We start from the raw sequence: 55559 nt of genomic DNA, 5'->3' as shown, positions 1-55559 counted from the left end.
TTCACCAGGCGCGCGCCAGACTCCACCCGCTCCACCGACGCGCCGATGAGCGCCTTGATCTCGCGCGCGGCCTCGGCACTGCGCCCGGCGAGGTTGCGCACCTCGCTGGCCACCACGGCAAAGCCCCGGCCCTGCTCGCCCGCGCGGGCAGCTTCCACCGCGGCGTTCAGCGCGAGGATGTTGGTCTGGAACGCAATCGAATCGATCACGCCGATGATGTCGGCGATCTTGCGCGAGCTCTGGTTGATGTCGCCCATGGTGGTGACCACCTCGCCCACCACCTGGCCGCCGCGTGCGGCCACTTCGGCAGCGGTGCTGGCCAGCTGGTTGGCCTGGCGTGCGGCGTCGGCCGACTGGCGCACGGTGGAGGTCAGGTGCTCCATGCTCTGTGCGGTCTGCGCCAGGCTGCTGGCTGTGGCCTCGGTGCGGGCCGACAGGTCCTGGTTGCCGCTGGCGATCTCGGCGCTGGCGGTGGTGATGCTGTCCACGGCATTGCGCACTTGCTGCAGCATCTGCGTGTAGCGCTGGCGCATGCCCTCCACCTCCTGCACCAGCGCACCGATCTCGTCGCGCCGGGTGGTGTGGAAGGCCTCGGTCAGGTCGCCCTGCGCGACCAGCGTGATGGCCTGGGTCAGGTCCTGCAGCGGGCGGCTCACGCCCCGGCGCAGCATGACGAACAGGCCGATGGCCAGCAGCACAACGGCCACGGCCATCAGACCCCACACGGCGAGCGTGACGCGCCGCTGGCTGGCCATGGCCTCACCGTCTGCCACCTCGGCCACCACCCACCAGCCGCCGCTGGTCTTGCGCACCAGCGCCCAGGGGTTCTCAGCGCCGGTGCCCAGCACGTCGGCCGCTTCGCGCACAAAGCCGTCCTGCGATGCAGCCAGCGCTTCAAAGAAGGGGCGCGCCTGCGGATAGGCCTCCAGCACGCGCTTGCCGCGTGCCGTGGGGTGGTACACGAACAAGGCCTGGTCGAGCGAGGTGCCGGGGTTGATCACGTAGGTACCGCCATGCTCGAAAAACTTCGTCTGCGCCACCTGCTTTTGCAGCATGGCATGGAAGACGCTGATGTCGTTGCCGATGAACAGCAGTGCAATGACCTTGCCCGAGGCGTCCTTGGCGGGCAGGTAGTGGCCCATGAAGGGCTTGCCGTTCACCACCGTGACGCCGGTGTAGGGCTCGCCCTTGGCCACCGTGGCGTAGGCCGGGTCGGTGCGGCCGAGCGGCGTGCCCATCTGGCGCTCGCCCTTGTCGTTCTTGACCGAGGTGGTGATGCGCACGAAGTCATCGCCCTTCTTGGCGAACACGGTGGCAATGCCGCCCGTCTCGCTGGCGAATTTATCGACCGAGCCATAGTCTTCGTTGACCAGCGCGCCGTAGCTGCGCAGCTCGCCCGAGGCTTCGTCGAGCTGCATGGCGGCCTCGAAGTAGCGCTGGAAGCCCTTCATGGTCAGCTGCACCAGCTCGCGGTTGGTGTTGTCGGCCGCGTCCAGCGATTGCGCCACGCTCTGCGCCGTGTCGCCCACGCTGGCCACTACCTGGGCGCGGGTGCTGCGTTCGGTCAGCACGGCAATCGCCAGCCCCACCAGCACCAGCACCAGGGCCACCAGCGCAATGGCGGTCAACGTGACCTGGCGCGCGACCGATCGGTTGTTGGCAAGGGATGCTGCCATGGGGGATGTCTCCTGCTAGTGAACGCGAATGCACAAAGCCGGCTGGGCCGGTCTGCTCTGAATCTACGGCCAGAGTCTTGTTACATTTATTCACGCATTCCCTTACGCAATTGTGCGGACTGGAGGCCCGGGGCGATTGCGCTTAGGGGCGGGGTTCAGCGCCCTGCAGAAGCTGTCAGCGCCCGGTCCCGCCACGCCAGACCGGCCGAGGTATCAGCCGCCGGGCGGTATTCGCAACCCACCCAGCCCTTGTAGCCCAGGGCGTCGATGGTGTCGAACAGGAACGGGTAGTGCAGCTCGCCCCGGTCGGGCTCGTTGCGCGCGGGCACGCCTGCCACCTGGATGTGGGCCACGCGGCCCGTGGGCAGGTAGCGTTGCAGCTTGCCGTGGAGGTCGCCTTCCACCAGCTGGCAGTGGTACAGGTCCATCAGCACCTTCAGGTGCGGCACCTGGGCCGCATCGAGCAGTTCGTGCGCGTGGTCCTGCCGGTTCAGGAAGTAACGCGGCACGTCGCGCAGGTTGGTGGGTTCGATGAGGATGTCGCACCCTGCGCGCCCCGCCTGGTCTGCCGCCCAGCGCAGGTTGCCCACACACAGGGCCTTGAGCGACTCACGCTCCACGTCCGGTGGCACGGTGCCGCACAGCACGTGGATGGAGGGGCAGCGCAGCCTTTCGGCATACCGCAAGGCCTCCAGCACCCCGGCGCGAAACTCTGTCTCCCGCCCCGGCTGTGCGGCCAGACCGCGCGCGCCCCGCTCCCAGGCGCAGGCCATGTCGGCGCGGTCGGCACCGGCCGCCGGGGCGTTGAGCAGCGCCAGCTGCAGACCGTTGTTCTGCAGCCGGGCAGCGATCTCGCCAGGGTCGAACGCGTAAGGGAAGTGCAGCTCCACCGCCCGAAATCCGTCGCGTGCCGCAGCGGCAAAGCGGTCGAGCAGCGGCAGCTCGGAGTACATCAGGCTCAGGTTGGCGCAAAACTGGGGCATGGGCGGTGCGGCGGGTGCCGCAGCAAACAAAACCCTGCCAGCTTATCGCGCCACGGCCCACAGGCAGGCCTGTGAGATCCCCCAGAGGCAGAAAACAGGCCTTATGGGCCGATAGTGCTAGTGGAATCTGCTTCTTTAGCTACATTATTCATAGCAATCAGATCCCATGCGCTGGCAAGACGGGGTGGCCACGCACACCCTCGGCGGGCGCGTCGCGGGCCCCGTGGTCCGACTATTGGGCCTTCGCGCTGAACGCCTGCACGGCGGCACGGCCCACTGCCGAGTCGTCGGTGAAGAAACCGTCGATGCCCGCACGCAGGTAGGCCGTGATCTCGGCCACGCTGTCGCCGCGCACGATGCCGTCGGTGGCGGGTGCCTTTTTCAGACCGGCAGGCAGGAAGGCATTTTCAGGCCGCAGCGTCCAGATGTGCACGGCCAGCCCGGCAGCGTGGGCCTGCGCGACCAGCGGCGTGGGCTCGCCGGGCACACCGTCCTTCACAGGCACTACCAGGGTCTTGTAGGGGCCGACGGCGTTGGCGTAAGTGGCCACCTGCTTCAGGCCCTCGGGCGTGATCAGATCGGCATAGCCGCGCGTGTTGGCCGCGCCCTGGGCCACAAAGTCGTACGGCCGTCCCGAGGGTGCCACCAGCTGCACCAGGCGCACCGTGCTGAGCTTGCGGATGGCCTGCAGGTTGGCCACCTCGAAGGACTGCACGAACACGGGCGCGTCCTTGTGGTTCCAGCCATTCTTTTCCAGCACCGCCAGGAGCGGCGCTTCCAGCGGCTGGCCGATGGACTGGAAGTAAGTGGGATGCTTGGTCTCGGGGTAGATGCCGATGGTGCGGCCGGTCTTGGCCGTGGCGGCCTTGGCCAGGTCGATCACCTCCTGCAAGGTGGGCACCTCGAACTGGCCGTTGTAGGCTACGTTGGCCGGGCGCTGCGCAGGAATGCGCTCGCGGGCGCGCAGGGTTTTCAGCTCGGCCAGCGTGAAGTCCTCGGTGAACCAGCCGGTGATGGCCTGGCCGTCGATGGTCTTGGTGGTTTTGCGTCCCACGAACTCGGGGCGGTCCACCACGTCGGTGGTGGCTTCCTTCACGGAGCCGTCGGCGTTCAGGATGGCAATCGCGTTCTCGTGCCGGGCCACCAGCACGCCGTCCTTGGTGATCACCAGATCGGGCTCGATGATGTCGGCGCCGTCGTCAATGGCTTTCTGGTACGCGGCCAGCGTGTGCTCGGGCCGCACGGCGGAGGCGCCCCGGTGGGCAATCACGGTGGGGGTGGGCGGCCAGGCCTGCTGGGCCACGGCGCCCAGCGCCCAGGTGGTGAGCAGCGCAGCAGCGGTCACGGCGCGCAGTGCAATGCGTTTCATGCGGGTCTCCTACAAACGGAGACCGCACCTTAGCCGATGCGGTTGACAGCGGTGTGTCGCGAGGAGGCCTAGGCGTGTTCGAAGAGAAAAACGGCTGTGCCCGCGCGCGCATTCGGCAGCCAGCGCACCTCTTCCCCATCCTGCAGCCCGAAGGCGTCGAGGATGCGCAGGCTGTTCTTGGTCGCCAGCACCTCAAAGTCCTTGTAGGTGCCCACGCGGATGTTGGGCGTGTCGTACCACTGGTAGGGCAGGCGCCGCGTCACGGGCATGCGCCCGCGCAGGATCGACAGGCGATTGGGCCAGTGCGCAAAGTTGGGGAACGCCACCACGCCGGTGCGGCCCACGCGCGCTGTCTCGCGCAGCATGGTTTCGGCATTGCGCAGGTGCTGCAGCGTGTCGATCTGCAGCACCACGTCAAAGCTGTTGTCGTCAAACATGGCAAGCCCCTCGTCGAGGTTGAGCTGGATCACATCCACCCCGCGCTGCACGCAGGCCAACACGTTGGCGTCATCGATCTCCACACCATAGCCGCTGCAGCCGCGCTCGCGCTGCAGGTAGTCGAGCATGGCGCCGTTGCCGCAGCCCAGGTCGAGCACGCGCGAGCCGGGGGGCACCAGGCGCGCCAGGGCTTGCATTGCCGCTTTTTCGGTCATGGTTGCAACTCCTTGGCAATGCTATCGAAGTAAGAGCGCATCACGCCCATGTAGCGAGCGTCATCAAGCAAAAATGCATCGTGCCCATGGGGCGCATCGATCTCGGCGTAGCTCACGCTGCGGCGGTTGTCGAGCAGGGCCTTGACGATCTCGCGGCTGCGCCTGGGCGAAAAACGCCAGTCGGTGGTGAAGCTCACGAGCAGGAATCTGGCCTGCGCCCGCGCCAGCGCGCGCGTGAGGTTGTCGGCATGCGCGCGGGCGGGGTCGAAGTAGTCGAGCGCCCGGGTGATCAGCAGGTAGGTGTTGGCGTCGAAGTAGTCGCTGAACTTGTCGCCCTGGTAGCGCAGGTAGCTTTCGATCTGAAATTCGATGTCCTGCGTGCTGTATTTCAGGTCGATGCCTTCGCGCAGCTGGCGCCCGAACTTCTCGTTCATCACATCGTCGCTGAGGTACGTGATGTGGCCGATCATGCGGGCGATGCGCAGGCCGCGTTTGGGGATCACGCCATGGCGGTAGAAATGGCCGCCGTGAAAGTCCGGGTCGGTCACGATGGCGCGGCGCGCCACCTCATTGAAGGCGATGTTCTCGGCCGTGAGGTTGGGCGCGCTGGCCACCACCACGGCGTGGCGCATGCGCTCGGGGTATTGCAGCGTCCAGCTCAGCGCCTGCATGCCGCCCAGGCTGCCGCCCAGCACGGCGGCCAGTTGCTGGATGCCCAGGCGGTCCAGCAGTCGGGCCTGGGCGTTGACCCAGTCTTCCACCGTGACCACGGGGAAGTCCGCGCCATAGACCTCGCCCGTATCGGGGTGGTTGTGCATAGGGCCGGTGGAGCCGAAGCACGAGCCCAGGTTGTTCACACCGATGACGAAGAAGCGGTCGGTGTCCACGGGCTTGCCCGGGCCGATCATGTTGTCCCACCAGCCCTCGCTCTTGTCCTGCCCGGCATACACGCCCGCCACGTGGTGCGAGGCGTTGAGGGCGTGGCACACGAGCACGGCGTTGGAGCGGTCGGCATTGAGCGTGCCGTAGGTCTCGAAGGCCAGGTGGTAGTCGCGGATCGACGCGCCGCTTTGCAGCGGCAGCGCATCCGGGAAGTGCATGGACTGGGGTGTGGCGATGAACGACATAGTTGGAACTGGTAAGCCCTCACGTTCCACCGCTTGCGCACGCTGCAGGTCCCTGGGGAGCCGCTTTTGCCAAAGGCATGCCTTCGGCAAAAAAATACCCGGCGTCGCTAAAAACGAGGCCGGGCAGGTGTGTCGGACGGGTCTTTAGCAGAATTTATAAAGCGCCCGCAAGCTGTGGCAAATCGGCGCGTTCGGCAAATATACCAAAGCAGCGTCGCCTCGCCCAGCCCGTTGCATCGATCAGATCAACCCGCCGACGAAAAAATCGCCAGCAGCCCCAGCACCAGGAAGATGACGGCTGACACCAGGTGCACCGCGCGAATGGGCACCTTGCGCGTGATGCGCTCGCCCAGCCAGACCACCGGCGCATTGGCCAGCATCATGCCCAGCGTGGTGCCCGCCACCACCCACAGGTAGGCGTTGTATTTGGCGGCCAGCATGACGGTGGCGATCTGGGTCTTGTCGCCCATCTCGGCCAGGAAGAACGCGACCACCGTGGTGCCAAACACGCCCCAGCGCGGGGAGCCGTCGGCTTCGCCTTCGTCCAGCTTGTCGGGGATCAGCATCCAGATCGCCATGGCGATGAACGAGGCACCCAGGATCCAGCGCAATACCTGTGGGCCGAGGAAGGTGGTCACCCACGCACCGACCGCGCCGGCCAGGCCGTGGTTCACCAGGGTCGCGACCAGGATGCCCAGCACGATGGGCCAGGGTTTGCGAAAACGCGCTGCCAGCACCAGCGCGAGCAGCTGCGTCTTGTCGCCCATCTCGGCGAGCGCGACGATGGCGGTGGAAATGAAGAAGGCTTCCATGGGGGAGGGGGTCCTATCCGGCCGGATGGGTGGAAAACGCATTGACTGCACCCCGACTCCGGCCATGTGGATCGGTTTGCAGTCAATGGTCTCGCCCAGCTCAAAAGCCGCATACGCCATAGGTTTCAAAGAACCCAAGTGTGTTGACGCATGCCCCCGACGCATTGCGCGGCCGGGCGGGCTACTCCCCAAAGACTGGCGGATTCTACCTTATGGTTTGCCCGGAAATTCACCGAAAAACCACGCCAACCCAGCGTTTTGAGCCCATCTACCCAGAAATAAAACCCCACGGGCCCCATAAAGTGATTAATAATGGATTCGCTCTTCTGCTCGCAGAGGGGCAGTTAGCTTAGCGGTGAATGGTCAGTTTCGCGTCTTTGAAGTCGTCACAGGTTTGTTGATTGCGTCGGGCTCCATCGCGTTTTTGTGTTTTTTCAGGAGTCCTTCATGGGCAACAAACTTTACGTGGGCAACCTGCCCTACTCTTTCCGCGACGAAGATCTGCAACAGACCTTCAGCCAGTACGGCTCGGTTGGCAGCGCCAAGGTCATGATGGAACGTGACACCGGCCGCTCCAAGGGTTTCGGTTTTGTCGAAATGGGCAGCGATGCTGAAGCCCAAGCCGCCATCCAAGGCGTGCATGGTCAAAACTTCGGTGGCCGTGACCTCGTGGTCAACGAAGCCCGTCCTATGGAGCCCCGCGCTCCCCGTAGCGGTGGCTTCGGTGGTGGCAATGGCGGCGGCGGTTACGGCGGTGGCCGTAGCGGCGGCGGCTACGGTGGTGGCGGCGGTGGCGGTTACGGCGGTGGCCGTAGCAGCTACTAAAAAGTCCTTATCGGCAGTCCTCAGGGTCTGCCGACGGCAAAGAAAGGAGCCTTCGGGCTCCTTTTTGCGTTCTGGCGCGGCATGTGCACCACAGCGTACAAAGCCCCTTGCTTTTTCCGCAAAAGTGTGGCGCATAATGGTCTGGCGGGTTTGGCCCGCATTTCAAGTTTGCGGTGATCCGTCAGTTTCGCGCTGAGAGCGTCATTGAGATTAGCTGGCTGCGTTTTGGGGACTCCATCGCTTTATCCATGTGTTTTTGAGGAGTCCCTCGATGGGCAACAAACTGTACGTCGGCAACCTGCCTTACTCGGTGCGCGACGGTGATCTGGAACAGGCCTTTGGCCAGTTCGGTGCCGTGACCAGCGCCAAGGTCATGATGGAGCGCGACACGGGTCGCTCTAAGGGCTTTGGCTTTGTGGAGATGGGCAGCGACGCAGAAGCCCAGGCCGCCATCAACGGCATGAACGGCCAGCCACTGGGTGGCCGCAGCATCGTGGTCAACGAAGCCCGTCCCATGGAACCGCGCCCACCCCGCAGCGGTGGTTTTGGCGGCGGTGGTGGCGGCTACGGCGGCGGTGGCCGCAGCGGTGGTGGTGGCGGATATGGCGGCGGCCGTGAAGGCGGCGGTGGCTACGGTGGTGGCCGCGAGGGCGGCGGCGGTGGTGGTTACGGCGGTGGCCGGGAGGGCGGTGGCGGGGGCTACGGCGGCGGTGGCCGCAGCGAAGGTGGTTTCCGCAGCCCGTACGGTTCGGGCTCGCGCAACGGTGGTGGCGGCGGCCGCAATGGCGGCGGTGGTGGCTACGGTGGCGGCGGCAACGGCGGCTACTGAACCCCACGGTTCTTTCTGTCAGAAGGCCCCTTCGGGGGCTTTTTTCATGGGCAGCCGGATTTCGAGGGAGTAGTTGGTCGCCCCCTCCGCCTTAGGCGCCAAGCGTGGCGCCGCCCTTACTGCATTTCAGTCTGACGGCGCTTGCGCGGGCGGCCCGCCAGCACCTTGTCGAACAGGGGGTTGGGCAGCATGCGCAGCAGCTTGGCGACCACGCCCATTTGCCAGGGGATGACCCGGTAGCTCACGCCTGCCTGAATGGTGCGGAACGCCCGGTCGGCAAAATCGGCGGGCTGCATCAAAAACGGCATGCTGTAGCGGTTCTGTTGCGTGAGGGGGGTATCGATATAGCCCGGCGACACCGTCACCACGCGCACGCCGTGGGGACGCAACTCACCCCGTAGGCTTTCGCAGTAGCTGATGACGGCCGCCTTGCTGGCGCAATAGGCGCCATGGCCGGGCAGGCCCCGGATGCCGGCCACACTGCCAATGCCCACCAGGGTGCCGCTGCCGCGCTGCACCATGGCGTCCACAAACGGCTGGAACGTGGCCGCCATGCCGATGTTGTTGGTGGCAAAGGTGCGAGCCATGACCTCGATATCGCTCAGCACGGCTGTGTCCATGCCCACGCTGATGCCTGCGTTGGCAATCACCACATCCGGCACCCCCTGGCGCGCAATGCAGTCACGCCCCGCAGCCACGATGCTGTCAGTCACCGACACATCAGCACTATAAATTTCATAGCTATCAGGGCTTATACCTTGAGCACTTGCCCATGTTTTGACCTCGGAAGTGCGCCGCGCCACCAGTGCCAGGCGGTACCCTGCGCGGTGGTAGCGGTGGGCCAAGGCCTGGCCAATGCCGCTGGAGGCGCCGGTGATGAAGACAAGGGGAGTGGTCATGTACGTTCCGGCAGTGGGCGACAAGGCAGGGATGGGACTACCGAGTGGTGCCCGGCAGGATCATGCCGCGCACCCGCCCGCGCAGTTGCAGCACTTGGTCGAGGTTGTCGTAATCCATGCCGTCGGCGGTGAACCGGTCGTTGCCGCGTGTGAGCGTGACGGGCTGGTCAGAGCGCACCCGCTCGGTGTTGGTGAACGCATGCAGAAACTCCCCCCGGAACTCCATGCGGGGCTGCGCCGCTGCCCCGGGCTTGGCGGGCAAGGGTTCGCGCGTGACGATGGCATTGCCGAACAACTGCACCTCCGACCCGTCGGCGTTGCTCAGGGCCCGGTTGGCGGTAGCTACAGTGACGCGGCCATCGAGGCTGACCGAGCGCATGCGGACCTGGTCGATCTCCAGCGTGTCGGTGTCGGGGTAGTGGCGCGCCTCATCGCCCTGCACCTCGCTCTGCAGGCGGCCCGTGGCGTCGAACGTCTTCACCGAGAAGGACTTCATGAAATAGTCTGGCTGATGCTGCACGGGCCGGTCGATGGCGGGCAACTGCGGCATGGGCGCGTTGCGCACCAGCCACCAGGTGCCCAGGGCCAGCAGGCCCATCAGCACCACGGGCAGGTAGATCGAGAGCTGGTCCCAGCCCTGGCGGATCACGCGGATCATGCGGTGTAGTCCGCCAGCAGCGCCGCATAGCGGCCCGTGGCCACGAGCAGCAGGTCGCACAGCTCACGCGCCGCACCGTCGCCCCCGCGCGCCTGGGTGACGAAATGGGCCGCATGGCGCACCTCGGTCTGGGCGTTGGCGGGCGCACACGCGAAGGCGCTGCGGCGCATCACAGGCAGGTCGGGCCAGTCGTCGCCCATGGCAGCGGCCTGCGCCCAGGTCAGGCCCAAGGTGGCAAGGATTTGTTCGGCGGCGGGGCGCTTGTCTTCGGTGCCGAACACCGCGTGCTCTACGCCCAGGGCCTTCAGGCGCACGCGCAGCGGGGCAGAGTCACGGCCGGTGATCACAGCGGGGGTGATGCCCGCCTTTTGCAGCAGCTTGAGACCATGCCCGTCCAGGGTGTTGAAGCGCTTGATCGTCTCGCCCGCTTCGCTGAAGTACAGGCCGCCGTCGGTCAGCACGCCGTCCACGTCGAAGAAGGCCACGCGCACACCCTGAGCGCGCAGCAGCAGCTCCGGGTCGATCTGCAGGGCGGGAGAGGGAAAGGTCTGCGGGGACAGCGCCATCGTCAGATCACCTTCGCACGCATCAGGTCGCCGATGTGGACCACGCCCACCAGGGCACCCGCAGCGTCCACCGCCAGCACGCTGGTGATGGCGTGGGCCTCCATCATTTCGGCGGCATCCACGGCCAGCGCGTCGGGGGCAATGCGGCGCGGGTTGGCATGCATGACCTGGGCGGCGGTGGTGGACCGCAGTTCTGCCCCGGCCTCGATGCGGCGGCGCAGGTCGCCGTCGGTGAAGATGCCCAGCACCTGCCCGGCGGCATCGACGATGGCCGAGGCGCCCAGGCCTTTGGCGCTCATCTCGCGCATGAGGTCGCTGAACGAGGCATCGGGGGCCACACGCGGCACTTCGGTGCCCGAACGCATCACGTCGCTCACATGGGTGAGCAGCTTGCGTCCCAGCGCACCGCCAGGGTGCGAGCGGGCAAAGTCTTCAGGGCGAAAGCCCCGGGCGTCCAGCAGGGCCACGGCCAGCGCGTCGCCCATGGCCAGCTGGGCCGTGGTGCTGGCGGTGGGGGCCAGGTTCAACGGGCAGGCTTCGCGCGCCACGCTGCAGTCGAGCACCAGGTCGGCATAACGCGCCAGGGTGGACTGCAGGCCGCCCGTCATGGCGATCATGGGCGCGCCCAGGCGCCGCAGCACCGGCAGGATGGCTGTGAGTTCGCCGCTTTCGCCGCTGTTGGAGATGGCCAGCACCAGGTCGTCGCCGGTGACCATGCCCAGGTCGCCATGGCTGGCTTCGGCGGGGTGCACAAAAAACGCGGGGGTGCCGGTGGAGGCCAGGGTGGCGGCGATCTTGCGGCCCACGTGGCCGCTTTTGCCCATGCCCATCACCACCACGCGGCCCCGGGCCTGCAGCACCATCTGCACCGCCTGGGCAAACACGCCATCCACGCGGGCCGCGAGGCCGTTCAGGGCTTCCGCCTCGATGTGGAAGGTCTCGCGGGCCAGGCGCAGGGCCTGATCAGCATCGAAAGGGGGCAGCGCGGCGGGGGCGGGAGTCATGCACGGATTCTATCGACCGGGCATGCGGGCCGGGCCGCCGCGTCGGCCAAGTCCACTGGCATGGTCCGTGCATCCGGGCAGCAAAGCCTTTGCCCGGCCCACGAGGCTGCAAGACTTGCGCGCACTGGGATGCAGCAATCGCCTGCAGTCCGAGCCAGTGGCTTGATTGAATCCTGTGTTACACAAGTCAAGCCTCGGATAGCATCGAACCCATGTCCTCTCTCGCCCTCACACTGCTTTACCTGCTGGCCGCGGTGCTGGGCGTGGTGGCATGCCGCAGCCTCAAGCTGCCGCCCATGCTGGGCTACCTGGCCGCCGGGGTGCTCATTGGGCCGCATGCGCTGGCGCTGGCGCAGAACTCCGAAGGCGTGCGCCACCTGGGCGAGTTTGGGGTGGTGTTCCTGATGTTTGCCATCGGGCTGGAATTCAGCCTGCCCAAGCTGCGCGCCATGCGCAAGCAGGTGTTTGGCCTGGGGCTGATGCAGGTGGTGCTGACGATGGCCGTCGTGTCCGGACTGGCGCTGGTGCTGTCGCGCTGGGTGGGCGGGGTATGGGACATGGGCTGGCAGACGGCGCTGGCGCTGTCGGGCGTGATGGCCATGAGCAGCACGGCCATCGTGGTCAAGCTCATGGCCGAACGGGCCGAGCTGGAGAGCGAACACGGCCGGCGCGTGATGGGCATCCTGCTGTTCCAGGACCTGGCCGTGGTGCCGCTGCTGGTGCTGATTCCGGCGCTGGGGTCGTCGCCGGACCAGCTGCTCACCTCACTGGGTTGGGCGCTGATCAAGGCCACGGTGCTGGTGGGCCTGCTTCTCACCGGCGGGCAGCGGCTGATGCGCTGGTGGCTCACGCTGGTCGCGCGGCGCAAGAGCGACGAACTGTTCATGCTGAACCTGCTGCTGATCACGCTGGGCCTGGCTTGGCTGACCGAGCTGGCGGGCCTGAGCCTGGCACTGGGCGCCTTCATTGCGGGCGTGCTGGTGTCCGAGACCGAATACCGCCACCAGGTGGGCACGGACATCCGGCCCTTTCACGATGTGCTGCTGGGCCTGTTCTTCATCACCATCGGGATGATGCTGGACTGGCACATCCTGGTGGACCGCTGGGCACTGGTGCTGATGCTGCTCACGGTGCCCCTGGTGCTCAAGCTGGGGATCATCCTGGTGCTGGCGCGCGGCATGGGTGCGACCACCGGTGTGGCGCTGCGCACCGGGCTGTACCTGGCGCAGGCGGGCGAGTTCGGCTTTGTGCTGCTGTCGCTCACGCAAAGCAACGGGCTGGTGCAACCGGCGCTGATGAACCCCATCCTCGCGGCCATGGTGCTCTCGATGCTCGCCACGCCCTTCCTCATCATGTACAGCAACCGCATCGTGATGAAGCTGGTGGCCAGCGACTGGCTGCAGCAGTCGCTGCAGATGACGACCATCGCGCGCAAGTCCATCAACACCAGCAAGCATGTGATCATCTGCGGCTACGGCCGCTGCGGACAGAACCTGGCGCGCATGCTGGAGCACGAGGGCGTCCCGTACATGGCGCTGGACCTGGACCCGGACCGTGTGCGCCAGGCCGCGGCAGCGGGCGACTCGGTGGTGTATGGCGACGCCACGCGCCTGCAGGCGCTGATGGCGGCCGGCCTGGTGCGCGCCAGCGCTGTGGCCGTGACCTATATCGACGTACCCGCCGCGCTGAAGGTGCTGGCCAATGCCCGGTCGCACGCGCCGCAGGTGCCGGTGGTGGTGCGCACGCAGGACGATCTGTACCTGGACAAGCTGCAGGAGGCGGGCGCGACCGAGGTGGTGCCCGAGGCCATCGAGGGCTCGCTCATGCTCGCCAGCCACGCCCTGGCCCTGGTGGGCGTGCCCATGCGCCGCGTGCTGCGCCTGGTGCAGGACCAGCGCGACGCGCGCTACAACTTGCTGCGCGGCTACTTCCACGGCGCCGATGACGACACGGTGAACGAGCGCGACCAGGAGCGCCTGTCTACCATCAACCTGCCCCCGGGCTCCACCGCGCTGGGCCGTAGCCTGGGCCAGCTGGCGCTGCCGGCCATGGGCGTGCGCGTGGTCAACCTGCGGCGCGGCAATGGCCATGTGAGCGCGACGGTGGACGAGGCCCTGCTGGCCGAAGGCGACACGCTGGTGCTGTCGGGCCACCCGGCTGCGCTGGCGCTGGCGGAAGACAAGCTGCTGAAAGGCTGACCGGCCTGGGGCACGCCGCTGGTAACTCAACGGGTGGTCGGGCCCAAAATTTGAATGAAATGTGCCTGTAGCGCCAGTGCAATATGCGCTATCAGCTACATATTTAATAGCAAACTACAGCAACTCCGCAGGCCCAGGCCGCCCGAACAAGTAGCCCTGGAACTGGCGGCAGCCGTTGCGCAGCAAGAACGCGCGCTGCCCTTCGGTCTCCACCCCCTCGGCCACCACGTCCAGGCCCAGGCTGCGGGCCAGCGTGATGATGGTGCAGGCGATGGTGGCGTCGTTGGGGTCGGTGAGCACGTCGCGCACAAAGCTCTGGTCGATCTTGAGCTGGTCCAGCGGCAGACGCTTGAGGTAGCTGAGCGATGAGTAGCCGGTGCCAAAGTCGTCGAGCGAAAAGCCCACCCCCAGCGTGCGCAGCGCCTGCATCTTGAGGATGCTGTCCTCCACGTCGTGCAGCAGCAGGCTTTCGGTCAGTTCGAGCTTGAGCAGGCGCGGGTTGGCGGCCGAATCGCGCAGCGCGGCCAGCACCTGCTCCACAAAATCGGGCTGGCGGAACTCCTGCGCACTCACGTTGACGGCCAGCGTCCACGCAGCCGTCGCTGGGGCGATGGCCCACTGGGCCAGCTGTCGGCAGGCCAGGGCCAACACCTGGCGGCCCAGGGGCAGGATGAGCCCGGTCTGCTCGGCCAGCGGGATGAAATCGGCGGGCGAGACCATGCCGCGCTGCGGGTGTTGCCAGCGCACCAGCGCCTCGGCCCCCAGCAGGTGGCCGGTGGCGTCCACCACCGGCTGGTAGTGCAGCAAAAATTCGTTGCGCGCCAACCCCAAGCGGATGTCCCCCTCCAGCGCTGAGCGCGCCGATGCGGCGGCCTGCATGGCGGGGTCGAAAAAGCACAGGGTATTGCGCCCCTGCGCCTTGGCCTGGTACATGGCCAGATCGGCGCGCTTGAGCAGCTCCTGCACGGGCTGCTGCGCGTCCTGGAACAACGCAATGCCGATGCTGGGGGTGCTGTGCATGTCGCAGCCGTCCACCACATAGGGCTGGTTCAGCGCCACCAGCACCTTCTGGGCCACGGCCTCGGCCTCGGCGGCGGCTTCAACCTCCTGGCCGTGCAGGCCCTGCACCACGACCACAAACTCATCGCCACCCAGCCGCGCCACGGTGTCGGTGGCCCGCACGCAGGCCCCGATACGTGCGGCCACCTGCACCAGCAAGCGGTCGCCCCACTCGTGGCCCATGGTGTCGTTGATGCCCTTGAAATTGTCCAGGTCGAGGAACAGCAGCGCGCCGTGGCGGCCCTCGCGCTGGGTGGTGGCCACCGCACGCTCCAGCCGGTCCATGAGCAGGCGGCGGTTGGGCAGGCCGGTGAGTTCGTCGTAGAACGCCAGGCGCTGGATCTCGGCCTCGGCCAGCTTGCGCTCGGTGATGTCGCGCGCCACGCCCCGGTAGCCGGTAAAGCGCCCCTCTTCGTCAAAGATGGGCTCGCCGCTGATCGACACCCACACGGGTTTGCCATCCTGGGACAGGCGCTGCATCTCGAAGTCGTGAAAGACCTGGTGCGCCTCCAGCTGCTCGCGGTGCGCGCGCCATTGCCCTTCCGTGGCGAAGGTGTCAGGCAGCTCCCAGCGGGTCAGGCCATAGTGCATGTCATCCGGCACGCCCTCGGTGTGGTACGGGTTGCCGTCCAGCCGCACAAAGCGGAACTGGTCGTCCTGCTCCCAGTACCAGTCGGACGACAGGTCCGTCAGGCTGCGCCAGCGCGCCTCGCTCTGGCGCAAGGCCTCCAGCGTGCTCAGGTAGTCGGTGACATCGGTGAAGGTGCGCACGCGCCCGCCGGGCTCCAGGGCACGGGTGCGCACCTCGATGTAGCGGCCCTTGGGCGTGCGCCGCACATAGCTGTCAGGCAAAGGCAACTGGTTGCCGTGGGCCGCGTACTCCGAGGCCACATATTTGCGCGCCATGGGCTCGATGAGCTGGAAATTGGGACCGAAGTCGCCCCGCTCAGTCTGAAAGCGCACCACCTCTTCCACCAGGGGCTGCGTGGCCAGCAGGCTCTCGGGCAGGTCCAGCAGCTCCAGGTAGCGCTGGTTGTAGACGCGGATGCGCCCCTCGGCGTCGACGTTGGTGATGCCCTGGGAGATGTTGGCCAGCGTGCCTTCGAGGGCACCGGTCTTCTCGGCCAGCAGCGCGCTGGTGCGGGCCAGTTCGGCCTCCACATGGCTGCGGGCCAGCGCGGCGCGGCGGGCGGTCTCCAACTGGCCGATCGTGCTCAGCAAGGGCTGCAGAAACTGCACATCGGCATGGGTGTAGCCGCCGCTGCGGTTGGCCAGGCCCACCATGGCCACCAGCTCGCCCGCCGCGTGAATGGGCAAGCCCAGGTAGGTGTGCAGCGTGGGGTGACCAGGCGGCGTGCCCGCGCTGCGCGGGTCGTGGCTGGCCTCGTTGCTGAGGACTGGCTCGCCCGTCACCAGCGCAGCGCCCACCAGCGAGTGCAGGTTGTCGAACACCATGCCGTCCTCGGCATGCTCGGCGTAGCGCTGGCGCGAGGCCTCGTCCCAGCTGATGTCGGTCATCGCGTGCACCCGCAGATAGGGGTGCCCATCGTCGGCGCGCTGCACCTGGCCCACCAGGCCGAACGCGCTCTGGGTCAGGGTCATCAGCTCGCTCAGCAGCACCTCGAACGCTGCACGGGGGCCTGAGCTGGCTATGAACATGCCCTGGGCGCGCGAGATGGCCTGCAGCAGCCGGTGCTGGCGCGCGAGCATGGCCTCGGCCGCGCGGCGGGCGCGCGCGCTGGAGCTGCGCTCGAGCACCGCCTCGATCTGCGCGGGCAGGGTGAGCAGGTAATCCAGCGCCGGGTCCTGCACGGTGAAATCGTCAAACCCGTGGCGCATGGCCTGCGCCGCGTGGGTCTCCGCCCCCATGCGCACGATGATGATGGCCGGAACGCCGTCGAGCAGCTGCAGCAGGTCAAACGCCGAGCCGTCCATGGTGCGCTGGGCGGCCAGCACGATGTCGGGGCGGTGGCGCAGCAATTGCTCGCGCGCCTCGCTGATCGACTCCACCACATCCACGCGCCAACCCGACCAGGGGTCTGCCAGCGCCCCCGCCACTGCCTTCGCGTGGGAGTGATCACTCTCGATCAGCAGAACGGAGATGGGCATGGGCCGATCGTCGGGGAGGTTGGGGCGCCGCAGGCGGCGCGCAGTTTGTAACGCCAGTGAAACACATTATGGCGTCGGGTGCGGGTTCGCGTGTCCGGCGCGCGGGCTGTTTACACTCTCGCACTTTCCGAGCTTCGCGCCGCCGGCCAGCCCTGGGCGTGCGCACAGGCGCAGGCCCCTGCCCGGGCCTTCCCACCGTCATCACTCCCACACCCGCCCATGCAGCCCCTCAGCGTCAACCAGTACCTTCGCCAGCACATCCGCACCGTCCCCGACTGGCCCGCGCCCGGCGTGCAGTTCCGCGACATCACGCCCCTGCTGCAGGACCCGAAAGTGTTCCGCGTGCTGATCGACGCGTTCGTGCACCGCTACATGGACAAGGCGCTGCGCCCCGACGTGGTGGCAGGCCTGGACGCGCGGGGCTTCATCCTGGGGGCCGTGGTGGCCTACGAGCTGAACGTGGGCTTTGTGCCCATCCGCAAGAAGGGCAAGCTGCCCTTCACCACGGTGGAGGAAACCTATGAACTGGAATACGGCAGCGCCACGGTGGAGTTGCACACCGACGCCGTGAAGGCCGGCGACCGCGTGCTGCTGATCGACGACCTGATCGCTACCGGCGGGACCATGATGGCTGGCAAGAAGCTGCTGGAAAAGCTGGGGGCCACGGTCACCGAGGGCGCCGCGATCGTGGACCTGCCCGAGCTCGGCGGCTCACAGCGGCTGCGCGAATCGGGCCTGCCGCTGTTCACGCTGGTGGACTTTGCAGGCCACTGATACTGCGGAGGACTTGGGGACGCAAGCCCGGCCACGCCCGGCATGCCCCTGTTTCATCCCTAGTTGAGTTCACCGTACTGGGTGCTGCTCAGATCGGGGGCCTGGCCGTCGGCACCAGGCATCTCGGTGTCCTCAAAACCTGTGGGCTGCGACGGCGGCAGCAGTGGGCCGGAGCGCACAGGCACGCCCGGTCTGGCAGCCGCCGCCGGGGCAGCCGATGACCCCGCCGCATTGGCCAGCGCGCGCTTGAAAGCGGCCACCTCGTCGGCCTCGATGGGTTCAAAGCGGGCAGAAGATGGGGGCCGTGCGGCGGCCAGTGGTGCGGATGCGGGCACCAGAGGCGCAGGGGCCGATACCGCGGCGAGCGGACGGCGCGCCGCCAGCGGGGCCGGAGCAGGCGCAGAAGGGGTCAGTGGAGCAGGAGCGGTCGCAGCGGGGCGTGCGCCAGCCAACGGGGCAGGCGATGGAGCCAGGGGCGCAGGGGCAGTGGCCGCTGCTGCTGGCGGACGGCGCACCGCCGTGGATACCGCCTGCAACGGCAGCGCCGCGCCTTGGGGCGCCACGCCCTTTTGTGGAATACCCACCGCCACGTGGTCGTTGATGCGCCAGTACACGGCCGTCACCAGGATGTCGTAGCGGGTCTTGGCCGTCTGGGCGATGAGCGCCTCGATCTCGCTCAGACGCACCGTCTCGCCGCCGTATTCGCGGGCCAAGTCCATCATCACCAGGAACTGGCGGCCGCGCTGGTCAAGCGACAGCACCTTGAATTTGTAGCTGGCCGACAGCACGCCAGCGCGCACCATGGCGTCGCGCACCACCGTGTAGAGCAGCTCGCGGCGCTCCATGCGCTCGTTCTTGCGGTTGGCGGCGTGCTCAGGCGGCTGGGGTTCCACCAGCGGCTTGCCCTGGCGCCCGGTTTGCAGGGGCACGGTGGCGTCGGCGTTGAACAGGCCGGAGGGCTCGGCCGCTGCGCGGGGCTTGGCGGGGGCGGGTTTGCGGCTGAACCAGCTGAACAGGGACATGGCTTGCTTTCTTCGGATGGTGCCCGGACAAAATCCAAATCGAGTGTACCGCGCCATCCCCCTGCAGAAGATGGAAGAAGCCCAAGGGAACCCCCGACGGGGGCAGCCTGTCAGGTGGCCGCAACGCGGCGGCGGCGATTGCCCAGGCGCTTGGCCAGCACGGCCCCTGCCGCCATGGCCAGGCCCAGGGCAATGGCAGGCTGGCGGTTGGTCAGCTCGGTGAAGCGGATGGCCGTGAGGCTCCAGAGTTTGCAAGGAGCGCTGGCCTGCACGGTGGCGCTGCGCGCGCGGTGCGAGAAGAAAGCGCCTTCACCCACTACCGACCCCGCGCCCACAATCGCCAGGCGCAAGCGCTCTTTTTCGTCCTGGTAGTGCACGCTCAGGCTGCCACTTTCGACCAGATACAGCGTGCGGTCCGTGGCACCCTGGCTGAACAGCACCTGCCCTGCGGGCAGCACCACGGGCAGCAGGTAGGACGACAGCACCTCCCACTGGGCTGCCGTCAGCGGGTTGGTCATGCTGTCCTCCGCCGTGGTCTGGGCAATGGCGTCGATCAGACCTTTGAGGTCCACCTTGGAGGCAACGGGCATGGGAACATTCATGGTCCGCCGAAAGTAACCCTGTTACAGATCGGACACAAGCGCTGTTTACGTCCGTTTACAAGATAGGGCGACCAACGGTCGCTATTTGCCGATGCAGAAGCTGGAGAAGATCACCCCGAGCAGGTCGTCCGAGGTGAACTCGCCGGTGATGGCGCTCAGCGCGTTCTGCGCCAGCCGCAGTTCCTCGGCCAGCAGGTCCAGCGCCGGGCCCTGGGCCTGCAGCTGGTCAGCGGCCTCCTGCAGGTGTGACGACACCGCCTGCAGCGCCTGCACGTGCCGCGCGCGGGCGATGTAGATGCCCTCGGGCGCCGACTGCCAGCCCGCCACGTCCAGCAGCAGCCTCCGCAAGCCGTCCAGCCCCTGACCGGTGCGGGCCGACAGGTGCACCGCCGGGCGCCCGGCGCTGACGGAGGAGGCAACACCCGCCGCGCAGTCCAGCTTGTTCCAGACATCGATCACGGGAATGTTCTTGGGCAGTTTTTGCCCCAAGGCGCTTTCGATATCTGCGTCGGCAGCTACATATTCAGGAGCATTCTGCCGCGACAAGTCGTGCAGGAACAGCACGGCGTCTGCCCCCGCGATCTCGTCCCAGGCGCGGGCGATGCCGATGCGCTCGACCTCGTCGCTGCTGTCGCGCAGGCCGGCGGTGTCGATGATGTGCAGGGGCACCCCCTCGATCTGGATGGTCTGCTGCACCTTGTCGCGCGTGGTGCCTGCGATGGGCGTGACGATGGCCAGCTCGGCCCCCGCCAGCGCATTGAGCAGGGAGCTTTTGCCAGCATTGGGCTGCCCGGCGATGACCACCTTGATGCCCTCGCGCAGCAGCGCCCCCTGGCGCGCGCGCTGCATCACCGAGGCCAGGGTTTGCTGCAAGTTCGATAGCTGCCCATGCGCATCGGCCTTGCGCAGGAAGTCGATTTCTTCTTCAGGGAAGTCCAGCGTGGCCTCCACCAGCATGCGCAGGTGGATGAGCGCATCGCGCAAGCTGTGGATTTCTGCGGAGAACGCGCCCGTCAGCGAGCGGCTGGCGCTGCGGGCTGCGGCCTCGGTGCTGGCGTCGATCAGGTCGGCAATCGCCTCGGCCTGGGCGAGGTCGATCTTGTCGTTGAGGAAGGCGCGTTCGGTGAACTCCCCGGGCTGGGCCACGCGCAGGCCCGACAGGCAGGGCTGGCCGGTGGCCGGGTCCGTGGCGGTGCCCGCCTCCAGGCAGCGCGCCAGCAGCAGCTGCAGCACCACGGGGCCACCGTGGGCCTGCAGCTCCAGCACATCCTCGCCGGTGTAGCTGTGCGGGCCGGGGAAGTACAACGCCAACCCCTGGTCGATGGCCTGGCCCTGCGCGTCGCGAAAGGGCAGGTAGGTGGCCTCGCGGGGCTTGAGGGTGCGACCGCACAGCGCCTGCACCAGGGCCTCCAGCCCTTTGCCCGACACCCGCACGATGCCGACGGCCCCACGGCCGGGGGCAGTGGCGATGGCAACGATGGGGTCGTGGTGGCGGGCGAGCATGGGCAGGGACTTTACAAGGTGGACGGAAAAAAGGCCGCTTGCGCGGCCTTTGGGGGGTCAGTTCGTGGATGTCAGCGTTGCCGCTGCGGCATCACTTGAACTTGGGCAGATTGAACTGCGGTGGCACGCCCATGCGGGTGTTGATGATCCACTGCTGCGCAATCGACAGAATGTTGTTCGTCAGCCAGTACAGCACCAGGCCGGCCGGGAAGAAGAAGAACATCACGCTGAAGATCAGCGGCATGAACCACATCATCTTGGCCTGCATCGGGTCTGGCGGCGCGGGGTTCAGGGCCGTCTGCAGCAGCGAGCTGGCCGTCATCAGCAGGGGCAGGATGAAGAATGGATCCGGCGCGGAGAGGTCGTGGATCCAGCCGATCCAGGGCGCATTGCGCATCTCGACGCTGGACAGCAGCACCCAGTACAGCGCGATGAACACAGGGATCTGGATCATGATGGGGAAGCAGCCGCCCATGGGGTTGACCTTTTCCTCGCGGTAGATGCGCATCATCTCCTGCTGCATCTGCTGAGGCTTGTCCTTCAGGCGCTCACGCATCTCCGTGATCTTGGGGTTGATGGCCTTCATCTTGGCCATGCTGGCGTAGGCCTTGGCGTTCAGCCAGTAGAAAGCGATCTTCAGCAGCAGCACCAGCGCCACGATGGACCAGCCCCAGTTGTTCAAGAGTTTGTGCAGCTGATCGAGCAGCCAGTACAGCGGCTTGGACAGGATGGTGAGCCAGCCGTAGTCCTTGACCAGTTCCAGGCCGGGGTACAGCTTTTCCATCATGGTCTCGACCTGCGGGCCGGCGAACAGGCGCGCGTCGACGGTCTTGGTGGCGCCCGGCTCGATGGTGCCCAGCGAGGTCAGCATGCCCACCGAGTACAGGTTGGTGTCCACCTTGCGAACGAAGGGCTCGCGCTGCACGCCATCCGCCAGCAGCCAGGCCGTGGCGAAGTAATGCTGGACCATGGCTGCATAGCCATTGGCAGAGTCCTTGGGGATGTCGATCTTGCCGCTTTCGATGTCCTTGAACTCGATCTTCTGGTACTTCTTGGCTTCGGTGAAGACCGCTGGGCCCGTGAAGGTGGAGTAGAACGAGGACTCGCCGGGCGGCTTGTTGCCGTCACGCACCAGCTGCAGGTACAGCTGGGGCGACACGGCAGCACTACCGGTGTTCACGATCTCGTGCTTGACGGCGATGTCATAGGCGCCGCGCTTGATGGTCCAGGTCTTGACCAGCTTCACGCCACCTTGGTCGGGCGACTCGAAACGGATGCTCAGCTCGTCCTGCCCGTCCTTGAGTTCACGCGGGCCGGGCACGGCCGTCATCGCCGTCTTGTGCGTGGGGAAGGTACCGCCCACCAGGCCCGTCTGCGCCACGTAGACGCGCTGCGCGCTCTCGTCCAGCAGCAGGAAGTTGCGGGTCTTGTCGGTCATGTCGGCGTGCTTGAGCAGCTCGGCCTGCGTGAGCGAGCCGCCTTCACTGTCGAACACCAGACGGTACAGGTCGGTCTTGACTTCGATGCGCTCACGCTTGGCGGGCGCGGCCGCTGGCGTCGGCTGGCCGGGCACCGCTGCTGCGCCTTGAGCAACCGCAGTGGCTGCGGGCACGCTGGTGGCGGGCACGCTGGCTGCCCCGGTCGCGCTGGAAGCAGCACCGGCAGCGGGCGCCGTCACTGCAGGCGTGGTGGGGAAAAAGGTGGCCTTGTTGCCGTTGTGCAACTGCCACTTGTCCCACAGCAAAACCATGGAAAAGCCAAAAATCACCCACAGGATGGTGCGGCGAATGTCGTTCATGAAGACTTCTTTGGTGAGGATGATTGGGTGGTGGACGGATGACGCCGCGAAAAAAGCCGCATGCTGCGCGGCAGATCTTGCGGGACCGGATCGTGGCCCCCGTCACACCAAGGGTGGCAGCGTACCAGCCTGCGCACCGTGAGATAACTGCCTGTCAGAGCGCCGTGCTGCTCCAGCGCCTGCAGCGAATAGACCGAGCAGGTCGGCTCAAAGCGGCAGGCCGAGCCCAGCCAGGGGCTGAGGAACAACCGATAGCCTTTGACCACGCCGATCAGCAGGCGCTGCATCATGGGGCGGTCACCGGCTCTGCCACCGGCGGCACAGGTGCGGCAGCTGGAGTGGCTGAGGCCACTGCAGCGCCCGCATGCCGGGTGGCGTACCCGAACAGCTGCAGCAGCTCCGTGCGCACCGCCTGCTTGAGCTGGTCGGACGTGGCGCTCACAAACTGCTTGCGATCAAACGCCGAACGCAGGCGCACCACATGGGCGGCCTGCGGCAAACGCGCCTCAAACATGGCGCCCACGGTGTAAATCTGCCGCTTGATAGCGTTGCGCGTCACGGCGCGGCGCGCCCAGCGCTTGGGCACCATGGCACCCAGCCAGACGCCAGGAACGACAAACAGGGCCTGCGGCCCTTGCGTGTGCTGCAAGGAGCCGGGCCCTGTGGGTGCAACAGCAGCGGTTTGGCTAGCTGCAGCGCCATTGGCATCGAGTACCAAGCGGTGCAACGCAAAATGCGCCGTGCGGGAGACAGTGCCTCCCGCCATGGCAGCCTGGAACTGCGGCCGGGTTTTTAGCCTGTGCATGCAAGCGCCCCGTTTGGAACCTGGCGGTACAAACCGGGAACAGGCGGGGAGCAGGCCGTAGACCGTAACGGCCTTAGACGGCCAGGCGCTTGCGGCCCTTGGCGCGGCGTGCGTTGATAACGGCACGGCCGCCGCGGGTCTTCATGCGGACGAGGAAACCGTGGGTGCGCGCGCGGCGCGTCTTGGAGGGCTGGTAAGTACGTTTCATGGTGCTATTCCTTGAGGTTCAGTTCCGGACTGCTGCTCTTGAACCCCCTGCAATCTGCACAGCCACGCCGCAAAAACGGCGCCTTGGCGGCAGACCCACGGGGCAGAAATAACGGCGCGCCGGGTCAAATCACCCTGAACACATTCAGGGAAACCCAAAATTATCGCAGGCTTGTGGCTGGCTGGCAATGCCTTTCGGTGAGCGGGCCTTTATCAGCGAGCACTGGAACCCCGGGCGCTGCCCTCGATGGGCCTCTGTGTACAAGAGGGCGTCACGCAGCAGCGTGCGGCTCCGCGACCGTTTCTGCCCTCCATGGCAACCCCGGATTCCCCCGGATGACAGCCGCCATCAAATTGTGGATAACTCCTTGACAAGCTACAATCCACCGCCTCACCCCGTTCCTCCTATCCACAATAAGAATTCCCCAGAAATGACCGAGGAACCCACCCGCAGCTCCCCCAATTCGCCCGGCTCAGATGCCGGTCAGGGCCTGTGGCAAGCCTGCGTTGAGCAACTGGCACAAGACCTGCCAGAACAACAATTCAACACCTGGATCAAGCCCCTGGTGGCCCAGGTGGCCGAAGACTTCTCCAAAGTCACGCTGCTCGTGGGCAACCGCTTCAAGCTCGACTGGATCCGCGCTCAATACGCGGGCCGCATTGCCGCGCTGCTTGAAGGCCTGTATGGCCAACCAGTCACGCTGGAGTTAGCGCTCGCTCAGCGGGAATCTGTTGCCCGCACTTATGTGCGCCCCACGTCGCAGGAGCCCGCCAGCTCCGCAGCGCCCGCCGAATCCCCTTCCAGCAGCAACGATGAAGCCACGGCGGGTGCGTTCCGCAACCGCCTCAACGCCGCCCTCACGTTCGAGACCCTGGTGGAGGGCACAGCCAACCGCATGGCGCGCTCGGCGGCCATGCACGTGGCGGGCATGCCCGGCCATCTGTACAACCCGTTGTTCATCTACGGCGGCGTGGGCCTGGGCAAGACCCACCTGGTGCACGCTGTGGGCAACCGCCTGCTGCAGGACAAGCCCGACGCCAAAGTTCTCTACATCCACGCCGAACAGTTCGTGTCGGATGTGGTTAAGGCCTACCAGCGCCGCACCTTCGACGAGTTCAAGGAGCGCTACCACTCGCTGGACCTGCTGCTGATCGACGATGTGCAGTTCTTCGCCAACAAGGACCGCACGCAGGAAGAATTCTTCAACGCATTCGAAGCCCTGCTGGCCAAGAAGTCGCACATCGTGATGACGTCGGACACCTATCCCAAGGGCCTGGCCAACATCCATGAGCGGCTGGTGTCGCGCTTTGACTCGGGCCTGACGGTGGCCATCGAACCGCCCGAGCTGGAAATGCGCGTGGCCATTCTGATCAACAAGGCGCGCGTCGAAGGCACGGAGATGCCCGAGGAAGTCGCCTTCTTCGTGGCCAAGAACGTGCGCTCCAACGTGCGCGAGCTCGAAGGCGCGCTGCGCAAGATCCTGGCGTACTCGCGCTTCAACCAGAAAGAGATTTCCATCCAGCTCGCCCGCGAGGCGTTGCGCGACCTGCTGTCCATCCAGAACCGGCAGATCTCTGTGGAAAACATTCAGAAGACGGTGGCCGACTATTACAAGATCAAGGTCGCCGACATGTACAGCAAGAAGCGCCCAGCCAGCATTGCCCGCCCGCGCCAGATTGCGATGTACCTGGCCAAGGAGCTGACGCAAAAGAGCCTTCCCGAGATCGGAGAATTGTTTGGCGGACGCGACCACACGACCGTGCTGCATGCCGTACGAAAGATTTCGGGCGAGCGCCAGCAACTGACCGAGCTGAACCAGCAGTTGCACGTGCTGGAGCAGACGCTGAAAGGCTGATGCCCCATGCGCTCCATGAGGCTGGTATCTGTAAGAACTTGTTCATTGCGCCTCCAAGAAGGCGAACAGCCGCTTACAGGGCAAAATGACGGATTGGGCAGCAGGGGGGGCACCACCCGTGCCGCTGCCGACGCACCGGTTTAGAAAATCCACAAGAGGTTGATGACATGATCGTCCTGAAGGCAACACAAGACAAGGTTCTCGCGGTACTGCAGTCCGTGGCTGGCATCGTGGAGCGCCGCCACACGCTGCCCATCCTGGCCAATGTGCTGATCCGCAAGACAGGCAATGCCCTGCAGCTGACGACCAGCGACCTCGAAATCCAGATCCGCACCACGGCCGAACTGGGCGGCGACACCGGCGACTTCACCACCACCGTGGGCGCGCGCAAGCTCATCGACATCCTGCGCACCATGCCCGGTGACCAGACCGTGAGCCTCGAATCGGCCCAGTCCAAGCTCATCCTCAAGGGCGGCAAGAGCCGCTTCACGCTGCAAAGCCTGCCGGCTGAAGACTTCCCGCTGGTTCAGGAATCCGCCGCCTTTGGCCCCGTGTTCGCTGTGCCGCAAAAGACCCTCAAGGACCTGCTGGGCCAGGTGTCGTTTGCGATGGCGGTGCAGGACATCCGCTACTACCTCAACGGCATCCTGTTCGTGGCCGAGGGCAAGACCCTGAGCCTGGTCGCCACCGACGGCCACCGCCTGGCCTTTGCCAGCGCCACGCTGGATGTGGAAGTGCCCAAGCAGGAAGTCATCCTGCCGCGCAAGACCGTGATCGAGCTGCAGCGCCTGTTGTCTGATGCGGGTGGCGAGAACCAGCCGCACATCGAAATGCAGTTCGCCAACAACCAGGCCAAGTTCACCTTTGGCGGCATGGAGTTCGTCACCAAGCTGGTCGAGGGCAAGTTCCCCGACTACAACCGCGTGATCCCCAAGAACCACAAGAACAGCATCACCCTGGGCCGCGCCCCCCTGCTGGCCAGCCTGCAGCGCACGGCCATCATGACCAGCGACAAGTTCAAGGGCGTGCGCCTGAACCTGGAGCCCGGCACCCTGCGGGTGGCGTCCAACAACGCCGAGCAGGAAGAAGCCGTGGACGAGCTCGACATCGACTACGGTGGCGACACCATCGAGATCGGTTTCAACGTGACCTACCTCATCGACGCCCTGGCCAACATGGGCCAGGACATGGTGAAGGTGGAATTGTCGGACGGCAACAGCTCTGCGCTGCTGACCATCCCCGAGAACGACAGCTTCAAGTACGTCGTGATGCCCATGCGCATCTGAGGCAGCGTGACGCCAGCCCTGCTTCACAGTTGCAACGCCACACTGCAAACGCTACTGTATTGATAGCTGCAAGCGCATATTCAATATGCGCTTGCGCCCAATTTGACCATTGAACACATTGGAAACTCCGGTTTCCACGGATCCCAAGGCCCACCATGACCGTTGACAACATTCCTTCCGAGCCCGAATCCTCCGGCGTCTCCGGCCATGTGGAGCCCACCGTCAACAAGATCGACACCAACCAGGCCGGCGCCAGCGAAAGCTACGGCGAAGGCGCCATCACCATCCTCGAAGGCCTGGAGGCCGTGCGCAAGCGCCCCGGCATGTACATCGGCGACACGAGCGACGGCACCGGCCTGCACCACCTGGTGTTCGAAGTGGTCGACAACTCCATCGACGAAGCACTGGCCGGCCACTGCGACGACATCGTCGTCACCATCCACACCGACAACTCCATCAGCGTGACCGACAACGGCCGGGGCATCCCCACCGGCGTGAAGATGGACGACAAGCACGAGCCCAAGCGCTCGGCGGCAGAAATTGCCCTGACTGAACTGCACGCGGGCGGCAAGTTCAACCAGAACAGCTACAAGGTCTCGGGCGGCCTGCACGGCGTGGGCGTGAGCTGCGTGAACGCTTTGAGCAAATGGCTGCGCCTTACTGTGCGCCGCGAAGGCAAGGTGCACCAGATCGAATTTGCGCGCGGCTTCGTGCAAGACCGCCTGCTCGACAAGGTAGACGGCTTTGAAGTCAGCCCCATGAAGGTGACCGGCGAGACCGAAAAGCGCGGCACCGAAGTGCACTTTTTGCCAGACACCGAGATCTTCAAAGAGAACAACGACTTCCACTACGAGATCCTGGCCAAGCGCCTGCGCGAACTCTCGTTCCTGAACAACGGCGTGCGCATTCGCCTCAAGGACGAGCGCAGCGGCAAGGAAGACGACTTCTCCGGCGCCGGTGGCGTGCGCGGCTTTGTCGAGTTCATCAACAAGGGCAAGACCGTTCTGCACCCCACATCGTTCTACGCTGCAGGCGAGCGCCCGGCAGAGACGTACGGTGGCATCCCCGGCACGCACATCGGCGTGGAAGTGGCCATGCAGTGGAACAGCGCGTACACCGAGCAAGTGCTGTGCTTCACCAACAACATCCCCCAGCGTGACGGCGGCACCCACCTCACCGGCCTGCGCGCCGCGATGACCCGCGTCATCAACAAATACATCGAAGAAAACGAGCTGGCCAAGAAGGCCAAGGTCGAAGTCACCGGCGACGACATGCGCGAAGGCCTGTGCTGCGTGCTGAGCGTGAAAGTGCCCGAGCCCAAGTTCAGCAGTCAGACCAAGGACAAGCTGGTGTCGAGCGAAGTGCGCGCCCCGGTCGAAGACATCGTGGGCAAGCTGCTCACCGACTACCTGCAGGAAAAGCCGAACGACGCCAAGATCATCTGCGGCAAGATCGTCGAGGCCGCCCGCGCCCGCGAAGCCGCCCGCAAGGCCCGCGAAATGACCCGCCGTAAAGGCGTGCTCGACGGTATGGGCCTGCCCGGCAAACTGGCCGACTGCCAGGAAAAAGACCCGGCGATGTGCGAAATCTACATCGTCGAGGGTGACTCCGCCGGCGGCTCCGCCAAACAGGGCCGTGACCGCAAGTTCCAGGCCATCCTGCCCCTGCGCGGCAAGATCCTGAACGTGGAAAAAGCCCGCTACGAAAAGTTGCTGACCAGCAACGAAATCCTCACGCTGATCACGGCCCTGGGCACCGGCATCGGCAAGGCCGGTGGCACCACTGGCGGCGACGACTTTGATGTGGCCAAGCTGCGCTACCACCGCATCATCATCATGACCGACGCGGACGTCGACGGCGCCCACATCCGCACCCTGCTGCTCACCTTCTTCTACCGCCAGATGCCCGAGCTGGTCGAGCGCGGCCACATCTACATCGCCCAGCCACCGCTGTACAAGGTCAAGGCCGGCAAGGAAGAGTTGTACCTGAAGGACGCCCCCGCGCTCGACGGCTTCTTGCTGCGTATTGCGCTGAACCACGCCAGCGTGACCACCGGCGGCGCCAACCCGCAAACCCTGACCGGCGACACCCTGGCCGAACTGGCGCGCAAGCACCAGATCGCTGAAAGCGTCATCGCCCGCCTGGGCAACTTCATGGACGCCGAAGCCCTGCGCGCGATTGCCGACGGCGTGAGCCTCAAACTCGACACCGTGGCCGACGCTGAAGCCAGCGCCGTGGCCCTGCAGGCCAAGCTGCGCGAACTGAACACCACCGGAGCCCCAGCCGAAGTGGCCGGTGAATTTGACGCCCGCACCGACAAGCCCCTGCTGCGCATCAGCCGCCGCCACCACGGCAACATCAAGAGCAGCGTCATCACGCAAGACTTTGTGCACGGCGCCGACTACGCCGCCCTGGCCGAAGCCGCCGAAACCTTCCGCGGCCTGCTGGCCGAAGGCGCCAAGGCGATGCGCGGCGAAGGCGACAAGCAGAAGGAAGAGAAAGTGGGCGACTTCCGCCAGGCCATGAAGTGGCTGATTGCCGAAGCCGAACGCACCACCAGCCGCCAGCGCTACAAGGGCCTGGGCGAAATGAACCCCGAGCAGCTGTGGGAAACGACGATGGACCCCAACGTGCGCCGCCTGCTACGCGTGCAGATCGACGACGCGATTGAGGCGGATCGCGTGTTCACGATGCTGATGGGCGATGAAGTGGAGCCACGCCGGGATTTCATTGAGACGAATGCGCTGCGCGCGGGGAATATTGACGTTTGACATAGTCAGCCGACTCGGTTGAACCGATCATGGACTGGTCTCCGGCCGAGGTAGAAGCAGTTGTTGCCGACTACCTCAAGATGCTCAGTCTTGAATTGGCTGGTCAGACCTACAGCAAGGCTGCACACCGTCGCGCCTTGCTTGAAAGGCTCAATGGTCGATCCGCAGGTTCTGTTGAATTCAAGCACTGCAACATCAGCGCAGTGCTCATCCATCTGGGCTGCCCCTACCTGCGCGGATATCAACCACGGGCTAACTACCAACGTCTACTGCGCGAAGTAGTGGAGCGGCAAGTTGACCGTTTCTCCGCACTAGATTCACTTGCACTTGCGGCGGTGCACCAGCCTGCGATATCCCATGAAATTGTGGATTTCTCGAAAGTTGAAACCGAAGCACCGCAAAAGCGCCACCATGTCGGCGAATCAAGCCCAGGCTACGGCAATCTACCCATCAAGCGTGACTACCTTGCGATTGAGTCTCGCAATCGCTCGTTAGGTCAGGCCGGTGAAGAGTTCGTTTTTCGATACGAGCAGTGGCGGCTGATTCATATCGGAAAGCGCGATCTTGCTGAACGGGTAGAGCACGTTTCGCAAACAAAGGGGGATGGCCTTGGTTATGACATCCTGTCTTTCGATGCGAGTGGCCGCGAGCGATTCATTGAGGTGAAAACCACTGCGTTTGGCAAAGACACACCGTTTTTCTTATCGAAGAACGAACTGCGTTTTTCCCGAGACGCGGGTACTGACTTCACGCTGTGTCGCTTATTCGAGTTTCGACAGACTCCAAAGTTGTTCTCTCTGAAAGGTGCGCTAGATCAGCACTGTGACCTAGACCCTGTCACATATCGCGCCAGCTTTTCTTAGTTCTACCGTAAACCGATACCCGTCCGCCTTCACCCCCATGCGCTCCCCCATCGCCATCGTTGACGTAGACCGCCTGGACACCTGGACCCGCTACCGCGCAGGCCTGTGCGACACCTGCGCGGCCAACTGCTGCACGATGCCGCTGGAGGTGCAGCTGTCAGACCTGGTGCGGCTGGAACTGGTGGACCCGTTCGAGGCCGAGCACGAGGAAATCCGCCACATTGCCAAGCGGCTGCAGAAGGCGCGGCTGATTGACCACTTCAACCACAAGAACGCGATCTTCACGATGGCGCGGCGGGCCAGTGGGGACTGCAACTTTCTCGACCCCACAACGCGGCTGTGCACGGTGTATGACAAGCGGCCCGAGACCTGCCGCCTGCACCCGCAGAAGAAGAGCCCCAAGCCGGGTTACTGCGCCTATGGGGCGCGGGATCTGAAGCGGCGGGGCTGACTACAGACAAGCGCTGAGGTGGCTAGCATCTGCGCGAGCCTACCGCCGTCTGAAACCGCGCCCGCGCTTACGCCATGTCGCGCAGTTCGCGGCGCAGGATCTTGCCAACGCTGGACTGGGGCAGGGCCTCCACAAACACGATCTGCCGGGGCACCTTGTAGGGGGTGAGTGCGGCGCGGCAGTGGGCGGCGATGTGGTCTGCATCCACCGGTGGCGCGTTACCCGCCGCGCGCACCACATACAGCCGCAGCGCCTCGCCCGTTTTCTCGTCCGGCACGCCGATGCAGGCGCATTCCAGTACGCCGGGACAGGCGGTGGCCACGGCTTCGACTTCGTTGGGAAAGACGTTGAAGCCTGAGACGATGACCATGTCCTTTTTGCGGTCCACGATCTTGAGGAAGCCGCGCTCGTCCAGCTGGCCGATGTCGCCGGTGCGAAAGTAGCCGTCGGGCGTGAAGGCGGCGGCGTTGGCCTCGGGCTGCTGCCAGTAGCCGCTCATGACCTGGGGGCCTTTCACACAAACCTCGCCAGGCTGGCCCAGGGGCGCGGGGTGGCCCTGGTCGTCCAGCAGCCGCACATCCGTCGAGGGGAGGGGCAGGCCGGTGCTGCCGCTGAAGGCGGTGACCGATGCGGGGTTGAAGGCCACCACGGGGCTGGTCTCGCTCAGGCCGTAGCCTTCGCGAATGAACTGGCCGGTGATGGCCTGCCAGCGGGCGGATACCGAGGGGAGGATGGCGGCACCACCGCCGCCCGCCAGCCGCAGGTTGGAGAAGTCCACGCCCTGCGTGCCGGGGTGCGCCGCCAGCCCGGCGTACAGCGTGTTGACGCCCATGAACACGCTGGGGCGCGCGGCGTTCAGCACATGGATCAGCGCGTCCAGGTCGCGCGGGTTGGGCACCAGCCAGTTGCGTGCGCCCACCGCAAAGTAGCTGATCAGGTTCACCATCAGCGCGAAGATGTGATACAGCGGAATGGCGGTGACGATGACCTCTTGCGCAGGGCGCAGGGCATCGGGCACGAAGGCCTTGAACTGCTCCACATTGGCCACCAGGTTGCGGTGCGTGAGCATGGCGCCCTTGGACAGGCCTGTGGTACCCCCGGTGTACTGCAGGAACAGCAGGTCGCTCCCCTCCAGCACGGGCGGCGCAAAGGGCAGGGTGGCGCCCTCGGCCAGTGCGCGCGCCAACGAGGTGGTGGTGTGCAGGTGGGCATCCACCGGCGGCCCGGGCAGGTCGGCTGCGGTGCCGTCGCCGGGCGCCACGGTGATGATGCTGTGCAGCTCCACTCGGTCCTGGATGGCGGCCAGGGTGGCGGTAGACCCGGCATAGATCACCATCACCCGGGCGCCTGCGTCCCGTAGCTGGTGCTCCAGCTCGCGCGGGGTGTAGAGCGGGTTGACGTTGACCTGCACGCAGCCTGCGCGCGCAATGCCCAGCATGGCGATAGGGAACGCCATCAGGTTCGGGCACATCACGGCAATGCGGTCGCCCTTGCGCACGCGCAGCACGTTCTGCAGGTAGGCCGCAAACGCGCGGGATTGCTGGTCTACATGCGCATAGGTCAGCGTCTGGCCCAGGCAGGTGAATGCGGGCCGGTGCTCATGGCGCTGCATGGCGGCACACAGCAGGTGCACGATGCTGGGATGGCTGTCGGGATCGATGTGGGCAGGGATGGCGCCATAGCTGGCCAGCCAGGGTTGGGGGGACATGGTGAAACGGTCCTCAATGAGGGTGGAGCAACAATGTGCAGGCAGGCTCAGCGCACGGCCGTGGCCAGTGCGGCGAAGGCTTGCCGGTCCAGCGCGTGGGTGAAGGCGGTGTTGGGCACGGGGTGTGTGGAGAACTTCACCACCACCAGCTCGGCCGCCGGGTTGATGTGGATGTGCTGGCCCATCAGGCCCTTGGCTTCAAAAGTGCCATCGGCATCGTGGGGTATCCACCACTGGTTGTGGTACGAGTAGCCCGCACGCATGGCCGTGCCAGGGGCCTTGATGAACTGGGCGGGGTCGGCCCCTTTGCGCAGCTCGGCAATGGTGGCGGGCGAGACGATCTGCTGGCCGTTGAAGCGGCCATTGGATCGCAGCATCTCGCCCAGACGGCCCAGGTCGCGCAGAGTGGCGTTCACGCCCACGCTGGTGGCCTGGCCGCCGTTGGCATCGGCAAAAACGTACGCGTCCTCTTGCGTGCCCAGCTTGGACCAGATGCGCTCGGACAACAGCGTGGCGTAGCTCTTGCCGGTGACACGCTGCAGCAGCCAGCCCAGCACTTCCGTGTCCACCGATTTGTAGGCAAATGCGGTGCCGTGCTCGCCGTCCTTTTGCACAGTGGGCAGGTGCTCGGCCATGCTCTTGGCCCCATTGCTGCCGGGGCGCGCAGGCTGCAGGCCCGCAGCGGCCAAGTACTGAAAGACACCGGAGGTGGGGTCCGCAAAGTCTTCTGCGTATTTCACGCTGGTGGTCATGTCCAGGGTCTGCTGCACGGTGGCATCGGCCCAGGCGCTGTTGGCCAGCTCGGGCAGGTAATGCACGATGCGCGCACTGGCGTCGATGGCGCCTTCCTGGATGAGTTCGGTCACCAGCAGCCCCACCAGCGATTTGCTCATGGACCACAGCACATGTGGCTGCTGCGGCTGCATGCCGATGTGATAACGCTCATACACCACACGGCCCCGGTGCAGCACCAGCAGGGCGTCGGTGTAGGTGGCCTTCTGCCAGTCGGCCAGCGTGGTGGGCGCGCCCTTGTCGTCGGCAAACGCCAGCGTGTCGGGCAAGGCACGCGGCGCTGCGGGCAGTGCGCTGGGCGCTGCTGCACCGCGCCAGATGGTGGCCGTGGGCCCCAGTTCGCGCAGGTGCTGCGCGGCCCAGCGCACGTTGGGGTACTTGAGGATGTTGGCCAGGCGCACGACCTTGTCGGGCGCCGGAGGGAAGCCCTGCATCAACTGCAGGGTCACAGGGTTGGTGGCGTCCGGCGGCGGCAGCTGCGGAGCCTGGGCCTGGCTGTCAGGAGCGGCCCCCAGCAGGGTGCAGGCCAAGGCGACGGCGGTGAAGGAAGGGGTGAGGTGGCGATGAAAAGAGCGCATGGTGAGAAGGCCTCGGTCAAGAAACGTGGGATGGGGAAGAACAAAAAGGACACGGAATCGGTCGGGCCGATCAGCCCCGCGCGGCCAGCAAGGTGCGGATCACGCCCTCGGTGCGCTCGTACTCGCCTTCGCCAAAGTGCTTGTAGCGAATGCGGCCTTGCGCATCGATGAGGTAGGTGGCGGGCCAGTACTGGTTGCCGTAGGCCTTCCAGGTGCCGTAGCGGTTGTCCTGTGCCACAGGGTGCTTGACGCCGTGGCGGCGCATGGCAGCTTCCACATTGGCGGTCGGGCGCTCGAACGGAAACTCTGGCGTATGCACGCCCACCACGGTGAGCCCCTGGGGCGTGTATTGCTCGGCCCAGCGGTTTACATGGGGCAGGGTGCGGATGCAGTTGATGCAGGCGTACGTCCAGAAGTCCACCAGCACCACGCGGCCGCGCAACTGCGCCAGGCTCAGCGGTTCGGAGTTGAGCCAGCGCTCGATGCCGGTGAACTCGGGCGCAGCGCCCAAGTCGGGCAACGCTGCGGCGGGGCTGGCGGGGCCCGCTGCATACGCCAAGCCAGGGGCCGCCAGTGCAGCGGCCATCGACGCCAGGAAAGCGCGGCGCTCGGAAAAGCGCGGGGAAGAGGGGTGCAATGTCATGGTGAAAGCTCCTTGCAATCGGTGGGGTGTCGCCCCTTACAGGCCGCCCCAGCCCGAGGGATAAAACTGCGTAAGCCAGACGGTGATCTGCCCATCCACCTCCCACAGCATGGCCAGCGCGATGGCAATGACCACCACGCCAAACACCTGCTGCACGCGGTGCGCGTGGCGGGCAATGCGGCGCACATGGGTGGCGGCAGCCTGGCCGCCGTAGGCGATGGCCAGCATGGGCAGCGCGGCACCGGTGGAATACGCGAGCAGCAGCACGGCGGTGCCCACGCCCGCAGGCTCCGTGGCGATGAGGGTGAGGATGGAGGCGAGCACAGGCCCGGCGCAGGGCGTCCAGACCGCACCGAGGCTCAGGCCCAGCAGCAGCCCGCCCCAGTTGCCGCCCCCGCTGCCCATGCCCAGGCTGGCCAAGCGGTTGAGCACGCCGCCCGCATGTTGGCTGAGCCATTGGAACGGCCGGGGCCACAAGGTGAGCACGCCAAACACCAGCAGCATCACGGCGGCAAAGCGGCGCAGGCCTTCTTGCGACACACCCAGCACCTGCGTGAAGCTGCTGAACAGCAGTGCCACGGCCGCGAACGACAGTGCAAAGCCCAGGGCAATGAACAGCGGGCGTGTGCGCTGTGCTGAGTCGGCACCGCTCACCGAGGCCCCCAGCACCACGGGCAGCATGGGCAACACGCAGGGCGCGCCCACCGTGAGCATGCCGGCGGCCACCGCCAGCCATGGCGAGGTGGTGGCCATGGTCATTGCCCGCTCCCCTGCTCGGCCGCTGGGCGGCGCCACACCTGGGTCTTGCCGAACAGCGGAATGCCCACATACGCGTGCACCAGCAGTTGCTCCGGCTCGGCTGGCGTCAGGTTGACGCGGTAGGTCTTGGCGTTCTCGCGGTTGTAGATTTCGCCCTGGTACTCGCTGCTGCCGCCCTCCGCCGGGCGCAGGCCCGACAGCAGCGTCATGCCCAGCGCAGGCCGCGCGTCGGCTGCCGCCATGTCAGCGCCCGGCGCGCTCATGGAGCGGTTGGCCAGCACGCGCACCACCTTGCCGCACAGGGCGTTGCCACCGGCGGGGTTGCAGGGTGCGATGTTCACTTCCAGATTGCCGCTTTCGGTGATCCAGCGGCCCAAGGGGGCTTTAGGGTGGGTTGCACCCGGCGCAGGTGCCGCGGCGGCTGGCGGCGCTGCCGCAGCCTCTTGCGCGCTGGCTGCCTGCGCCAGGCCCAGGGTCAGCAGGGCGGTCACGGCGATGGATGGTTTCATGGCAAGGTCCTCGTGAAGTTCAGGAAGACCGCATTGAAGCCAGCGCAGGTATCGGCGATTTGTCTGGCCAGGGCCGTTTGGTATGCGCGCTTGTCGATGCACGGTGCAGACAAGTTCAGATACATACGGGCCTGAAGTCACCCCACCGCGCGCACGCCAAAGCCCGGACAATGGCCGCCATGACGACGCCCGCTCCCGACCACATCCTGATCGTCGATGACGACGCTGGCATCCGCGAACTGGCTGCCGAGTACCTGCAGCGCCAGGGCCTGCAGGTGAGCGTGGCCGCCGACGGGCGGCAGATGCGTGAGGTGCTGGCCACACAGCGCATCGACCTGCTGGTGCTGGACCTGATGCTGCCGGGTACCGACGGCATCACCCTGTGCCGTGAGCTGCGCAGTCCCGGCGCGCCGCCGCTGCCCATCATCATGCTCACCGCGCGCAGCGACGAGGCCGACCGCATCCTGGGCCTGGAGCTGGGTGCAGACGACTACCTGACCAAACCCTTTGCCGCGCGCGAGCTGCTGGCACGCATCCACGCCGTGCTGCGGCGCACGCGCATGCTGCCGCCCAACCTGGCCGTGGCCGAACCCGCGCGCCACCTTGCGTTTGGCGACTGGCGGCTGGACACCACCGCACGCCACCTGCTCGATGCCACGGGCGCGGTGGTGGCACTGTCGGGCGCCGAATACCGGCTGCTGCGTGTGCTGCTGGACCACCCGCAGCGCATCCTCACACGCGACCAGTTACTGCAGCTCACGCAGGGGCGCGATGCCGATGTGTTCGACCGCTCCATCGACCTGCTGGTGAGCCGCGTGCGCCAGCGGCTCGGCGATGGTGCGCGCGGCTCGCGCTACATCAAGACCGTGCGTAACGAGGGCTATGTGTTCTGCGCCGATGTGCAAGCAGCACCAGCACCCGCAGGAGCCGCGCCATGACGCTGCGCTGGTGGCCGCGCTCTTTGTTTGGGCGCATCTTGCTGGTGATGGCACTGGGCCTGGCGCTGGCGCATGCGCTGACGTTTGTGCTCGCGTTCACCGAGCGCAGCATGACCATGCGACGGGCCATGGTGTCGTATTTCGCCAGTGACGTGGCCAGCTCCGTGGCCATGCTGGAACGCCTGCCCGCTGCCGAGCGCGCGCAGTGGGTGGACCGGCTGGCACGCCGCAACTACCGCTTTGCGCTGGTCGAACCGCTGGACGCCCCCGCAGACCCGTCCCAACTCGCACGCCTGGTCGCCAGCGCTATGGCAGCCACACTGCCTGCCGACCGGGCCGTGCAGGTGATCGACCCCCATGTGCCGGGCACCGAGCTGCGGCTGCAGCTGCGCCTGGCCGACGGTACGCCCCTGGCCGTGGACATGGACGAGCCCCGGCTGCAGATCTCGCCCTGGGTGCTGGGCGCACTGGCGCTGCAGCTGGCGCTGCTGGTGGGCCTGTGCGCCTGGGCCGTGCGCGCGGCCACGCGGCCCCTGCGCACGCTGGCCGATGCGGCCGATGCGCTGGGGGCCGACCGCCCCGCCGTGCCCTTGGCTGAAGACGGCCCGCGCGAGGTGCAACGCGCCGCCGTTGCCTTCAACCACATGCAGCAGCGCATCCAGACGCACCTGCAGGAGCGCATGCAGATCCTGGCCGCAGTTTCGCACGACCTGCAAACACCCATCACCCGGCTGCGCCTGCGTGCAGACTTGCTGGACGACACCACGCTGCGCGACAAGCTGCACGCCGACCTGGCCGAGATGCAGTCGCTGGTGGAAGAGGGCATTGCCTACGCGCGCTCATCACAGGCCGTGCGCGAGCCCCCGCAGCGCGTGGACCTGCGCGCGCTGGTGGAAAGCATTGCGCGCGACTACGCCGATGCCGGCTTGCCCGTGCAAATGTTGCAGGCGGTGGATGTGACCTGCGACACCCGCCCCCAGGCCCTGCGCCGCCTGCTGTGCAACCTGGTGGACAACGCGCTCAATTTTGCGGGTGCTGCCGAGCTGACGCTGGAGGTGGAGAGGCCGGGCCAGTGGCTGGTACGCGTGCTGGATCGCGGGCCTGGCATCCCCCAGACTGACCTCGCCGCCGTGCTGCAGCCCTATGTACGGCTGGAAGATTCGCGCAACCGGGGCACCGGTGGCACGGGACTGGGCCTGGCCATTGCCAGCGAACTGGCCAAGGCCCTGGGAGGCCGCCTGGTGCTGGGGCCGCGCGCAGACGGCGCGCAGGGGCTGGAGGCGCGGGTGGAGCTGCCGGAGGCGCTCCCCGCATAGGCGTGCGCGCAAGCGCCGCTGCTACAGTGGCCGCTCCGTGGACTCTCAAAGGACACCGCCGTGGACACCTCTGCTAGCACCCGCCAGAGCGAGATCAGCGCAAGCAATCGGCACATCCGCGTCGGCATCGGCGGCTGGACCTTCGAGCCTTGGCGCGGCAGCTTCTACCCTGCAGGGCTGGCGCACAGCAAGGAGCTGCAATACGCCAGCCGACAGCTCACAGCGATCGAGGTCAACGGCACCTACTACAGCACCTTCAAACCCCCCACCTTTGCCAAGTGGCGCGATGACACGCCCGAAGGCTTTGTGTTCTCGCTCAAGGCCAACCGCTTTGCGACCCACCGCCGTGTGCTGGCAGACGCGGGCGATTCGATCGCGCGGTTTGTCGAGAGCGGCATCTCGGAACTGAAGCACAAGCTTGGGCCCATCGTGTGGCAGTTCATGCCGACCAAGGCGTTTGATCCGAGCGACTTCGAGGCCTTTCTGGCCCTGCTGCCGCAGCAGGTGGACGGCCTGCGGCTGCGCCACGCGCTGGATGTGCGCCACCCCAGTTTTGCGACGCCCGCGTTTGTGGCGCTGGGGCGTCGGTATGGCTGCGTGCCTGTGTACACCGACTCCGATCAATTCCCCGCCATCGCAGATGCGGAAGCCGACTTTGCCTACCTGCGGCTGATGCGCAGCCAGGCCGATGTGCCCACGGGCTACACCGCCGAGGCGATTGCGCAATGGGCGCAGGGCGTGCGCACCTGGACCAGCGGCGCGCGGCCACGCGATGTATTCGTGTTCTTCATCAACGGCGCCAAGGAGCGAGCGCCTGCCGGGGCAATGGAGTTGCTGCGGCAGCTGGGCGCTACAACGTCTCCCGCTGCGTGAAGCCCTGCGGCGCCTCGCCACCATCGGGCACATTGCCCACTACCACGCTGTCCACCCGCGCATGCTCCGGCCCCTGGTGCGCCCAGTCGATCAGCGCCAGCACGGCGGGTTCCGGGCCCCAGGCGCAGGCCTCCACACGGCCGTCCTGGCGGTTGCGCACCCAGCCCGTCACGCCCAGGCGCGCGGCGGCCTGCACCATGGACCAGCGGTAGCCCACGCCCTGGACATGGCCGGTGATCAACAGATGGCGGGTGACGATGGAGTTGGGTTCTGCATTCATAGGAGCACTGTAGCGCGCGCCTTGTGGGGAGCCCGCTCCCGGGGCACACTGCCAGCACCCGGCACCCCATGACCACCACAACCCCCAAGGCCTTGCCCACCATCGACCCCCAGCGCTGCACCGGCTGCGGCTGGTGTGTGGCGGTGTGCCCGCCGCATGTGCTGTCCCTGCAGGTGTTGGGCACGGGGCCCTGGGGCCCCAAGTGCTCCGCCCTGCACGATGCGCCCGGCTGCACCGGGTGCGCGCTGTGTGCGGTCCGCTGCCCGTTCGATGCGATCCGCATGGTGCGGGTGGCGGCCACCCAGGCCAGGTGAGGCCGTTGCGCCACAAGCCGACAAAGGTGGGTACAAGCGGGATGACAGGCCCTGGCCCGCATCCGGTACACTGTGCTCTTCATGTCGTACACCGCCATCCCCTCCACCACGCACGCCGCTGCCTTCCAAGGCATGGGCATGATGCCGCCCGCATTCACGCGGGCCAATGGTGAGCAGCGGGCACTGGGTGCACGAATGATTACCACCATTACCGCCGCGGCCACCTGAGCACGCGCAGGTGGCCGTTTCGGCAGCCACCTGGTGATCGCTCTCTTCTCCCCCAAGACGAATGCACGAAACCCAGCTCTGGCAGCTGGGTTTTTTTGTTTGTTCGTTAGCCGGAGAAGTCCATGTACCGCGATCCCGTCCAGTCCCTTGAAGCCCCGTTGTTGCCGTCGTCTGCCACGGCCATGCGCCCCCTGCGCGTGGGCATGATCGGCATTGGTACCGTGGGCGCAGGCACCTTCCGCGTGCTGGCGCGCAACCAGGCGCTGATTGCCGCCCGTGCGGGCCGGGGCATCAAGCTGGTGGTGGTCTGCGCCCGCAGCCTGGCCCGCGCCATGAGCGTGGTGGGCAAGGACGTGGCGCTGACCAACGACCCCATGCAGGTCGCCACGCACCCCGACGTGGATGTGCTGGTCGAGGCCGCCGGCGGCACTGCCCCCGCACGCGACTGGGTGCTGGCCGCCATCCGCGCGGGCAAGCATGTGGTCACCGCCAACAAAGCGCTGCTGGCCGAGCATGGCAACGAGATCTTTGCCGCCGCGCGCCAGCACGGCGTGGCCGTGGCGTACGAAGGCGCTGTGGCCGTGAGCATCCCCATCGTGAAGGCGCTGCGCGAGGGCCTCACGGCCAACCGCATCGAATGGGTGGCAGGCATCATCAACGGCACCACCAATTTCATCCTGAGCAAGATGCGCGACGAAGGCGTGGGCTTTGCCGAAGCCTTGGCGCAGGCCCAGGCACTGGGCTATGCCGAGGCAGACCCGACGTTTGACATCGAGGGCCTGGACGCGGCGCACAAGATCTCGCTGCTGGCAGCCAATGCGTTTGGCATGCCGGTGCGCTTTGCCGACGCGCAGGTGGAGGGCATCACCACGCTGCAGGGCCTGGACGTGGCCTGCGCCGAACAGCTGGGCTACCGCATCAAGCTGCTGGGTGTGGCCAAGCGGCGTAAACATGGCGATACGGACGGCGAGGCGGAAGGCAAAGTGGAGGGAGTGGAGCTGCGCGTGCAGCCCGCGCTGGTGCCCGCCACGCATTTGTTAGCGCATGTGAACGGGTCGATGAACGCCGTGATGGTCAAGGGCGATGCGTCCGGCGTGACGATGTATTACGGCGCGGGCGCGGGGTCGGAGCAGACTGCGTCGGCCGTGATTGCCGATCTGGTCGATGTGGCACGGCTTGATGGCACCCACGCGGCGCAGCGCGTACCGCACCTGGGCTTCCACCCCCACGCCGTGGACAAGCAACTGGCGGTGCTGCCCCGTGCGGCCGTGCACACCCGCCACTACCTGCGCGTGCCGGTGCACAGCGCGCAGCAGATCGAGGCCGTGGGCGCCTGGCTGGCTGCGCAGCACGTGCCCGTGCTGCAGGTGGCGCTGGCACACGACAAGGCCTTGCCTCCCGGCAGCGGCCCCCAGGTGCTGGTGCTGACCGATGCTGTGGCGCAGGCCACCGTGGACGCAGCCGTGCATGCGCTGGCCGTGCACCCGGCGGCGGCCGGGCCGGTGGTCACGCTGCGGGTGGAGGTGCTGGCGTAATCCTCAGAATGCGGCGGGACGCCACTTGAGCAAGCGCCTTTCCAGCTGGCTCAGCAGCAGGTCCGCCGCCAGCGCCACCACCGCCAGCACGATCATGGCCGCGAACACGCCGCTGGCATTGAAGGCGCCCTGCGCCGTAGAGATCAGCAGGCCGATGCCTTCCTTGGCCCCCAGAAACTCGCCCACCACGGCGCCCACCAGGGCAAAGCCAAAGCTCACGCGCAGGCTGGCCAGAATCCACGAGGTGGCGGCCGGAATGACGATGGCGGTGGTGAGCTGGCGCGCCGACGCGCCGAGAATCTGCGCATTGGCGATCATGTACTTGTCGGCCTCCCGCACGCCCTGGAAGGCGTTGCTGAAGACGACGAAGAACACCATCACCACCGCCAGCGCGACCTTGGACGCCATGCCCAGGCCCAGCGCAATGACGAACACCGAGCCCAGCACCACACGCGGGATGGAGTTGGCGATCTGGATGTAGAGGCTGAACACGTCCGACAGCAGCTTGTTGCGGCCCAGCAGGATGCCGCAGACCACGCCACCCACAGCGCCGATGAGAAAGCCGAGCACGGTTTCTTCCAGCGTGACCAGCACCTGTTGCCACAGCGGGCCTTGCGAGGTGCCCTCGTCCACCCATTCCACGATTTGTGCCCAGATCAGGCTGGGCTGGGAGTAGAAGAAGGGGTCGATCCACTTCAGGCGGGCGGCGATTTCCCATCCGCCCAGTACGACCAAGAGCACGGCCAGGCGCAGGCCGATGATGGTGTAGCGGCGCTGGCGGATCGCCGCCTGGGCCGAGGCGGATTCGCGGGCCAGCGCTTCGTCGCTGAGCGCGGCTGGCAGGGCGACAGCGCCCGGGGTGGTGGTGAGGGTGTTCATGGTGGTTTGTTCCGTGAAGGTGGGGGTCACTGGATCACGACTTCCTGGCGCAGGTCGTCCCAGATGTGCTTGGACAACTCGACGAAGTGCGGGTCGTAGCGCACTTCAGACATCACGCGTGGGCGCGGCAGGTCGATGTCGTACACGCGCTTGAGCGTGGCGGGGCGGGCCGACAGCACGAACACCCGGTCCGCGAGCGCAATGGCCTCTTCCAGATCGTGCGTGACAAACACCACCGAGCCGCCGGTGCCGGACCACAGCTTGAGCAGCTCGTCCTGCATGAGCGTGCGGGTCTGCATGTCCAGCGCCGAGAACGGCTCGTCCATCAGCAGGATCTCGGGGCGGTTGATGAAGGTCTGCGCCAAGGCCACGCGCTTGCGCATGCCGCCCGACAGCTGGTGCGGGTAGTGGTTTCCGAACTTGTCGAGCCCCACGCGCTGTATCCATTGCTGCGCCAGGTCCCGGGCCTCGGCCTTGCGCATGCCGCGAAACAGCGGGCCTGCGGCCACGTTGTCGAGCACGTTGCGCCAGGGAAAGACGGCATCGGCCTGGAACACGAAGCCGATGCGCGGATCAATGCCGTCCACCGGCTGGCCCATCACGCGCACCTGGCCCACGGTGGGACGCAGCAGGCCGGTGATCATGTTCAGCGTGGTGGACTTGCCGCAGCCCGTGGGACCGACGATGGCCACGAACTCGCCGCGGGCCACACTCATGCTGAAGTTGCGCAGCGCGACCGTGGCGTTGCCGTCCTGCGAGATGAAGCGCAGCGACACGTCGTTGAACTCGATCGCGGGGGCTGTGCCGGCAGCGGATGCCGTGGCCGGCACAGCGCGTGCGGCCGTGGGGGCCGTGAAACCGGCGGAGACGGTGGCCGCGGCGCTCATGGCTTGGCTCCAGCCACAAAGGCGTTGGTGAAGGTCTTTGACAGGTCGATGTTCTTGCTGCGCACCTGGGGCTTGTAGGTGGCCAGCACCTTGAGCACGTTCTCGGGGCCGCCGTCGGGCATGCGAGCGTCGGTGGTGAACATGGGCACGGAGGCGCGCAGGGCCTCGATGTACAGCGCCTTGTCGTTGCCGTAGTAGTCGCGCGGCACCTTCTCGGCAATCTCTTCGGCCGTGTGGGTGTGGATGTAGTGCATGGTGCGCGCAAAGGCGCGGCCCAGCTTGGTGGCCTCGGCCTTGTGCGTTTCGGCCCAGCTGTTTTGCACGTACAGGCTCGCGGCGGGGTACAGGCCGCCCAGCGCCTTGATGGTGTCGGCCTCGTTGCGCAGGTCCACCAGCACCTTGGCCTCGCCGCTCTTGAGCATTTGCGACACGGTGGGCTCGGTGGTCATGCCAGCCTGGATGCGGTCCTGCTTCATGGCCGCGATGAAGGTGTTGCCCGCGCCCACGGGCAGCAGCGAATAGTCCTTCTGCGCCACGCCCTGGCGGTCGGCCAGGTAGCGCGTCAGAAAGTCGGTGGACGACCCCAACCCCGTCACGCCCAGCGTCTTGCCCTTGGCATCGGCCATGGACTTGAAGGTGGGCGCGGCCTTGGTGGACACCAGCTCCACCTCGCCCGGCACCTTGCAGAACACGGCAATCGCCTGGATCTCCTTGCCCTTGGATTGCAAGTCGATGGTGTGGTCGTAGAAGCCCACCACTCCCTGCACGGCGCCCGCGATGAGCTGGTTCTCGGCATCTACGCCGGTGGGCTGCGACTGCAGCTCCACGTTCAGCCCTTCGTCCTTGAAGTAGCCCAGCGCCTCCGTGAGCTTGGCGGGCAGGTAGATGATCTTGTTGATGCCACCCACCATGATGGTGATGGGCGCATCAGCCGCTTGCGCGAGGGGTGCAGCTACAGCCATCAGGCTGCCCAGGGCAAGGCCCAGCATATGGCGTCGGGTCGGGATGTTCATGGAATGTCTCCTGCTCAGTGGGGGGTGGTGCCCCGTGCGCTGTGTGTGCTTCGCGCCGGGATGAAGTGACTGTAGAAAGTGGCATCCTTCAATCAGCTTTCGCCCGGAGCTGCAATTCCCTAGGGTTAACCCCAAATCGCCTCCCATCGGCTGGCAGTCCCATCGAATCAGCCGCTATCAGCTATCAAAACATGAGCGCGCCCCAGGCGGGGACGATAAACTGGTGCCCACCATGAAAGTCCTTCTCATCGAAGACAACGAGCAGCTGGCGCACTGGCTGGTGCAGCTCTTGCGGGAGCGGGAGTTCGTGGTGGATCACGTGGGGGACGGCGAGGCCGCCGACCAGCTGCTGCGGCAAGGCCACTACGACGTGGTGCTGCTGGACCTGAACCTGCCACTGCTGTCGGGCAAGGGCGTGCTGCGCCGCATCCGTGAGCGCCAGGACGATGTGGCAGTGATCGTGCTGACCGCCACCGCCTCGCTGGACCAGAAGGTGCTGTGCCTGGAGATCGGTGCGGACGACTACCTGGTCAAGCCCATCGAGGTACGCGAGCTGGTGGCGCGCATTCAGGCACTGGTGCGGCGCCAGCGGCCCGGCAAATCCAACGACATCGCCTGCGGCGACCTGCGCTACGACCTGCGCACGCGGCAGTTCACGCTGGCAGGCGCCGACCTGGCCCTGCCGCCACGCGAACGCACCTTGCTGGAAGCGCTGATGCTGCACCTGGGCACTACCGTCTCGCGCCAGGCGCTGGCGGACAGCCTGTTCAGCCTGGACGAAGAAGTCAGCGGCGATGCCATCGACCTCTACGTGCACCGCCTTCGCAAGAAGCTGGAAGCCAGCAGCGCCACCATCATCACGCTGCGCGGCGTGGGCTTTCTGCTGCGCACGCGCGACGACGCATGACAACCGCCATGCTGTCGAGCTTGCGCTTTCGGCTGGCCCTGTGGCTGCTGCTGCCGCTGTCGCTCTTCGTGGCGCTGTGCGCCGCCCTGAGCTGGCGCAACGCCGCCAACGTGGCGGACTATGTGCAAGACCACGACCTGCTCGCATCCGCCAAGATGCTGTCCGACCGGCTGATCTGGGAGGGCAATGACGTGCAGGCCAGCGTGCCCCCTTCGGCGCTGAGCCTGTTCGCGTCGCCCGACCGCGACCGCGTGTACCTGAACGTGCAGGGCGCGGGCGGCGAACTGCTGGCCGGCACGCCCGGTTTTCCCTTGCCGGCCGAGCCGCACCCCGAGGGCACGGACCAGGCACAGTGGTACGACACACACTTTCAGGACCAGCCCCTGCGCGCCGTGGTGGTCACCCGCACCATGCACGACGTGGACGGTGCGCGCGCCTACACCATCGCCGTGGGCAAGACCACCCACAGCCGCGACCACATGTTGGCCAACCTGTGGTACCCCACGGTGGCCTATCTGCTGGCTGCGCTCGGCCTCACGGTGGCGCTCAGCGCCCTGGCCCTGACCCTGGAGCTGCGCCCCGTGGTGCGGCTGCGGCAACAGCTGGCGCAGCACGACCCCCTGCACCTGGACCTGCAGGTGGATGCCAAGGTGCTGCACACCGAGCTGCGCCCCGTGGCCGACACCATCAACCGCTTTGTGCAGCAGCTGCGCGCGCACTCGGAGGCGCAGCGCCGCTTCATCGCCGACGCAGCCCACCAGCTGCGCACGCCGTTGGCACTGCAGTCCACGCAGATCGAATACGCAAGGTCTGCGCCCCGCCAGCCCGACGAGCAAGACGCCCTGTGGACCAGCCTGCACGCCAGCAACCGCCGTCTGGTGGACGTGACGAACAAGCTGCTGCTGCTGGCGCAGGCCGAGCACCGCGATGCCCATACCCGACAGGAAACGGTGGACCTGGCCGCCGTGGCCCTGCGCTGCGTGGAACAACTGGCGGCACTGGCCGACCGCCAGCACATCGACCTGGGCCTGGACGCTCCGGCCGCTGGCCAGGCCTTGGTGAGGGCTGAGCCCTCGCTGCTGGACGCCCTGGTGGCCAACCTGCTGGACAACGCGTTGCGGTACACCCAGCAGGGCGGCCGGGTCACGGTGGGCGTGCGATGCAGCGCGGGCGCCACGGGACATTGGGTGGAGCTGTCGGTGGCCGATAACGGGCCCGGCATTCCCGAAGCCGCGCGGGAGCGCGTGTTCGAACGCTTTTTCCGCGTGAGCGAGGACACCACCTCCGGCACCGGGCTCGGCTTGGCGATCGTGCGCGAAATCGCACAGGCCTTTGGCGCCACGGTGGTGCTCGGGCCCCACCCGCAAGAAGCCCACGGGCTCCTCGTCACGGTGCGATTCGCCGCGCTCCCTGCAGCGGCAGGCCCGGTGGTGGCTGCGGGTGGAGACGCTGGAGGGTGAGCGCGGCCTGAAAACGCATTGGCGCGAGGTTTTTGGGCCAAATCGGGCGGTAGCGCTAGTGCATCATGCCTGGGTTGCTATCAATTTTGATAGCCCTCTGCCGATTGCATCCCTCACCCCATCAAACGTCCCAGCACCAGCGCCGCCATGTCCTCGGCCGCGCTGGTGCCCTCCGCCATCAGGCCCTGCACCACGCCGGCGCGGTCGGTGTCGGTGCGGTTCTGGCTCACCTTCCAGATGCCCTCCCAGCGCTCCACGGCCAGCTCGATGCCCACGATGGCGCGCAGCAGCTTGTCGATGTAGTCGGGCGGCGCGTCGTCGATGCGCCAGGGGTCGGCGCGGTGGGCCTCGTGCTGCTCACTCAGGGTGTGCAGGATGGCGCGCAGGCGTGCGGGGTCGTCAAACGCGCTCAAAGCGCCGTGGGCGTGCACGGTGGCGTAGTTCCACGTGGGCACCTGCTTGCCGTCCAGGGCCTTGGACGGATACCACGAGGGCGACACATAGGCCTGCGGGCCGTGGAACACCGCCACCGCCTGCTGGGGCAGCAGCGGCCACAGCGCGTTGGCGCGCGCCACATGGCCGATGAGCGTGCCCTGCGGGCCGCGCGTTGGGTCCAGGTACAGCGGGATGTGGTTGACGTGCAGCGCGCCCTCGTGCGCGACGACCAGCGTGGCCAACGGCTGGGCACGCACCAGGGCTTGCTGGGCGGCGGCATCGGCCACCTGAAACTGCCGGTTGGGGTTGGCCATGTCAGCCCCCTTCCACTTCAAGCACCGGCGCGCAGTCGATCTGCGTCTTGACCGAGTTGGCCAGAAAACACGATGCGTGGGCGCGGTGGTGCAGGTCGTCCAGCTGCGCAGCGCTGGGCGCGTGCGCCGCGTCAAAGCGCGTGACGGGCCTCAGCTGCACATGGGTGACCACCAGTTGGCCCTCTGCGTTCTTGGCCATGGTGCCCACGGCCGCGTCGGTATAGTGGTTGAGCCGATAGCCCGCGCGGCTGGCAAAGTCCATGAACCACAGCATGTGGCAGCTGGACAGCGCGGCGACATAGGCTTCTTCCGGGTCCACCGCCGCTGCGTCGGAGCACGGCAGCGGCACCACATGGGGGGACGACGATGCGGCCACAGTGGCGCCGCCGTCGAACTGCCAGGTGTGGGCACGGTGGTAGCGCTTGTCCAGAAAGTCGTCGGTGCCACGGGACCAGGTGATGGTGGCGGTGTGCTCGGCCATGGGGTGCTTTCAACAGGATCAGGCCGGCAAGCTGCGGCCCGGGTTTTTACAATGGTTCTTCAGTTTATGAGTGCATCACCCCATTGAAAGGGCCAATTCGTGCCCAGCCCCGGAGCCAATCGAACCACCGCCACCCTGCGCCAGCAGGTGTACGCCCAATTGCGGCGCGCCATCGAGCAGGGCAGCCTGCGCGCGGGCACCCGCCTGCCGCCCTCGCGCGAGCACGCGGCCAGCCTGGGCGTGTCGCGCAACACCGTGCTGTGGGCCGTGCAGCGCCTGCAGGCCGAGGGCTATGTGGAAGCCCGCGTGGGCGACGGCACCTATGTGTCGCAGGCCGTGGCCGCCACACTGCCCGCCGCGCAAGGCCTGGTGGCGCCGCCCCGGGGCCTGTCGCGCCGGGGGCAGCTGATCGCCGACACGGCGGCGCGCTGGCGCCCGCCCCTGGCGGCGGCCAAGGCGTTTCGCATTGGCGCGCCCGAGGTCGCCACCTTTCCGTTTGCGCTGTGGGACCGCCTGACCCGCCAGGCCAGCACCGGTCAACGCAGCCACCGCGCGCAGTACCTGGACCCGGCTGGCGACCCCGACCTGCGCCAGGCCGTGGCGCAATGGCTGTGGGCCTCGCGCGGCATTCGCTGCGATGCAGCGCAGGTGGTGGTGTGCTCGGGCTCGCAGCAGGCCATAGACCTGATTGCGCGGCTGCTGCTGGACGTGGGCGACGAGGTGCTGGTGGAAGACCCCGGCTACCCCGGCATCCGCGCCAGCCTGCTGGGCCACGGCGCGTTGGCGCGGCCGGTGGACATGGATGGAGATGGCCTGCGCATCGACACCGCTGCGGCGCAGTGGCCGAACGCACGCATGGCCGTCGTCACGCCCACGCACCAGTTCCCCACCGGCGTGTGCATGAATCTCGCGCGGCGGCAGGCGCTGCTGCAGTGGGCGCGCACGCACGACGCCTGGGTGGTGGAGGACGACTACGACGGCGAGTTCCAGTACGGCGGCGCTGCGCAGCGGGTACCCGCGCTGTGCAGCCTGCCGGGCTCGGAGCGCGTGCTGTACGTAGGCACCTTCAGCAAGACACTGCACCCCGGCCTGCGCCTGGGCTTTGTGGTGGTGCCGCCCGCGCTGGTGGAGGCCTTTGCCATGGCCCGCGCCATCACCGACCGGCATGCACCGGGCGACGCGCAAGCGGTGCTGGCACGTTTCATTGCCCAAGGCCACATGCTGCGCCACCTGCGGCAGATGCGCGAGCTGTACCTGCAGCGGCAGCACACGCTGCGCACCGCACTGGCCGAGGCGAGCAATGGCGCCTGGCAACTGGCCGCCAGCGAGCGCGGCATGCACCTGCTGCACGAGGTAGCCCCTGGCACCGACGACGAAACCCTGAGCCGCCAGGCGCTGGCGGCGGGCGTGATGCTGGCGCCGCTGTCGCGCTATGCGATGCAGTCCGCGCGCCGGGGCTGGCTGCTGGGGTATGCGGGGTTTGACGAGGCAGAGATTCGCGCGGCGGCCCGCGTGGTGGGGTGCCTCGTGCGTCAGCGGTGATGCAGACGCTGGTGCGTCACCACGCGCCAGGCTGCCGGGCCAGGGCCGCGCCAAGGCCCTCCGTCTGAGCCACTGCCTGCGGCTCCAACCTGCGCCACCAGTGCGTGGACAGTGCAGGCGCGCGAATGTCCAGCCGCTCACCCATGATGGGCGCCACCAGCGGCACCTGCGCTGCCGCCGCCAGCGCAGTGATGCGTTCGAACGGCTCCACCCACGGGTGCAGCGACAGGTCGAAGGTGCCGTTGTGAATGGGGAACAGATGGCGTCCCCGCACATCCAGATGTGCCTGCAGACTCTCCTCGGGGTGCATGTGGATGTCGGGCCAGTCGGCGTTGTAGGCGCCCGTTTCGATCAGCGTCAGATCGAACGGACCGAACCGCTCGCCAATCGCCTTGAAGCCGTCGAAGTAGCCCGTGTCGCCACTGAAGAAGATGCGGACCTGGTCGGCGCCTTGACCCGCGATCAGCACCCACGAGGCCCACAGCGTGCTGTTGCCGTCTGACAGGCCCCGGCCCGAGAAATGCTGGGCAGGCGTAGCCACCAGCTGCAGCCCGCCGATGGTGGTGCCCTGCCACCAATCAAACTGCTGCACCTTGTCCGCAGGCACGCCCCAGCCGATGAGCCGGTCGCCCACGCCCAACGGCGTGATGAAGTGCTCTACCTTGGGCGCGAGCTTCTGGATGGCGGCGTAGTCCAGGTGATCGTAATGGTCGTGCGACAGGATCACGCCGGTGATGGGCGGCAGCTCGTCGATGGTGATGGGCGGCGCATGAAAACGCTTGGGGCCCATGAACTGGAAGGGCGAAGCCCGCTCGGAAAACACCGGGTCGGTCAGCCAGAACTGGCCGTTGATCTTGAAGAGCAGGGTGGAGTGCCCCAGGCGCCACAGACTCAAGTCGGGCGCGGCCAGCAAATCCGACCGCATCACGGCATACACCGGCACGGGCTCTCGCGGCACCGAGTCGTCGGGCTTGCCGGTGGCAAAGCGCCACATCACCTGCAACGTCTTGAGGGCGCCCAGCGCATGGCGCGGCGCCGCATTGCGAAACTTGCCACCCGCGAACTGCGGCGACTGTTCATAAGCGGCCGCCGGCTGGGCGGCGCGGGAAATGAGGCTGTAGGCCATGGCGATCAGTACAACGAGGGCGACACAAAGTGCCGGGAGCAGACGGCGGCGATGGGCGAAAGGGAAGGACACCGGATCTGCGACATAGAAATTACACTGCACAGTGTAGTTCACTTTTTAGAAAAGTAAACTACCCGGTGTAAAATTTGCCTATGACTGCCTCCCAGCCCACCCCCCGCCTGACCGACCGCAAGCGCGATGCCATCGTGGAGGCCGCCATCGGCGAGTTCCGCGAACACGGCTTCAACGGCACCAGCATGGACCGCGTGGCGGCAGCGGCGGATGTGTCCAAGCGCACGGTGTACAACCACTTCCCGAGCAAGGAAGAGCTGTTCGAGGCCATCCTGCTGCTGATGTGGGAGCGCAGCCAGTCGCCGGACGAACTGACCTACACACCCGCGCGCCCGCTGCGCGACCAGCTGCTGGAGCTGCTGGCGCAAAAGATGCGCCTGCTCAACGACGCGAGCTTCATCGACCTGAGCCGTGTGGCCATGGCCGACATGATGCATTCGCCCGAACGCGCGCGCGGCATCACGGCCAAGCTCTCAGCCAAGGAGGAGGGCCTGCCGCGCTGGCTGCGCGCCGCCCAGCAGGACGGCCGCCTGCGCGCCGCCATGGACGTGCCCTATGCCGCGCAGCAATTGCAGGGCATGGTCAAGGCCTTTGCGTTCTGGCCCCAGCTGGCCATGGGCCAGCCGCCCCTGAGCGCAGCGCAGCAGCAGCAGGTGCTGGGCGATGCGGTGGACATGTTCCTGGGGTTCTACGCTGCGCCCACTCAAGAGGCACAACCCCCCGCAAAAAAGGCCAAGGCTGGTAGCACCGGCAAGGCAGCGGCAGCCCGGGGCGCAACACCTGCCAAGCCCACCGCGCGCCGCGCGCCCGCGCGCTGATCACCAACACCACTCTGGCCAGATCGCCGGCACACGGGGCGATTTGCACTACGCTCGCCCGTTCTTTCCACGCAGCCTGACACCACGATGCCCATCGCCCCTTACCTCGACACCGCCCCGGTTCTGGACACCGGCGTTTTCATCCACGACTCTGCCCAGGTGATCGGCGACGTCACCCTGGGCCGCGACAGCTCGGTGTGGTGCAACGCCGTGCTGCGCGGCGATGTGAACCGCATCACCGTGGGCGTGTGCAGCAATGTGCAAGACCTGACGATGGGCCACGTCTCGCACCGCAACGCCAGCAAGCCCGAGGGCTCGCCACTGGTGATTGGCGACTACGTCACGGTGGGCCACTCGGTCATCTTGCACGGCTGCCGCATCGGCAACGAATGCCTCATTGGCATGGGCTCCATCGTGATGGACGACGCAGTGATCGAAGACCGCGTGATGCTGGGCGCAGGCAGCCTGGTCTCGCCCGGCAAGGTGCTGGAGAGCGGCTACCTCTACATCGGCCGCCCTGCGGTGCGCCAGCGCGCGCTCACCGATGCGGAGATTGCGTACCTCAAGTATTCGGCCGAGCACTATGTGCGGGTGAAGAACAACTACCTGCCCCCCGCAGAGTCCGCCCCCATGGACTGATCCGCAGCCCGAGGCTGCCATGGCCAAAGGCGATACAGCACCGCATAATTTCCGGCGTATGAGCGAACTTCTTGACCATCTGTCCGAATCCGTCACTGCGGCACGGTCCGTGGAGGAGCTGACGCGTCCGCTGCTGGAGATGCTGGAGGCCGTGACGGGGCTGGAGTCCACCTACCTCACGTCCATCGACGAGGCACAGGGCGTGCAGCATGTGCTGTATGCACGCAACTCCAGCGCCATGCAGATCCCAGAAGGCCTGACCGTGCCCTGGAACGACACGCTGTGCAAGCGGGCGCTCGAAGAAGGCCGCACCTTCACCGACGATGTGCCCGCCTGCTGGGGCGATTCGCAGGCCGCACGCGACCTGGGCATCCGCACCTACGTGAGCAAGCCTGTGCGCATGGGTGACGGAGCACTGTATGGCACGCTGTGTGCGGCCAGCACCCAGCGCCGCCCGCGCACCCCCGAGGCCGAGCGCATCCTCACGCTGTTCGCCTACCTGATTGGCCAGCAGGTGGAGCGCGAGCAGCTGATCCAGAAACTGCTGGTGGCCAACGAAAAGCTCAGCGCCATGGCCGCCACGGACCAGCTCACGGGCCTGCCCAACCGCCGCGCCCTCATGCAGGCGCTGGACCGCATGCTCGCGCAGGGCCGCCGTCGCCAGATGGGCGTGCAGATCGCCTTCATCGACCTCGACGGCTTCAAGGTCATCAACGACACCTACGGCCACGAAGTGGGCGACCAGTTCCTCGTGGCCGTCGCGCAGCGCCTGCAGGGGGCGCTGCGCGCAGAGGACCTGGCGGCACGCCTGGGCGGCGACGAGTTCGTGGTGGTCAGTCTGAGCGATGGCGTGGGCGAAGCCGCACAACCGGCGCAGGACGCCCTCAGCCAGCGCATCACCCAGGTTACGCAAGGACGGTTCGACCTGGCTGGCGCGTTGCTCGACTATGGCGGCGCCAGCGTGGGCGTGGTCACCATCACCCCCGACCAGCAGCGCAGCATCGAGGATGTGCTGCGCGTGGCAGACCAGACCATGTACCGGGTCAAGCTTGCACGCCGCAACGCCCAAGACGCACTGGCGCAAGCGCGCAGCGGCGCGGCAGCCCACCGCTGAACCGCACCGCCCTGCAGCTGCCCACGCACGGCAGTAGCCACACCGCCCCATGGCAAGGCGATGGCCGGGATAATCGGCGTTCACCACCTCCACGTTCCATGGCCTCTTCCCCGTGCCGCGTGCTCGCTGTCATCCCGCCGATGACGCAGCTGAACACGCCTTATCCCTCCACCGCCTACCTCACGGGCTTTCTGCGCTCGCGCGGGGTTGCCGCCGCCCAGGAAGACCTGGCGCTGGCACTGGTGCTGCGCCTGCTGTCGCCCGAGGGCCTGAAGGCCGTCGCCGCCAAAGTGGACGCGCTGCCCACCAAGAAGCAAAGCCCCGCCGTGCAAAGTTTTGCGGCGCAAAAAGACCGCTACCTCGCCACCATCGGCCCGGCCATTGCCTTTTTGCAAGGCCGCGACAGCACGCTGGCCCACCGCATCGTGGGCCGCAACTACCTGCCCGAAGGCCCGCGTTTTGCCACGCTCGACGTGTACGTGGATGACGAAGGCGGCGACCCGCTGGGCTGGGCCTTTGGCGCCCTGGGCCTCACCGACAAGGCCAAGCACCTGGCCACGCTGTATCTGAACGACCTGGCCGACGTGCTGCGCGATGCGGTGGACGAGCGCTTTGAGTTCGTGCGCTACGCCGAATCGCTGGCGGGCAGCCAGCCCACGTTCGACCCGCTGGCCAATGCACTGGCTGCGCCGCCCACGCTGGTGGACGAGCTGCTGGAGCAACTCACCCACGAAGCCATCGCCCGCCACCAGCCCGATGTGGTGCTGTTGTCGGTGCCCTTCCCCGGGTCCGTGTACGCGGCGTTCCGCATTGCTCAGGCCATCAAGGCACGCTACCCACACATTGCCACCGTGCTGGGCGGCGGCTTTGTGAACACCGAACTGCGCGAGCTGGCCGACCCGCGCGTGTTCGACCACTTCGACTACGTGACGCTGGACGCGGGCGAGCGCCCGCTGCTGGCGCTGCTGGAGCACCTGCGCGGCGAGCGCGGCCGCCAGCGCCTGGTGCGCACCTTTGTGCGCAATGATGGAGAAGGCGGCGACGGCACGGTGCAGTACATCAACATGATGGAAGCCGACATCGCCTTCGCCGAGGTGGGCACGCCCACCTGGGATGGCCTGCCGCTGGACCGCTACCTGTCGCTGCTGGACATGCTCAACCCCATGCACCGTCTGTGGAGCGATGGGCGCTGGAACAAGCTGACCGTGGCGCACGGCTGCTACTGGAAGAAGTGCAGCTTCTGCGATGTGAGCCTGGACTACATCAGCCGCTACGAGGGCGCGAGTGCTGGCGTGCTGGCCGACCGCATTGAGGCCATCGTGCGCGAGACGGGACAGACAGGTTTTCACTTTGTGGACGAGGCCGCACCGCCCAAGGCGCTCAAGGCCCTGGCCACCGAGCTGATCGCGCGCAACGCCGGCATCAGCTGGTGGGGCAATGTGCGGTTTGAAAAAACCTTCACGCCCGACCTGGCGGAGCTGCTGGCCGACAGCGGCTGCATCGCCATCTCCGGCGGGCTGGAGGTGGCGTCGGACCGGCTGCTGCAGCTCATGAAAAAAGGCGTGTCTGTGGACCAGGTGGCGCGTGTGACCCGGGCCTTCACCGACGCCGGCATCCTGGTGCATGCGTACCTGATGTACGGCTTCCCGACCCAGACGGTGCAGGACACGGTGGACGCGCTTGAATACGTGCGCCAGCTGTTCGCCAACGGCTGCATCCAGAGCGGTTTTTTCCACCGCTTTGCCTGCACCGTGCATTCACCCGTGGGCAAGAACCCCGAAGAGTACGGCGTGACGCTGGCCCCGCTGCCCCCGGGCGACTTCGCCAAGAACGACGTGGCCTTCATCGACCCCACGGGGGTGGACCACGACGCGCTGGGCGGCGCGCTGAAGAAGGCCATCTACAACTACATGCACGGCATCGGGCTCGAAGAAGACGTGCGCAGCTGGTTTCCGTTCAAGGTGCCCAAGACGACGGTGCGGCGGGATCGGATTGAGCGGGCGCTGCGCGAGCGGGGGTGAACGCCACGGGCGATACAACCGCCAATTTTAAGCAAAAATAGCCGCAGGTCCTTGTTGCATAAGTACTTTCAGCTATCAATAGTGAAGCATCCACAAGGTGGTCAACGCTTTTGCTTCTGGTAAGCCCTGTCCGCCGGTGGCCCCCGGTCGGTGTCTTGCAGGCCCCGCTGCACATCGCGGTAAGCCTGCTCGATTTGTGCGTCAGGTTTCCCATGGGTCCTGTCCACCGACTCGTCACGCTCATGGGGCAGCTTGGGCTTTTCTTCCTTGGCGGCCGCAGGGCCCGCTTTCAACGGCCCCTGCGTGGTGGGTCCGGGCGCTTGGCGCTTGGTGGTGTCGACCGAAGGCTCCGGTCCGGTGGGGGCCGAGGTGGGTTCGTCGGGGTGGGTATTGCGGGGCATGGGGTCTCCTGGGTTGGGACCGCAGCCGGTCCCGTCCCATGGATCGTAAAAACGCCCCCCGTCGTCGCCTTGTAGGCCCACAGGCCATCCAACCGACGGGAGATGGAGACGGTGCACACAGCCCCTGGAGCCGATGGCCGTCCAAGCCATGCGACACTACTGTATGTCTCAAAGGGGTATCTGCTTAGCTCCAGTAGCTCCGTTGATACTGTGATTTCATCCAGCAATGGTATCCGATTGCCTCTCCCCGGTATTCTTGCTCACGACATCCC

The 55559-nt window shown here is 66.5% G+C and carries 53 protein-coding genes and 1 riboswitch (1 of these 54 running past the window's edge); of the genes, 22 read left to right on the top strand and 31 right to left on the bottom strand.

The genetic code is table 11. The features are described from left to right. From ASD94_RS09965 to ASD94_RS09940, 6 genes are all read right to left on the bottom strand, one after another. Positions 1-1676, bottom strand: partial view of a methyl-accepting chemotaxis protein gene (locus tag ASD94_RS09965; protein ID WP_056642139.1) — the 5' portion only. 388 nt of this gene lie to the left of the window's left edge; only the first 1676 of its 2064 coding nucleotides appear in the window; it begins with the start codon at positions 1674-1676; its stop codon lies beyond the left edge, outside the window. 155 nt (positions 1677-1831) lie between these two features. Continuing rightward, positions 1832-2659, bottom strand: coding sequence for a hydroxypyruvate isomerase family protein (locus ASD94_RS09960; protein ID WP_056642203.1), 828 nt, complete (start codon positions 2657-2659; stop codon positions 1832-1834). Positions 2660-2891: 232 nt separating this feature from the next. After that, entirely contained in the window at positions 2892-4028 is a 1137-nt protein-coding gene (locus ASD94_RS09955; protein ID WP_056642137.1) for a glycerophosphodiester phosphodiesterase, read from the bottom strand. A 68-nt stretch (positions 4029-4096) separates the two neighbouring features. Next, on the bottom strand, positions 4097-4681 hold the full coding sequence (gene metW, locus ASD94_RS09950; protein ID WP_056642134.1) for a methionine biosynthesis protein MetW: 585 nt from the start codon (positions 4679-4681) through the stop codon (positions 4097-4099). Further along, on the bottom strand, positions 4678-5808 hold the full coding sequence (locus ASD94_RS09945; protein WP_056642131.1) for a homoserine O-acetyltransferase: 1131 nt from the start codon (positions 5806-5808) through the stop codon (positions 4678-4680). Before ASD94_RS09945 ends, metW begins: the two co-directional genes overlap by 4 nt. Positions 5809-6053: 245 nt before the next feature. Beyond that, positions 6054-6620, bottom strand: a complete 567-nt coding sequence (locus tag ASD94_RS09940) for a TMEM165/GDT1 family protein (protein WP_056642129.1) — start codon at positions 6618-6620, stop codon at positions 6054-6056. Between the two features lie 16 nt (positions 6621-6636). Further along, positions 6637-6822, bottom strand: a riboswitch (yybP-ykoY riboswitch). 245 nt (positions 6823-7067) lie between these two features. Here ASD94_RS09940 and ASD94_RS09935 point away from each other — a divergent pair. Further along, positions 7068-7445 carry an RNA-binding protein gene (locus ASD94_RS09935; RefSeq protein WP_056642126.1) on the top strand — a complete coding sequence of 126 codons (378 nt, stop codon included), beginning with the start codon at positions 7068-7070 and terminating at the stop codon, positions 7443-7445. A gap of 271 nt (positions 7446-7716) precedes the next feature. Continuing rightward, positions 7717-8274, top strand: a complete 558-nt coding sequence (locus ASD94_RS09930; RefSeq protein ID WP_056642122.1) for an RNA-binding protein — start codon at positions 7717-7719, stop codon at positions 8272-8274. Positions 8275-8390: 116 nt separating this feature from the next. Here the strand turns inward: ASD94_RS09930 and ASD94_RS09925 are convergent, their stop codons facing one another. Genes ASD94_RS09925 through ASD94_RS09910 form a run of 4 tightly spaced genes read right to left on the bottom strand, consistent with a single transcriptional unit; the run spans position 8391 to position 11401 of the window. Further along, entirely contained in the window at positions 8391-9173 is a 783-nt protein-coding gene (locus ASD94_RS09925) for an SDR family oxidoreductase (RefSeq protein ID WP_056642120.1), read from the bottom strand. A gap of 37 nt (positions 9174-9210) precedes the next feature. Continuing rightward, the gene (gene lptC, locus ASD94_RS09920; RefSeq protein WP_056642116.1) at positions 9211-9831 is read right to left on the bottom strand and encodes an LPS export ABC transporter periplasmic protein LptC; all 621 of its coding nucleotides are present in this window, start codon (positions 9829-9831) and stop codon (positions 9211-9213) included. Beyond that, positions 9828-10397 carry an HAD family hydrolase gene (locus tag ASD94_RS09915; protein ID WP_056642114.1) on the bottom strand — a complete coding sequence of 190 codons (570 nt, stop codon included), beginning with the start codon at positions 10395-10397 and terminating at the stop codon, positions 9828-9830. The genes lptC and ASD94_RS09915 overlap by 4 nt, the downstream gene beginning before the upstream one ends. 2 nt (positions 10398-10399) lie before the next feature. Further along, positions 10400-11401 carry an SIS domain-containing protein gene (locus tag ASD94_RS09910; protein WP_056642111.1) on the bottom strand — a complete coding sequence of 334 codons (1002 nt, stop codon included), beginning with the start codon at positions 11399-11401 and terminating at the stop codon, positions 10400-10402. 212 nt (positions 11402-11613) lie between these two features. Here ASD94_RS09910 and ASD94_RS09905 point away from each other — a divergent pair, with 212 nt between their 5' ends. Next, positions 11614-13599, top strand: a complete 1986-nt coding sequence (locus tag ASD94_RS09905; RefSeq protein ID WP_056642108.1) for a monovalent cation:proton antiporter family protein — start codon at positions 11614-11616, stop codon at positions 13597-13599. A 114-nt stretch (positions 13600-13713) separates the two neighbouring features. Here the strand turns inward: ASD94_RS09905 and ASD94_RS09900 are convergent, their stop codons facing one another. After that, entirely contained in the window at positions 13714-16767 is a 3054-nt protein-coding gene (locus ASD94_RS09900) for an EAL domain-containing protein (RefSeq protein WP_056642104.1), read from the bottom strand. Between the two features lie 219 nt (positions 16768-16986). On the opposite strand from ASD94_RS09900, the gene ASD94_RS09895 reads away from it, so the two are divergent. After that, on the top strand, positions 16987-17541 hold the full coding sequence (locus tag ASD94_RS09895; RefSeq protein WP_056642102.1) for an adenine phosphoribosyltransferase: 555 nt from the start codon (positions 16987-16989) through the stop codon (positions 17539-17541). Positions 17542-17600: 59 nt separating this feature from the next. Here the strand turns inward: ASD94_RS09895 and ASD94_RS09890 are convergent, their stop codons facing one another. From ASD94_RS09890 to rpmH, 7 genes are all read right to left on the bottom strand, one after another. After that, positions 17601-18563, bottom strand: a complete 963-nt coding sequence (locus ASD94_RS09890) for a hypothetical protein (RefSeq protein ID WP_056642099.1) — start codon at positions 18561-18563, stop codon at positions 17601-17603. 110 nt (positions 18564-18673) lie between these two features. Further along, positions 18674-19165, bottom strand: coding sequence for a Crp/Fnr family transcriptional regulator (locus ASD94_RS09885; RefSeq protein WP_043565827.1), 492 nt, complete (start codon positions 19163-19165; stop codon positions 18674-18676). Between the two features lie 81 nt (positions 19166-19246). After that, complete coding sequence (mnmE, locus tag ASD94_RS09880) at positions 19247-20668, bottom strand: tRNA uridine-5-carboxymethylaminomethyl(34) synthesis GTPase MnmE (protein WP_056642096.1); 1422 nt, start codon at positions 20666-20668, stop codon at positions 19247-19249. A 91-nt stretch (positions 20669-20759) separates the two neighbouring features. Further along, positions 20760-22466 (bottom strand): membrane protein insertase YidC, encoded by a 1707-nt coding sequence (yidC, locus tag ASD94_RS09875; RefSeq protein WP_056642093.1) that lies wholly within the window; start codon positions 22464-22466, stop codon positions 20760-20762. Continuing rightward, a complete protein-coding gene (gene yidD, locus ASD94_RS23150) occupies positions 22463-22756 on the bottom strand; it encodes a membrane protein insertion efficiency factor YidD (protein ID WP_082576826.1) in 294 nt (97 codons plus the stop codon). Before yidD ends, yidC begins: the two co-directional genes overlap by 4 nt. Then, entirely contained in the window at positions 22753-23271 is a 519-nt protein-coding gene (locus ASD94_RS09870) for a ribonuclease P protein component (protein ID WP_056642090.1), read from the bottom strand. The genes yidD and ASD94_RS09870 overlap by 4 nt, the downstream gene beginning before the upstream one ends. A gap of 73 nt (positions 23272-23344) precedes the next feature. Then, complete coding sequence (gene rpmH, locus ASD94_RS09865) at positions 23345-23479, bottom strand: 50S ribosomal protein L34 (protein WP_005798102.1); 135 nt, start codon at positions 23477-23479, stop codon at positions 23345-23347. Positions 23480-23909: 430 nt separating this feature from the next. Here rpmH and dnaA point away from each other — a divergent pair, with 430 nt between their 5' ends. The 5 genes from dnaA to ASD94_RS09840 all read left to right on the top strand — a co-directional run bounded on the left by dnaA (position 23910) and on the right by ASD94_RS09840 (position 30705). Beyond that, positions 23910-25334, top strand: a complete 1425-nt coding sequence (gene dnaA / locus ASD94_RS09860; RefSeq protein WP_056642088.1) for a chromosomal replication initiator protein DnaA — start codon at positions 23910-23912, stop codon at positions 25332-25334. A gap of 167 nt (positions 25335-25501) precedes the next feature. Next, positions 25502-26620 (top strand): DNA polymerase III subunit beta, encoded by a 1119-nt coding sequence (dnaN, locus tag ASD94_RS09855; RefSeq protein ID WP_056642086.1) that lies wholly within the window; start codon positions 25502-25504, stop codon positions 26618-26620. A 155-nt stretch (positions 26621-26775) separates the two neighbouring features. Continuing rightward, positions 26776-29391: a DNA topoisomerase (ATP-hydrolyzing) subunit B gene (gene gyrB / locus ASD94_RS09850; RefSeq protein ID WP_056642083.1), complete on the top strand. Its 2616-nt coding sequence runs from the start codon at positions 26776-26778 to the stop codon at positions 29389-29391. A gap of 29 nt (positions 29392-29420) precedes the next feature. Then, a complete protein-coding gene (locus tag ASD94_RS09845; RefSeq protein ID WP_235510616.1) occupies positions 29421-30254 on the top strand; it encodes a DUF3883 domain-containing protein in 834 nt (277 codons plus the stop codon). 37 nt (positions 30255-30291) lie between these two features. After that, complete coding sequence (locus tag ASD94_RS09840; protein WP_056642079.1) at positions 30292-30705, top strand: YkgJ family cysteine cluster protein; 414 nt, start codon at positions 30292-30294, stop codon at positions 30703-30705. 67 nt (positions 30706-30772) lie between these two features. On the opposite strand, the gene ASD94_RS09835 is transcribed toward ASD94_RS09840, so the two are convergent. From ASD94_RS09835 to ASD94_RS09815, 5 genes are all read right to left on the bottom strand, one after another. Further along, positions 30773-32413 carry an AMP-binding protein gene (locus ASD94_RS09835; protein WP_056642076.1) on the bottom strand — a complete coding sequence of 547 codons (1641 nt, stop codon included), beginning with the start codon at positions 32411-32413 and terminating at the stop codon, positions 30773-30775. Between the two features lie 47 nt (positions 32414-32460). Beyond that, a complete protein-coding gene (locus ASD94_RS09830; RefSeq protein WP_056642073.1) occupies positions 32461-33783 on the bottom strand; it encodes a serine hydrolase in 1323 nt (440 codons plus the stop codon). A gap of 70 nt (positions 33784-33853) precedes the next feature. Then, complete coding sequence (locus ASD94_RS09825; protein WP_056642070.1) at positions 33854-34426, bottom strand: thioredoxin family protein; 573 nt, start codon at positions 34424-34426, stop codon at positions 33854-33856. Between the two features lie 36 nt (positions 34427-34462). Further along, positions 34463-35185: a cytochrome c biogenesis CcdA family protein gene (locus ASD94_RS09820; protein ID WP_082576825.1), complete on the bottom strand. Its 723-nt coding sequence runs from the start codon at positions 35183-35185 to the stop codon at positions 34463-34465. After that, complete coding sequence (locus ASD94_RS09815; protein ID WP_056642067.1) at positions 35182-35694, bottom strand: DUF2147 domain-containing protein; 513 nt, start codon at positions 35692-35694, stop codon at positions 35182-35184. The genes ASD94_RS09820 and ASD94_RS09815 overlap by 4 nt, the downstream gene beginning before the upstream one ends. A gap of 179 nt (positions 35695-35873) precedes the next feature. On the opposite strand from ASD94_RS09815, the gene ASD94_RS09810 reads away from it, so the two are divergent. The 3 genes from ASD94_RS09810 to ASD94_RS09800 are packed head-to-tail and all read left to right on the top strand — an operon-like array spanning position 35874 to position 38821. Then, the gene (locus ASD94_RS09810) at positions 35874-36632 is read left to right on the top strand and encodes a response regulator (protein WP_056642194.1); all 759 of its coding nucleotides are present in this window, start codon (positions 35874-35876) and stop codon (positions 36630-36632) included. Continuing rightward, entirely contained in the window at positions 36629-37948 is a 1320-nt protein-coding gene (locus ASD94_RS09805) for an ATP-binding protein (protein ID WP_056642064.1), read from the top strand. The genes ASD94_RS09810 and ASD94_RS09805 overlap by 4 nt, the downstream gene beginning before the upstream one ends. A 60-nt stretch (positions 37949-38008) precedes the next feature. Continuing rightward, entirely contained in the window at positions 38009-38821 is an 813-nt protein-coding gene (locus tag ASD94_RS09800; RefSeq protein WP_233247234.1) for a DUF72 domain-containing protein, read from the top strand. On the opposite strand, the gene ASD94_RS09795 is transcribed toward ASD94_RS09800, so the two are convergent. Beyond that, complete coding sequence (locus tag ASD94_RS09795; RefSeq protein WP_056642062.1) at positions 38799-39101, bottom strand: acylphosphatase; 303 nt, start codon at positions 39099-39101, stop codon at positions 38799-38801. The two genes, ASD94_RS09800 and ASD94_RS09795, sit on opposite strands and share 23 nt — an antisense overlap. A gap of 68 nt (positions 39102-39169) precedes the next feature. Between ASD94_RS09795 and ASD94_RS09790 the strand changes: the two genes are divergently transcribed. From ASD94_RS09790 to ASD94_RS09785, 3 genes are all read left to right on the top strand, one after another. After that, positions 39170-39415 (top strand): ATP-binding protein, encoded by a 246-nt coding sequence (locus ASD94_RS09790; protein ID WP_056642058.1) that lies wholly within the window; start codon positions 39170-39172, stop codon positions 39413-39415. 81 nt (positions 39416-39496) lie between these two features. Next, entirely contained in the window at positions 39497-39643 is a 147-nt protein-coding gene (locus ASD94_RS23540; RefSeq protein WP_156391390.1) for a hypothetical protein, read from the top strand. A 122-nt stretch (positions 39644-39765) separates the two neighbouring features. Further along, positions 39766-41178: a homoserine dehydrogenase gene (locus ASD94_RS09785; protein WP_056642055.1), complete on the top strand. Its 1413-nt coding sequence runs from the start codon at positions 39766-39768 to the stop codon at positions 41176-41178. A 3-nt stretch (positions 41179-41181) separates the two neighbouring features. Here the strand turns inward: ASD94_RS09785 and ASD94_RS09780 are convergent, their stop codons facing one another. Genes ASD94_RS09780 through ASD94_RS09770 form a run of 3 tightly spaced genes read right to left on the bottom strand, consistent with a single transcriptional unit; the run spans position 41182 to position 43957 of the window. Next, positions 41182-42057: an ABC transporter permease gene (locus ASD94_RS09780; protein WP_056642190.1), complete on the bottom strand. Its 876-nt coding sequence runs from the start codon at positions 42055-42057 to the stop codon at positions 41182-41184. Between the two features lie 26 nt (positions 42058-42083). Next, entirely contained in the window at positions 42084-42944 is an 861-nt protein-coding gene (locus ASD94_RS09775; RefSeq protein ID WP_082576824.1) for an ABC transporter ATP-binding protein, read from the bottom strand. Then, complete coding sequence (locus tag ASD94_RS09770; RefSeq protein ID WP_056642052.1) at positions 42941-43957, bottom strand: ABC transporter substrate-binding protein; 1017 nt, start codon at positions 43955-43957, stop codon at positions 42941-42943. Before ASD94_RS09770 ends, ASD94_RS09775 begins: the two co-directional genes overlap by 4 nt. A 232-nt stretch (positions 43958-44189) precedes the next feature. Between ASD94_RS09770 and ASD94_RS09765 the strand changes: the two genes are divergently transcribed. Together ASD94_RS09765 and ASD94_RS09760 are read left to right on the top strand one after the other, a co-directional pair. Further along, positions 44190-44864, top strand: coding sequence for a response regulator transcription factor (locus ASD94_RS09765; RefSeq protein ID WP_056642184.1), 675 nt, complete (start codon positions 44190-44192; stop codon positions 44862-44864). Next, positions 44861-46324 (top strand): sensor histidine kinase, encoded by a 1464-nt coding sequence (locus tag ASD94_RS09760; RefSeq protein ID WP_082576823.1) that lies wholly within the window; start codon positions 44861-44863, stop codon positions 46322-46324. Before ASD94_RS09765 ends, ASD94_RS09760 begins: the two co-directional genes overlap by 4 nt. Positions 46325-46437: 113 nt before the next feature. On the opposite strand, the gene ASD94_RS09755 is transcribed toward ASD94_RS09760, so the two are convergent. Together ASD94_RS09755 and ASD94_RS09750 are read right to left on the bottom strand one after the other, a co-directional pair. Then, positions 46438-47073 (bottom strand): FMN-binding negative transcriptional regulator, encoded by a 636-nt coding sequence (locus ASD94_RS09755; protein ID WP_056642047.1) that lies wholly within the window; start codon positions 47071-47073, stop codon positions 46438-46440. A 1-nt stretch (position 47074) separates the two neighbouring features. Then, positions 47075-47554, bottom strand: coding sequence for an OsmC family protein (locus ASD94_RS09750; RefSeq protein ID WP_056642044.1), 480 nt, complete (start codon positions 47552-47554; stop codon positions 47075-47077). A gap of 99 nt (positions 47555-47653) precedes the next feature. Between ASD94_RS09750 and ASD94_RS09745 the strand changes: the two genes are divergently transcribed. After that, positions 47654-49096 carry a PLP-dependent aminotransferase family protein gene (locus tag ASD94_RS09745; RefSeq protein WP_056642041.1) on the top strand — a complete coding sequence of 481 codons (1443 nt, stop codon included), beginning with the start codon at positions 47654-47656 and terminating at the stop codon, positions 49094-49096. A 16-nt stretch (positions 49097-49112) separates the two neighbouring features. Here ASD94_RS09745 and ASD94_RS09740 read toward each other — a convergent pair whose 3' ends face one another. Beyond that, on the bottom strand, positions 49113-50222 hold the full coding sequence (locus ASD94_RS09740) for an MBL fold metallo-hydrolase (protein WP_056642039.1): 1110 nt from the start codon (positions 50220-50222) through the stop codon (positions 49113-49115). Positions 50223-50374: 152 nt separating this feature from the next. Between ASD94_RS09740 and ASD94_RS09735 the strand changes: the two genes are divergently transcribed. From ASD94_RS09735 to ASD94_RS09720, 4 genes are all read left to right on the top strand, one after another. Beyond that, a complete protein-coding gene (locus ASD94_RS09735) occupies positions 50375-51112 on the top strand; it encodes a TetR/AcrR family transcriptional regulator (protein WP_056642037.1) in 738 nt (245 codons plus the stop codon). An 87-nt stretch (positions 51113-51199) separates the two neighbouring features. After that, positions 51200-51751: a gamma carbonic anhydrase family protein gene (locus ASD94_RS09730; protein ID WP_056642033.1), complete on the top strand. Its 552-nt coding sequence runs from the start codon at positions 51200-51202 to the stop codon at positions 51749-51751. Positions 51752-51809: 58 nt separating this feature from the next. Continuing rightward, positions 51810-52865, top strand: coding sequence for a sensor domain-containing diguanylate cyclase (locus tag ASD94_RS09725; protein WP_056642031.1), 1056 nt, complete (start codon positions 51810-51812; stop codon positions 52863-52865). Between the two features lie 98 nt (positions 52866-52963). Beyond that, entirely contained in the window at positions 52964-54886 is a 1923-nt protein-coding gene (locus ASD94_RS09720) for a radical SAM protein (RefSeq protein ID WP_200954219.1), read from the top strand. Between the two features lie 101 nt (positions 54887-54987). Here the strand turns inward: ASD94_RS09720 and ASD94_RS09715 are convergent, their stop codons facing one another. Continuing rightward, complete coding sequence (locus ASD94_RS09715; protein ID WP_056642029.1) at positions 54988-55287, bottom strand: hypothetical protein; 300 nt, start codon at positions 55285-55287, stop codon at positions 54988-54990. Positions 55288-55559: the final 272 nt, after the last annotated feature.

Origin of the sequence: Acidovorax sp. Root70 (assembly GCF_001428225.1) — a bacterium.
In the GTDB taxonomy this organism is placed as follows: Bacteria; Pseudomonadota; Gammaproteobacteria; order Burkholderiales; family Burkholderiaceae_C; genus Acidovorax.
The sequence above is the reverse complement of the archived record's forward strand: the minus strand, read 5'-3'. Positions and strand labels throughout refer to the sequence as shown.

Bases quoted from the DNA above. Each gene is read 5' to 3' on its own strand.
- ASD94_RS09960 (WP_056642203.1), bottom strand. From the start codon at position 2,659: ATGCCCCAGTTTTGCGCCAACCTGAGCCTGATGTACTCCGAGCTGCCG.
- ASD94_RS09955 (WP_056642137.1), bottom strand. From the start codon at position 4,028: ATGAAACGCATTGCACTGCGCGCCGTGACCGCTGCTGCGCTGCTCACC.
- metW (WP_056642134.1), bottom strand. From the start codon at position 4,681: ATGACCGAAAAAGCGGCAATGCAAGCCCTGGCGCGCCTGGTGCCCCCC.
- ASD94_RS09945 (WP_056642131.1), bottom strand. From the start codon at position 5,808: ATGTCGTTCATCGCCACACCCCAGTCCATGCACTTCCCGGATGCGCTG.
- ASD94_RS09940 (WP_056642129.1), bottom strand. From the start codon at position 6,620: ATGGAAGCCTTCTTCATTTCCACCGCCATCGTCGCGCTCGCCGAGATG.
- ASD94_RS09935 (WP_056642126.1), top strand. From the start codon at position 7,068: ATGGGCAACAAACTTTACGTGGGCAACCTGCCCTACTCTTTCCGCGAC.
- ASD94_RS09930 (WP_056642122.1), top strand. From the start codon at position 7,717: ATGGGCAACAAACTGTACGTCGGCAACCTGCCTTACTCGGTGCGCGAC.
- ASD94_RS09925 (WP_056642120.1), bottom strand. From the start codon at position 9,173: ATGACCACTCCCCTTGTCTTCATCACCGGCGCCTCCAGCGGCATTGGC.
- lptC (WP_056642116.1), bottom strand. From the start codon at position 9,831: ATGATCCGCGTGATCCGCCAGGGCTGGGACCAGCTCTCGATCTACCTG.
- ASD94_RS09915 (WP_056642114.1), bottom strand. From the start codon at position 10,397: ATGGCGCTGTCCCCGCAGACCTTTCCCTCTCCCGCCCTGCAGATCGAC.
- ASD94_RS09910 (WP_056642111.1), bottom strand. From the start codon at position 11,401: ATGACTCCCGCCCCCGCCGCGCTGCCCCCTTTCGATGCTGATCAGGCC.
- ASD94_RS09905 (WP_056642108.1), top strand. From the start codon at position 11,614: ATGTCCTCTCTCGCCCTCACACTGCTTTACCTGCTGGCCGCGGTGCTG.
- ASD94_RS09900 (WP_056642104.1), bottom strand. From the start codon at position 16,767: ATGCCCATCTCCGTTCTGCTGATCGAGAGTGATCACTCCCACGCGAAG.
- ASD94_RS09895 (WP_056642102.1), top strand. From the start codon at position 16,987: ATGCAGCCCCTCAGCGTCAACCAGTACCTTCGCCAGCACATCCGCACC.
- ASD94_RS09890 (WP_056642099.1), bottom strand. From the start codon at position 18,563: ATGTCCCTGTTCAGCTGGTTCAGCCGCAAACCCGCCCCCGCCAAGCCC.
- ASD94_RS09885 (WP_043565827.1), bottom strand. From the start codon at position 19,165: ATGAATGTTCCCATGCCCGTTGCCTCCAAGGTGGACCTCAAAGGTCTG.
- mnmE (WP_056642096.1), bottom strand. From the start codon at position 20,668: ATGCTCGCCCGCCACCACGACCCCATCGTTGCCATCGCCACTGCCCCC.
- yidC (WP_056642093.1), bottom strand. From the start codon at position 22,466: ATGAACGACATTCGCCGCACCATCCTGTGGGTGATTTTTGGCTTTTCC.
- yidD (WP_082576826.1), bottom strand. From the start codon at position 22,756: ATGATGCAGCGCCTGCTGATCGGCGTGGTCAAAGGCTATCGGTTGTTC.
- ASD94_RS09870 (WP_056642090.1), bottom strand. From the start codon at position 23,271: ATGCACAGGCTAAAAACCCGGCCGCAGTTCCAGGCTGCCATGGCGGGA.
- rpmH (WP_005798102.1), bottom strand. From the start codon at position 23,479: ATGAAACGTACTTACCAGCCCTCCAAGACGCGCCGCGCGCGCACCCAC.
- dnaA (WP_056642088.1), top strand. From the start codon at position 23,910: ATGACCGAGGAACCCACCCGCAGCTCCCCCAATTCGCCCGGCTCAGAT.
- dnaN (WP_056642086.1), top strand. From the start codon at position 25,502: ATGATCGTCCTGAAGGCAACACAAGACAAGGTTCTCGCGGTACTGCAG.
- gyrB (WP_056642083.1), top strand. From the start codon at position 26,776: ATGACCGTTGACAACATTCCTTCCGAGCCCGAATCCTCCGGCGTCTCC.
- ASD94_RS09845 (WP_235510616.1), top strand. From the start codon at position 29,421: ATGGACTGGTCTCCGGCCGAGGTAGAAGCAGTTGTTGCCGACTACCTC.
- ASD94_RS09840 (WP_056642079.1), top strand. From the start codon at position 30,292: ATGCGCTCCCCCATCGCCATCGTTGACGTAGACCGCCTGGACACCTGG.
- ASD94_RS09835 (WP_056642076.1), bottom strand. From the start codon at position 32,413: ATGTCCCCCCAACCCTGGCTGGCCAGCTATGGCGCCATCCCTGCCCAC.
- ASD94_RS09830 (WP_056642073.1), bottom strand. From the start codon at position 33,783: ATGCGCTCTTTTCATCGCCACCTCACCCCTTCCTTCACCGCCGTCGCC.
- ASD94_RS09825 (WP_056642070.1), bottom strand. From the start codon at position 34,426: ATGACATTGCACCCCTCTTCCCCGCGCTTTTCCGAGCGCCGCGCTTTC.
- ASD94_RS09820 (WP_082576825.1), bottom strand. From the start codon at position 35,185: ATGACCATGGCCACCACCTCGCCATGGCTGGCGGTGGCCGCCGGCATG.
- ASD94_RS09815 (WP_056642067.1), bottom strand. From the start codon at position 35,694: ATGAAACCATCCATCGCCGTGACCGCCCTGCTGACCCTGGGCCTGGCG.
- ASD94_RS09810 (WP_056642194.1), top strand. From the start codon at position 35,874: ATGACGACGCCCGCTCCCGACCACATCCTGATCGTCGATGACGACGCT.
- ASD94_RS09805 (WP_056642064.1), top strand. From the start codon at position 36,629: ATGACGCTGCGCTGGTGGCCGCGCTCTTTGTTTGGGCGCATCTTGCTG.
- ASD94_RS09795 (WP_056642062.1), bottom strand. From the start codon at position 39,101: ATGAATGCAGAACCCAACTCCATCGTCACCCGCCATCTGTTGATCACC.
- ASD94_RS09790 (WP_056642058.1), top strand. From the start codon at position 39,170: ATGACCACCACAACCCCCAAGGCCTTGCCCACCATCGACCCCCAGCGC.
- ASD94_RS23540 (WP_156391390.1), top strand. From the start codon at position 39,497: ATGTCGTACACCGCCATCCCCTCCACCACGCACGCCGCTGCCTTCCAA.
- ASD94_RS09785 (WP_056642055.1), top strand. From the start codon at position 39,766: ATGTACCGCGATCCCGTCCAGTCCCTTGAAGCCCCGTTGTTGCCGTCG.
- ASD94_RS09780 (WP_056642190.1), bottom strand. From the start codon at position 42,057: ATGAACACCCTCACCACCACCCCGGGCGCTGTCGCCCTGCCAGCCGCG.
- ASD94_RS09775 (WP_082576824.1), bottom strand. From the start codon at position 42,944: ATGAGCGCCGCGGCCACCGTCTCCGCCGGTTTCACGGCCCCCACGGCC.
- ASD94_RS09770 (WP_056642052.1), bottom strand. From the start codon at position 43,957: ATGAACATCCCGACCCGACGCCATATGCTGGGCCTTGCCCTGGGCAGC.
- ASD94_RS09765 (WP_056642184.1), top strand. From the start codon at position 44,190: ATGAAAGTCCTTCTCATCGAAGACAACGAGCAGCTGGCGCACTGGCTG.
- ASD94_RS09760 (WP_082576823.1), top strand. From the start codon at position 44,861: ATGACAACCGCCATGCTGTCGAGCTTGCGCTTTCGGCTGGCCCTGTGG.
- ASD94_RS09755 (WP_056642047.1), bottom strand. From the start codon at position 47,073: ATGGCCAACCCCAACCGGCAGTTTCAGGTGGCCGATGCCGCCGCCCAG.
- ASD94_RS09750 (WP_056642044.1), bottom strand. From the start codon at position 47,554: ATGGCCGAGCACACCGCCACCATCACCTGGTCCCGTGGCACCGACGAC.
- ASD94_RS09740 (WP_056642039.1), bottom strand. From the start codon at position 50,222: ATGGCCTACAGCCTCATTTCCCGCGCCGCCCAGCCGGCGGCCGCTTAT.
- ASD94_RS09735 (WP_056642037.1), top strand. From the start codon at position 50,375: ATGACTGCCTCCCAGCCCACCCCCCGCCTGACCGACCGCAAGCGCGAT.
- ASD94_RS09730 (WP_056642033.1), top strand. From the start codon at position 51,200: ATGCCCATCGCCCCTTACCTCGACACCGCCCCGGTTCTGGACACCGGC.
- ASD94_RS09725 (WP_056642031.1), top strand. From the start codon at position 51,810: ATGAGCGAACTTCTTGACCATCTGTCCGAATCCGTCACTGCGGCACGG.
- ASD94_RS09720 (WP_200954219.1), top strand. From the start codon at position 52,964: ATGGCCTCTTCCCCGTGCCGCGTGCTCGCTGTCATCCCGCCGATGACG.
- ASD94_RS09715 (WP_056642029.1), bottom strand. From the start codon at position 55,287: ATGCCCCGCAATACCCACCCCGACGAACCCACCTCGGCCCCCACCGGA.